Below are 43,376 nucleotides of genomic sequence, written 5' to 3'. Positions count from 1 at the left end.
AAGAGCATGATGCAGATGAGCGTTGACCGGGTCGCCTGACCCGTACCAATTTTGCCGCGCAGCACGCCGAAAACCTGACGTGATGTTTGCAAGTACCAAACCCCAGTTCCTTGCTGGGGTTCTTTTTTGATAAATCAATGAGTTATGTGTTTATGGGGGCCTCATGGGGACCCGAATATCAAAAAAATATCTCAGGGAAATGCGAATATCAACGGAAATGAACGAAAGTTCTAAGAAAAGAAAAGGGCCCTAAGGGCCCTTGAATCACTGTCTAATGGAGAGCGCCGCATGGAGTTCCTGGCTTGCTCTACGCTGATGATCAATGTAATCAGCTAAGTCGGCAATATGCACCATTCGGGGTGCCTTCTGGCTGTCAGCAGTGCGAAAGGTTGCGATTGGTAATTTATTTTCCGCCGCCTTGCGTTCAGCAGTTGATGCTTTCATACCAAAATATTTTTCACACACATCGCTGAGCGGAACGGTTGCGGTCTCATACTCTGCCATTAACAAAAACATTGTGTTCATACATATTCTCCACGCTGGCCTGCTGCATCAGGCGTAAGTTAAATATTGCTGGTGGCAGGGATAAGCCGCTGCCAGATTGCTGACACGTATTTCGCCTGGTGAATGGCATCATCCAGTGCGTTGTGAACTTCTCCGGTAAACGGCATGTCTTTCTTCGGGTCAAAACCAACAGCGCGGCCCAGCTCGACGATCGTGCGCACGTCACGGTCATTGAAGAACTTCTACGGGCACTCAATGCTGCTGCGTTCGTATGCTGTTCTCAGGATGACGTTATCGAAGTTAGCTCCGTTGCCCCAGACCTGAACCAGATTCGCGGGGCACTCATCGATGATAAATTCGCTGAGCATGGACAGTGCCAGGCTGATATCCGTTGCGTCGCCTGTGATGGCTGCGCGGGCAGAGGATGACTGTTTCATCCACCAAATGACGGTATCAGCATCAATGCGTACGCCGGCCAGCTGCGCTGAGGTGAGGTCAACAGCGGTATAAAAGCACTGGCCGATTATGCCGGTCTGCGGCTCAAAGAATGCGGCGCCAATTGAGGCTATAGCCGCATCGGGTTTCAGGCTGAAGCCTTCCAGGTCGATCATTAAATTATTCATAAAATCCCCGCGTGACATGTCACGGTAAAATATTCAGTTTGGTCTCATGCCAGCCGCCATTAACCCAGCAGGCGGCTTCACCTTTGCAGGGACAATCCTGCACTGGCAGCTGATCACCACAGCGGCCACAGTCACGCTTTCCCAGCTCTGCGATTAACTGCTGCAGCTCAGCGTTATCTTTCCGGATGAGCAGGGTGATGTATTCGCTGAGGTCGTAGGGTTCGCGCCCTGGGCGACGAGCGGCGCAGTTCTGCGCCAGCATCGTTACTTCCTGTGCATCGAGCACCAGTTCAATCTTTGTCGCACCGGCAGCGGCCTGCCGGGCTCGCTGCGCTGCTTTGCGTTCGGCCGGAGATTTAGGCATTGGTCAATTCTCTAAGCCTGCCTTCGTATAGGCTGTCGTCGTAATAATTCGCTTTCTCCCAGGCTTCGAAGTCAGCCTGAGGAACCTCTTCGACCCTAAAAACCACGCCTACAATGCCCGTACATTTATTGATGTATTCACCGCCATCGTCCAGAGACTCATCTATCACAAGCGCTACCGTTTCCCGGAGGCATAGCAACGCACAGTGCATATCTTTGAAATGGCGATGTTCAGTCATGCATGAAGTGACGCGATAGGTGATGACTTTCGGACCTTGCTCTCTGCGTTTTTGCTCCCTTTCAATGTCGTTACGCATGTCGGCAAGTTCATGTTTATTCAGCTTCGTGTAATCCATCACTTCACCTCCACGCGCTTAAACTCAATGACCCACACCCACGGGTTAGCCTGCCAGCTGTCAGCGCCGTAGATGGATCGCCACAGACTCCGGAAACCGAGGAAATGCTTATCACCGATAACGCAACACTCAGTTGGCGCACCTTCAGCCTTCGCATCGTCTTCGCTAATGTCATTCAGCCGCTCCACACGAACGCCGGTAATCTCCAGCGTTATGCGTGAAGCCCAGCGCGGCATGTGGATGGATGGCGTCCACTTAATACGTTCATACCAACCTTCGTCTAAATCTTCCGGCTTGTGGGTTGCGCAATAGGCGATAGTTGTAGCTGTGCATAATCCGGTCGCAAACGTCTCACGCACCCACAGGCGATCACCTACTGCACCGAACGGGCAATTCCGGTAATTACCTGCGAAGACTTCGCCTACCAACTCGTTACCAGATAACTCACAACCAAAATCTTTATCGCGGATAGGAAATTTAACTGCGCGGCGCGTCTGCGTCTTGCGGCCATCCAGAACTGCACGAACCATTTCTGCGTTGAAAATCATCCCGCGCTCAGTCATGGCTGGCCTCCTTGGCTTCCTCTTCAAATTCATCTTCACCTGCAACGTTCTGGAAAGGCTCGCATGAAGAGGTGCAGCCATCGCCGTCGTCTGGGTTGGTTTTGGTGAGGTAAATCAGCCGCTGCCTGTCTTCAAGATGTGCATCGGCGATTAGCTGGTCAGTATCACGCTTCCCACGCCACCACGTATGACCCTCCCGCGCCTTCACCATGCCGTGCTTCGTTTCCATCTGGCGGTTCCATGCAAACCACTCAGGATGCTCGTGAGCGATGAGGAACAGCTTTGCATTGCTCTTCTTAAAGCAGGTCAGGCAGTTTCCGTAATGCGCCGGTATGTTGAGCTTAAACGGCATCTCATCCCAGAAATCGTTAACGTCTGCTTTTGTGAATGATCCCCAGTGGCAAAGTGGATAAACGAGGTTGTAGCGTTTAGTGGAGTCCTTTTCCATATCCGCGCGCTGAGGCTCATCAGCACGCATCCCGATCGCCGTCTTTGCACTCCAGCCGCGGCGAGCCAGGCCGACAGCTCGCATCCATGACCTGATAGTCTGCGTTTTGAGATAGTCGCTGCATTTCTGCCGCGAGATATTCGGTATGCCTTCAACGCTGATGAGTTGCTCGAATGGCTCACCGTTCCGCGACGCTGTTTCGAAGTTAACAACGCGATGCTGCATTCCAACGCCGTGTACGGGACTGGTTACACCCTCAAGCCAGACAAGATTAAGTCCGAATAACTTATCGACCTTGTCTGCAAAAATAAGTGTCTCTTCATGTTCCCGTCCGGTATTTGCAAACACAAAGTGGAAGTCGAAAGCGTCTGCGTAGTTCTGAAGAAGAAAGTCACACAGGAACGCGGATGACTGCCCGCCGGAAAAGCTGACAACCATTGGCTCTGCCATCACACACCATCCTTACCAGCATTGCCGGCGCGGAGCTGGGCGGCGAATGCCATTAGCATTTGATGACCAACAGTCGTTTTTTCAAATAAATCATTAGCGGCCACCTCAATACCTTCCGCCCGCACCGCGTTCAGGTAAGCGTCAGTGGCTGGTGTTTTTAGCGCCTGCAATGCGTCGTAAAGAAGAGACTCAGCCGGGTTAATTGAGTTCTGCACTGCGTGGTAACCAGCTGCGCTGTATTGCCCAATCAGTCGACCGATGATGTTGCAGCTGATCGGGTTTTCAGCCGCAAGCTGATCCCGTTGCTTACATGCTTCAGCAGCAGCTGCCAGCGCCGCATCGAGCTGGGTGGCCAGCGCACTGACCATCTTCGCCATATCGATCAGCGGCGTATCTGCGCTGATATTGGCTGCGAACTTGTGCCCTGCAGCGACCAGCTCTTTATTTGATAACTTCTTCAGCATGCTGGTGGCCTCAGTGGATTGAACGTGGCGCGTTATTCAGGCGCTCAGCGGCGTTCTGCGCGGTGATTGGGTTTTTAATCACGGTGCCATCAGGCATTAACCACCCGCCCAAAATTACGCTGTAGGGAAGGGTGACAATCTCGACAGTGATGTTGTCATTTGGCTTCTGCATATCGTCTCCACACGAATTCAGGTTGATGAAATCCCTTGCCGGTAATGGCAATAAATCGAAGGGATTAAACGTAAATGGCTGGTGGGTCTCTGCACTGACCCACAGCCGCGCTCTCCACACTGGAAAGAAGTTGTGATGCCGGGTGCCTCCCGGAGCTCTGGCAGAACGGGCAACATCCAGAGCGGCGACTTTAGACTTGAAGCATCGCACGATTGGAATATGTGGATGCCGGTTCTGCCGCGCTCGCACTTGGCGCCATCACCACAACGGTCAGAGCACTCTGAACTTCAACCAGGCGACCCCTCAAGGCTTTACTCTCTGGGTTTTCAGCCCCGCTTGGCGAAAGTGCTCTTACCTGTTGTGTGCCGGGCTTCCACCGGCTCCCATCTGTTTTTTAAGCCACTCAGATATCGTCTGGGCTTTGTTGTGGTGGCTGGTGACAACGTATCCAGCTCAGTGGCGCGGTGGTTTTTCATCGTAGCCGCCCGTACCTTCCGCGTTTGATCAGTCCATATGCTCGCTTAGAACGTCTCGCCTGCTTATCAATCTCAACCGTTTGACGGTCATCATCCGTCATTCACCACAACGAAAAGGGCACTTACTCCACGTCTCTAAAGCGTCCGAAAACACCCGCTTTGCAAATACCCTTGTCGTTGTGAAAAAGGGCGGTTTACCTGAAACAGAGGGAAAAGGTAGCCGCCAATCTCTCCACTAAAACGACGCCCTGAATGGTGCTGGTGCATCATTGAGTTCAACCGTCATCACGCCGGAGTCGGCATCACAGATCAGCTCAGCAGCAGGAAACAGACGCAGGAAGGTGATCAGGTTCTGAATGCTGGTGTCGGCCATGTGCTTAATCATCTTCATGCTTAACTCACGCCCAAATGTCTGGTTATTCGTTAGAGCGATTTATGCTGGCGCTCGCTTTGTTGGGTTTAATGTAGGATAACCAACAAATGAGTGTCAAGTGTGTTTGTAGGAAACCCTACATAATGTGTTAAAAAAAACCGGACATATAGTCCGGCTTGATTTGGAGGGGGAGGATCAAAACTCCATGATGACTTGCTTCACGACACCAACTATTCGGCAATTACCGTCGCACTCTATGGTTTTATAGTTTGGATTTAGAGGTACCAGATAACGATGCGGATAATCTTCAACAAACTTCTTCAACGTGGCTTCGGTGCCACCGTCAACATGCGCGACAACGATTTTGCCGTTTACTGATGCAATGTCGCTCATTTCTGGTTCGACAATGACGATCGAATCTTCGGGGATTGTTGGTTTTCCTGATGGGTTAGTCATTGAGTCGCCACGGACCCTAAGCGCAAATGCTTTTTCAGAGACTGTAGCAGTGGTGTATAGCCAAGTAATAGGTTCGTCGCCGGACATTACTGAATCAGTTGCAGTCCATGAACCAGCCTGAACCCATGATATCAGGGGCACTTGCCTGACGCTGACTGATACTGCTTTAAGCTCAGGGGGAGTGGATGGTTCACCTTTACCACTAACCAACCATGTTGGATCGCATTTCAGGGCATCAGCCAAAGCCTGCAAGTTTGCTCCGTTAGGCTGGTAATCATCCTTCTCCCAGCCAGTAACGGTCACACGATTAACACCTGCCAATTCTGCAAGTGCCTGCTGTGTCAGTTTCAATTCTTTCCGCTTGGCGCGGATGCGTTCACCCATATTCATCATGTAGGCAATCCTACCAAAATCGCAGGTAAGAATCTTGACATTCATATGTTGGATATCCTACATTGCATGGCACGCCAACCCATCAGAGGAATTGCTCACATGAGGAAGCAAGACGTAATCAAGTATTTTGGAGGTGTATGCAAAACAGCAGATGTTTTGGGCATCAAGCACCCATCCGTATCTGGTTGGCCAGAGGTAATACCCGAAGGCCGCGCATACCAGATTGAGAAGATCACAAACCGGAAGCTTAAGTTTGAGCCTTCGCTTTACAACAAGGCTACAGAGCCGGAAAGCAAAAAGTAACTACCCAAAGGAAATCATAATGGTAGCCACATTAAACGAAGCCGTTAGGCAGATGTGTAAGTCATTACCACAGGGGCGGAATGGTATGGCGGCCGCGCTGGGCATGACGATTGACCAGTTCAATAACCGACTGCACCGCAAATGCAACAGCCTGTTTTTCACAGTTGATGATCTGATGCGGATGGAAGAAATCTCCGGCACATCGTTCCTGGCAGAATTTTTCGCAAATCGCCACGGCTTAACGCTGGTGGACGTCTCAGCTGTGAGTGACGTTGATAAGGTTGAGCTGTTCGACATTGAGATGCGCGCCAATGCAGCAGCTGGAGAGCTGGCGATCGCGAAACAGATGGCGGCGGAGGACGGGGTGATCGACAAGAAAGAGCTGAAGACGCTGTCGCGCCTGTTTCAGACCAAAGTGCGCCATCAGATTCACGGCTTTCTCGGTTTTCTCGCGCTCTATGGCGCTGGTGTATCTGATCACTCGGTGGATTTGTTCATGGCTAACCGAAAAGCGGAGGTGGCTGGTGTTCAGCTTGAAGCGACAGAGATGTGAGGCGTCAGGCCCCGTAAAGGGTGACGCCCGAAGTGTGCAGCTTCGGGCGTCGGGTGCAGTTAAATCAGCGTGTGGAGATTCAACCTACATGAGCAGTTTAAGACAAAACTTGTATCGAGAGCAATTCCGTTGCCGTTTATCGGCTGGCGTCCTTGTCTATGAGCAAATCATACCGGCGGCTGATGGGCCTAACAACTACCAGAAGACTGATCGGAAGGTAGTCGAAAAGGCCTGGGCAGATTTTTACACCCGGCCAGAAGGCAAGGCGGTGAGCTGATGGAAAACGAACACATCAAACCCTGGGTGGAGCGCTACAAAGATTCGCATGGCGTCGAGGTTGAGACTATCGGCGTCGATGTCGTGAATCACCGCGTGATCTTCATGCGTTCAGGTTATCCGTATCCCTGCGCACAGCCGCGCGAGCTGTGGGGCCGTAAGTTCAGGAAGGTAGCGCCATGAGCAATTTAATTTCACTGCTTGACCGGCCAATTGCCTATCAGGCCTGCTTTGTTCGCTTTGGCGGCGTAACTGGCGCGGTTTTGCTCTCTCAGCTGGTTTACTGGCATAACCGTATGGACGGCGAGTGGTTTTATAAAACGCAGAGTGAAATCAAGGCAGAAACCGGCCTGACACGCGAAGAGCAGGAAACAGCGCGCCGCCGGCTTATCTCTGCCGGAGTCATCGAGGAAGAGCGTCGTGGAGTGCCGGCAAAACTCTTTTTCCGCGTCAAAGCTGATCACCTGGAATCGCTTCTTTTACAGAGTGCGGGAAAGCCGCAATCCAGTATGCGGGATTCCCGCATTCAAGAAAGCGGCAATGCCGCAGACAAGATTGCGGAAAAGCCGCAGGCAAGTTTGCGGGAAACCCTCTCGCCAGCGTGCGGGAATCCCGCATTCATTCATACAGTAGATTACCAAGAGACTACTACAGAGATTACTACAGAGACTGTACGTCAGGCTGCGCCTGCCCAGCAGCCGCAAATCGATTACGCAGCGATAGTGGGTTCTTATCACGAAATCCTCACGGACATGCCACGTGTCGCTGAATTCACTGACGCTCGCCGCGATAAGGTCCGGACGTTCTGGCGGAAGTTTGATTTCACACAGGAACGCTGGACGGCGTATCTGCGCTACATCGCCAGGAACTGCCGCTGGATGTGTGAAAACCGTCCTGACAAAACATCCGGGCGCACCTGGCGCAAAAAGAACTTCGACTACCTGATCACTGAGCGTTGCTATCTCGCGGTGAAAGAGGAGCGCGCTAACGATCTTCCTAAATCCGGTTCGGTCAGGGATATCACGGTCTTGCCGTCCGCTAACTACGACATTCCTGAAGGCTTCAGGGGGTAACTATGAACACAGAAACTTTGATTCTGACTCACCTGATGCTGCATAGCGGGCAGAAGCCGGGCCAGATTGCCGATGCGGTTGGACGCTCTGTCAGCACCGTTAAGAGCTCGCTTCAGGCCCTGACCACAACTGGCGATGTCTGGTATGACGCTGAAGCGCGCTATTACGCCGCTGAAGAAATGGGCCAGTGCGATGAGGCATACGCAACGCTGAGCGACAAGGCGCTGAGCCTGCAGGATAAAAATCTCTGGTACCGCGCGGCGCGCGTCTGGCTTGAAGCTCATGACGCTACCCAGCGCCCCGGACTTCGACAGAAGGCGATCATCTGCCGCGCCCAGTGTATTAAGCGCGGGAACAGCATGGCACCGAAGCCATTGCCCGATCCGCTGGTTATGGGGAATAAGCGCCGATGATAGCTGCCATCAAACGCCATTACTGGCGTAACGAGGATTTTTACCGTGGCGCGCGCATCGCGGCGCTGATGATTACCGGATTGATTATTGCCCTCGCACTGGAGCTGCAACTCAAATGACAACTTTATCTCTGATTTACAAAGACAAAGACCAGAAAGGCACCAACATCACCACGCGCAAAACCTACCTGCTGGGGGTTGACGAACTCTACATCGAGCCAGGGTATAACGTTCGCGACATTGACCAGCAGCACGTTGAAGAGTTTCGCGATGCGTTCATCGCTGGCGAGCATGTGCCGCCGCTGACTGTTCAGGTGACAGAGCAGGGCGTGAAAGTGATCGACGGTCACCACCGCTGGCACGGCGCGAAGCTGGCGCAGGCAGCGGGCCATGATATTCGCCTGGAGTGCAAAGACTTCGTCGGGAGCGAAGCCGATCGCATTGCGTTCATGGTAACCAGCAGTCAGGGCCGCGCGCTGGAACCGCTTGAGCGTGCAGCTGCGTATCAGCGTCTGGTTAATCAGGGCTGGGAACCGACCGAAATCGCGAAGAAGGTTAAGCGCTCAGTGGCTGACGTTGATCACCATCTCGCGCTGCTGACCGTGGGTGATGGCCTGATCGAGATGGTGAAGAAAAAAGAAGTCGCGGCAACGACTGCGGTTGCGCTGGTGCGTGAGCATGGTCTGCAGGCTGGGCGAGTTGCAAAAACGCAACTCGAAAAGGCAAAGGCGACCGGAAAAACCAAGCTGACGCGCGCAGCGGCAATGCCTCAATTTAGCGCAGTGCGTGCCCGTCGCCTCGTTGAACTTCTGGCTGGTACGGAGAACTTTGCTCTTGGTGACGCCTCAGCACTCAAATTAACACAGCAAATTGAATACGAAGTGCTCTCTATTCTTGAAGAGTATCGCTCAACCTGTGCCGCAGGTGTTTCTCAGCCTGCTACGACCACGGGAAGTAACAACCACGATAACAACTTAACTCCGCGAGCTGGCAACATTCTTTGGCCAGCAGAGGTTAATCATTTGTGCTCTCAGTTATTGGTTGGAAAAGAACTTCCAACAGAAATGGTTCATAAAATTAAAGCCGAAATAAACCGCAAGTTACTGGAAAAAGCTTCTGTCGAAGACATTGAAAATGTAGTTATCGAAATGGTTGTAAGCATGGAGGCGAAGGCATGAGGGAGATTATTGTTGATAACTTCGCTGGTGGAGGTGGCGCCAGCACTGGTATCGAAATGGCTACTGGTCGTAGTGTTGATATAGCTATCAATCATGACCCAAACGCTATAGATATGCATACCATAAACCACCCTGAAACTCTGCATTACTGTGAGTCAGTATTCGATATCGACCCCGCAGCGGCCACTGCGGGAGCGCCTGTGGGTCTCGCATGGTTTTCGCCAGACTGCCGTCATTTCAGCAAGGCAAAGGGGAGTACGCCGGTCAAAAAAGAAATACGCGGTCTGGCGTGGGTCGTCATCCGCTGGGCGCTTGCTGTACGTCCTCGGGTCATGATGCTGGAGAACGTTGAAGAGTTTAAAACGTGGGGGCCGCTTTTGGTTGACGAAGCGCGGCCAGACCCGGTGCGCGCCGGCGAAACCTTTGCGGCCTTTGTCGGTATGCTCAGTACCGGTGTTGCTGCCGATCACCCTGCGCTGGATGAAGTATGCGAATCACTGCAGATAGATCGCAACGGAACTTCCGCCGCGCAGTTGATTAAAGGACTGGGTTATAACGTTGAGCACCGGGAACTGCGCGCCTGTGACTTTGGTGCCCCGACCATCAGGAAGCGTTTCTTCATGGTGATGCGCTGCGACGACATAGAGATCACTTGGCCAGAGGCTACTCACGGCGATCCGAAATCTTTGGCCGTACAGGCTGGACAGCTGGCGCCATGGCGCACAGCAGCAGAATGCATCGACTGGTCACTGGACTGTCCCAGCATCTTTGATCGTAAAAAGCCGCTGGCCGAGAACACTATGCGCCGCATAGCACGCGGCATACAGCGTTTCGTCCTGGACAATCCGGCACCATTCATCGTTAAGTGCAATCATACCAGCACGAAAACATCCTATGACTGTTTCCGTGGACAGTCGCTGACGGAACCGCTTCAGACGATTACCAAAACCCATGGCTATGCGATCGTGGAACCGCAGATTGCGCCTTTCGTCGCTGGAAACGGCGGGTCAGAATATCAGGCGAAACCACGGTCGCTGGATAAACCAGCCCACACAATTCTAAAAGAGTCTCGCGCCTGTCTGGTAACCCCGTTTATTTCGCGCCAGTTTGGCGGCAGCGTCGGTCACGCGACTGATGAACCCTGCGGTACCGTGACTGCCGGCGGCGGCGGTAAAAGCGCATTGGTTAGCCCGACACTAATTCAGATGGGATATGGCGAATGTCCGGGGCAGGCGCCCCGCACATTAGACTTGAATAAACCGGTCGGTACCGTGACCGCAGGAGGTAATAAATTTGCGCTGGTCTCGGCATTTCTGGCGAAGCACTTCGGTGGGAACTATACCGGGCCCGGCGCAGCGGTTGATGCACCTGTCCACACTGTCACCACCACAGATCACCATGCTCTGGTGACCAGTAATCTCGTCAAGCTGCGCGGCACCTGCAAAGATGGCCAGCAGACTGATATGCCGATGCCGACTATTACAGCTGGGGGCCAGCACGTAGGGGAAGTTCGTGCTTTGCTCGAAGCTTTCGAGGGGGTGAATGGAAACAATAATCCGGGACGCGTGACCATTGGCGGAGTGGATTACCAGATTGTTGATATCGGTATGCGCATGCTTCAGCCACATGAACTCTATGCGGCTCAGGGCTTCCCTTCATGGTATGTGATTGACCGTGATAGCCAGGGTAATAAATTTGCGAAAGATAAACAGGTAGCCCGCTGCGGAAATGCCGTACCGCCCCCTTTTGCTGAAGCGTTGGTGCGCGCGAATCTTCCCGAGTTTTGCAACGAGAAGAAGGGAGCTGTGGCATGAAATTAATCCTGCCATTTCCCCCAAGCGTGAACACCTACTGGCGAAACACCAGGAAGGGAGTATTAATCAGCGCCTCCGGGCGCTCTTTCCGATCTAACGCGCTGGCGGACATCATGGAGCAACTCCGCCGTGCGCCTGAGCCGATTACAGTGAACGTGGCTGTTTCGGTAATTCTCTATCCGCCGGACAAGCGTCCACGCGACCTGGACAATTACCTGAAAGCAGCTTTCGACAGTCTGACGCATGCTGGCGTATGGGTAGACGATAAGCAGATTAAGCGGTTTACGGTGGAGTGGGGGCCGTTGACTAAAAGGGGTAAAACGGAAATCACTATAAATCCATACAGTGAAATCTGCAGCGATAGGTAAGAATTGTCTGTGCGGTTATGATGTTTTAGCGGCGAGGATGTGCAGAATTTTCGCCGCGGTGGTTGGTCCCGTTCGCGTGCAGGTGATGGGGCGGGGCCTAAGAAAAATCAGTGTGGAGATTACCCATGAATCAACTTTTAGTGGTTGAAGGCGTTTCCGTTCGTCGCGACTCAGTTGGTCGTTACAACCTCAACGATTTGCACCACGCAGCTGGTGGAAATGAACGTCACAGCCCTAGCCGCTGGACACGCACCGAACCCTTTAACGGCTTAATTTCCGAGCTAACGCCAGATATGGCGTTTGCCCCTGCTGACATTAACCGGGGAGGGATTATGCCGGCCACGTACCTTTCCAAAGAGCTGGTTTGCTCGAAAGCGCTCCCTTTCTTGCTTGTAACAGTGCACTGAGGTGTCGATGCGAGCATTACTTACACCGGAAGTCGCCCCGCGCACCGGCATTGTGCTGTTCAAACCCGGCAGCGACCTGATGGCCCTGTTTCGTGGGCGCGTGCTGATCACCGTTCCGCCTGGCGACATGGAAAATTTGCCATCCGGACGGATTAATGACAGCGCGCAGCCACTGCTCGATGATCAGCAACTGGCGGAATTCTTTGCCAGCGAAAGGGTGATCACCGCTGCTGGCGGCATGGTGGCGCTGAGAGGGTGGCTGGAGGGTGTCACATACTGCCAGTGCGAAACGGAAGACGGCTATCACTACCACGAACTGACAACGCTCGACGTTGGCACCGGGGCAATCAGCGTCTGTCACCATCATGACAACCTGCTGCGCCAGAACGGCGTACCGCAGTCGCTGGAAGCCACAGCAGCAATCAACGTGGCCGCCTGGGTGATCAGCGCCGCCTGCAATCAGATGGGGCTTGGCCGTGATCACCTCATGACGCTACCTGAGCTGTGCTGGTGGGCGTCACTGAGGAGAGTTATTGACCTCATACCAGAAGCGCCGGCGCGCGTGGTGCTGCGGATGAAAAAGAAATCGGTGCTAACCGGAGCCATTCGCGAAGCGGCCATTACACCGGAGCGCTCAGGGCGTGAAAACCTGCAGGATGCCGGGGAAGTGGTTAAGCAGGTGATCACCCTGCAGGCGGACCCGGACTCACCTGAATCGTACATGGTACGCCCGAAGCGTAAGCGCTGGGTAAACGAGAAGTACACGCGCTGGGTAAAAGCGCAGAGCTGCGCCTGCTGCAATAAGCCGGCAGACGATCCACACCACATCATCGGACATGGACAGGGAGGAATGGGAACAAAGGCACATGATTTATTCGTGATACCGCTGTGCAGAGCGCATCACGACGAGCTACATCGCTCACCGTCAGATTTTGAAGAGAAGTATGGCAGCCAGATAGAGCTGCTGTTCCGGTTCCTCGATCACGCGATTGCAGTCGGTGTGATTGGGTCAGACAAAAAGTAAAAGTGTGGAGAAATAATTATGCGTGACATCCAACTTGTATTAGAGCGCTGGGCCGGTTGGGCACGTTCAGAACATAGCGGTGTGGATTACTCGCCAATTGCCGCCGGGTTTAAAGGGCTGCTGCCGCAGAGTTCAAAATTGACCCTGTCATGCACAGATGATGATGGCCTTGTTATTGAGTCATGCTTGGCTAAGTTGCGCAGCCGTCGTCCCGATGAACACGAGTTAATTGTGCTGCATTACTTTTACAACATTTCCAAGCGCAAGCTGGCGCAACGAGCTAAATGCGACGAGAAGTTGATACGAATCCAAGTACAAATGGCCGAGGGTTTCATTGAAGGTTGCTTGGCTTGGTTGAATGTTAATCTTGATATGGAAATTTAGAAAAATCATCAAGGCTCAACATTAGAGCCTTGGTTAAATTATTCAAGCTGAATAACTTCTTCTAATGATACCCTGTGGTCATTAGCTAAATCTTTTATGAGGCTAATTCTAAACGGTATCCCTGGCTCAAGCTGAGGATAAATTATATATGCTTTATTTTCCCCTAGTCCAATCATTTGTGCTTCATTAACTGCTCTTATGTATGGGTGTTTTTCTAGTGCACTAATAAAAGATAGGAAGCCATCTTGGTTAGGGTCTACCTTGATATATATTTGGCCCTTCGAATTTTCCTTTTTAGTAAAGTACCTAACCTTGCCAATTGAGGTGTCGTTAGAGTATGAGTTTGTCATTGATGTTAGTCTGACTATTTTAGATATCGACTCTTCAATATCGTCTAATCTTTTTGCAATATATTTCTCAGCTGTTGGGGTTTCTACAGACTCCTTGATTATTAAGGATTCAGTAACTCTGTATATAGGATTGTCAGGATTTCCATCTCTCATCGCCTCATCAATTGAAATGTCAAGCTTTGGCATTAATTCCCATGCGCCAGCCATGTCATTTTTATAGAAAATGGTCCTTTCATCTGAAATGTCAAAAGGAAGGGTAGTGTTATCCTCAGCAATAGATATAACGGGTCTTCTTATAGCGTGCCTAACTGCAAGCTCGTACATAACATTAGGATTTAATTCGGTGAGGTTTGTAATAACTAAATCATCTTCCAAGAGATGTTTTATAATTTGCTTTGTGATTGAACCTAAAGTTGATATCTCATGAGCTACAAAAACTTCAAATCCTTTTTTTTCAAGTATGGGTCTGATTACGGTATCTAAAATTCCCTGAGCTTTTCTGCGAGTATCTGAGTCGGCAGCACCTATAGGTGTGACTACAAAGCAACTAAACTCTTTGTTTTTGGGTGTGTTTTCCATAAAGTTCCTGTATGAGTCGATTTTTTTGAAAATTTTAGCAAATAACGTTATCGCGGTCCGCAAAAATCTGTGTAATGTGATAAGAGTTGTTACTACGAAGTACTGCTTATCCAGCTTGCATTCTCCTTTTCTCGTTTCCGCACAATACCAAAGGCGCACGCGTATGACGGGCTCATTACCCAAACCATGCGGGGACTGCACATCCCTGCGCGCCTTTCATATTGTGGCGAAAACCTGAGCCTATCAGGGTGACACACCAGACAATCCCCGGTCATGACGATGACAGTAATTACCGCTTAGCGTCGGGGAATTATTCAAAAGCCAGCCTGAGAGCTGGTTTTTTCGTTTTTGCGCCCAGCCAATCAGCGACAGATGACCTTCACCGGAAGTGGCTGAGGCGCATTTTTATCACCCACAGCAAGCCGCCATCATACCGGTGGCGGGATTAAGTGCATGCCTCCAGAAAAAGACCCGGGCTTTTGGGCCACAGTGATGCTGTGGCTATACGCCCACAAAACAGAATGGGGATATGCCGGGGTAGCAGGCATGTTTTCACTCCTTCGAAGTGCATATGCAAAAAGCCCGTGGAGCAAGCGGGTTCTTGATGCTGTTTCCTGCAGCGCGCTGGCATTCTTTGCGGCACCAACGTTGCAGGTTGCTGGCGCAATTCTTAACTGGAACATTCCTGACGCTGCTGCACAGGTATTTGCGGTTTACATCGGGTATGTCGGCAACGACTACATAAGCGAGAAGCTTCGCGGATGGATTGCCAGAAAAACGGGAGATACAGATGCAAACCAGCAATAACGGCATAAACCTGATTAAGCGCTTTGAGGGGTTACGCCTGGAAGCATACCGCGACAGCGTTGGCATCCCGACTATCGGCTATGGGCATACTCATGGCGTGAAAATGGGTGACGTCATTACAGGAGCTCAGGCCGATGCTTTTCTTCGGGAAGACCTGCAGGTTGCAGAGCTGATCATTAACACAAACGTGAAGGTAAGGCTGACGCAGGGCCAGTTTGACGCTCTGGCATCGTTTGTATTCAATCTCGGTTCGGGAAACTTCGTAAAATCCACTCTGCTGAAGAAGTTGAACACTGGCGATTTTTCCGGTGCCGCTGGCGAATTTGGGAAGTGGGTTAACGCTGGTGGGAAAAAGTTACCTGGACTCGTTAAGCGTCGCGCTGCAGAGCGGGAGGTATTTCTCACATGAACCCAATCTCAATGCTCAAAAACTTTGCGCCAGCGATTGTGATAGGCCTTATCTGTCTGGCGCTCTGGATGCTTAACGCCCGCAGCTCTCAGCTTGAGGCGACCAACCAGCGCCTTGAGAAGCTGGCAAACAGCAAAGACGAGCAGATTAATGACCTCCGTTCAAAGAATGATGATCTTGCCACCAGCGTGGACAACCTTGCTAAGGCAGTGGACCGGCAAAACGTGGTTATGCAGCAGGTTGCAGATCAGCGTGCCACAACAGCAGAGCAAAACAGGAAATTGCAGGATGAAATTAAGCGTTATCTCGCAGCGGATAAATGTGCTGCTGCTGCTGTTGACAGTCGCGCAGTTGAGCGGCTGCGGGACGCCGCGAAATCAGCCAGTGGAGTACCGGACGATAAAGCAGCCCCGGTTAAACCTGCCAGCCGAACTGACCAGCCCGATAAAGGCACCGGAACCCGCTAGCGCAATGAGCTATGGCGATTCAGTTGAATTGAACGTAGTGCTGTATGGCATTGTGGGGCAATGCAACATCGATCGCGCTGCTATCAGGAAAATAGAATCCTCCGACAAGGGATAACGGTTAGCCACGCTGTGAAGCGTTGCGACACTGTGAGATTAATTCGCTTCACTCAGATAAATCCTAACGTTAATGTGTAGCCTCCACTTATGAAAAGGAGGTTGTATGTTAGAAGGCTATTACGATTTAGACGGTGAGAGAGGCACTAACGTGGCTACTAATCGCAAAAGGCTATTAGCCATGCAGGCCGCATTGGAAATTGCCAAAGCTTCCGCTGGGGCTGCTGCAGGGCAAGCTAATGACAGTAAGCTCAAGTTCGATTTACGTCACGCCACTGAGGCGATCGAAAGTCTGGCTGATGCTATTCAAAAAGCACTCGATAAATAGATATCTAATTAAAGCCGCCTCCGGGCGGTTTTTATTTTGTGCTGAAAACTGCATTCACTGAGTTCACTTTTCAGCATAAACACAATGAATCATCGGCTGGTGGTCTCACCATTGCCGAGGGTTATATGCATCTAAATAGCAGGAAACTCTGAATGGACGTTGTGATTGATGGTGTTCGATACGCGCCAGTGACAAACCGAGCTTCAAATATCGGCATTGCCATCAGCACCCACAATCGCCACGAAGTGATTTCACGCGCCATCGACCACCACCTGAAGTTTTTGCCAGCCGGCGCGCTGGTGGTTGTGATTGATGACGGTTCATCGAAACCGGTGACCGTACCCGATGGCGTGCAACTAATTCGCTGTGACATGTCACGCGGTATCGTTGCCGCGAAGAACGCCAGTCTGGAAGCACTGATAGATGCCGGCTGCGAACATCTGTTCCTGTGGGACGATGACGCATGGCCTGTCGCTGGTGGCTGGGAACGCCCATACATCGATTCACCTGAGCCGCATCTGGCTTATCAGTTTCAGGACTTCGCCACCGGCCATAAGCTGAACGATATCGCAGTGCTGTATCGGGATGAGAAACACATCGCCTACACCGGCCAGCGCGGCGTGATGCTTTATTACCACCGCTGCGCGATTGAAAAGGTTGGTGGCTTTGACCGTGTCTACGAGCGCGGCATGTATGAGCATTCCGACCTGGCATTACGCATCCACAACGCTGGGCTGACCAGCTGGGCATTCGCTGACGTGGTCGGCTCAGATAAGCTGATTTACTCGCTTGATGAGCATCAGGCCGTAGAGCGATCGGTACCGAAGCCGGATCGTGAAGCGCAGGTGAAACGAAACGTCACTATCCACAATGGCCGGCGCGATTCTGGTTATACCGGCTATGCAGAGTACCGGCAGCAACGGAACGTGGTGATCACCTCGCTACTGACCAGCCAGCCGGACCCGCAGCGCGGCACCAAAATGACAGCCTCAGCTGATGTGCTGGCTAAGTGGGCAGCATCATTGCGCGGCTGTGCTCGTGTTGTTCTGGCCGATGAGCTGGAGACAGCACCCGCTGATGCTGAGCTGTGGCGCGTTCCTGACGTGTCGATAAATGTTTACTTCCGGCGCTGGCTCCATATATGGCAGCACCTTCGCGATCACCCTGAATATCACTTCGTCTGGTGTACCGATGGCACTGACGTTGAGATGCTGCGCGCGCCGTGGGAAGAAATGAAAGAGGGCCGGATTTATGTTGGCTCTGAACCCAAAACCTACGCTGATTCGTGGGCCAAGCAACACCATCCCGAGGCAATCTATCAGGCGTTTCTCGCTGAGCACCAGCACGATGTGATGCTTAATGCAGGTCTGTTGGGTGGCAGTCGCGCTGACGTGATGGCTATTGCTCACGGCATTGTGCGGCTCTATTACCACATTGAATCGCTGCGCTTCTGGCAGAAGGAGAAGGCCGCTGCTGCCGTTGGTGACATGATCGCTTTTGGCATAGTGGCGCATCGAAACGCTGACAGGCTGGTGACAGGCCCGCGCGTGCACACAGTGTTTAAGTCAGAAGGCATCGGTAAGGAGTTAGCCTGGTGGAAGCACAAATGAAGTTTGTGGTGGTAGGCCATCACTCGCGCCGGCATCAGGCTGAACAACTGGCGTGGTCGCTGCGTGCTCATCTGCTAATTGACGAAGGCCAGCATGGCGCGAACTGGAATCACCGGCGCGCTATCGAGTGGGCGAGTGAGCAGAGCTGCAGGGTGGTGATCGCTGAGGATGATGCGCTGCCGGTGTCTGGCTTCACCGATAAGGTTGCTGACTGGCTGGCGAGATTCCCCGACGACCTGCTGAGCTTTTATCTCGGCACCGGCAGGCCGCCACAGTATCAGCTTGAAATAGCGATGAAGCTTATCGAAGCAGATAAGCGTCAGGGTGAGTACATCACAATGAACCGGCTGATTCATGGCGTCTGCTACAGCGTGCCACAGTCGAAGCTGCAGCAGGTCATCAGCCGCTGGAATCACGGAGCACCAGCTGATTACGCAGTGGGTGATGCGTGCGGTGGGCCTGTCATCTATCCCTGTTACTCACTGGTTGAACACGCCGATGAGCCAGCAGTTGAGCGGCATCCCGATAACACACTACGCACTGAACGCCGAAGGGCATGGAGGCTGCATGCCTGAACGTATTCCCCGAGCCTGCCGCAAGCGAGGTTGTGCAAAAACTACAACTGATCGGTCTGGATATTGTCCTGACCATTTAAACGAGGGCTGGACTCAACATCAGGCCGGGCAGAGCAGACATCAGCGCGGCTATGGAAGTCAGTGGGATGTGAGGCGCGCCCGTATACTCGCGCGCGACAAACACCTCTGCCAGCAGTGCAAACGAAATGGCAGAGCGACCGCCGCAAAGACCGTTGACCATATCAAACCGAAGGCACATGGCGGGACAGATGATGACTCGAACCTTGAGGCGCTGTGCTGGCCCTGTCACAAGAGCAAAACGGCACGAGAAAGACTCAAATGATAGTCATTCTCACGAAATTAGTTGCATTTGCAATTATTTCCGCATGAATGAAATCAATTATCATTTGCAGGGGAGGGCGGGTGCAAAGTTCAGGGCTCTCGCCTTAAAGGACCGCCGCCTCAGTCAATTTTTTACACCCGCGAAATATAAAATTTAACTGGAGCGTCTATGGCTGGAGCGACGGGCCGATCCGGACGCCGCGCCAAGCCGACCGCCCGGAAGTTGCTGGCAGGTAATCCGGGTAAGCGCGCCCTCAATAAAGAGGAACCTTCTTTCACACCCATCACCGGCGTTGACCCGCCAGAATGGCTCAGCGAATCCGCTGCAACAATGTGGAAGGTGGTCTCCAGAGAGCTGTGCGCGCAGGAAGTTCTTTGCGCCACGGATTTACACAACCTCGAAATGTTTTGCGTGGCCTATGCCAATGCCCGCGCGGCGCAGGTAGATGTTGCCGAGAACGGCATTACGGTAACTGGCGCGATGGGCGGCGTGATCAAGAACCCGGCGCTGACCGTGCTAAATGAGGCAATGCGCCAGATGGCCTCATTCGGCGGCATGCTGGGACTCGACCCCAGCAGCAGGCAGCGGCTGATAGGCGCAAACAAAAAACAGTCCGATAACCCATTCAAGAACCTATGACGCGAAAATCCTATCCGAACGTAAACGCCGCAAACCAGTATGCCCGTGACGTTGCGCGGGGCAGGATAGCGGCATGCCGGTATGTTATTGATGCCTGCCAGAGGCACATTGACGATTTGGCAAAAGAAAAGAGCAAAAAATTCCGCTATCGGTTTGATAAGGACCTTGCTGAGAAAGCGGCGAAGTTTATTCAGCTGCTTCCGCACACAAAAGGGGAGTGGGCATTCAAACGTATGCCAATAACCCTGGAGCCCTGGCAGCTTTTCATAGTGTGTTCAGCGTTTGGCTGGGTGCAAAAGGTGACTAAGTTGCGCCGCTTCCGTGAGGTTTACACCGAGATACCGCGCAAAAACGGCAAGTCCGCGATATCAGCCGGCGTTGGTCTCTACTGTTTCACCTGCGACGATGAATTTGGTGCCGAGGTTTACTCCGGTGCGACCACAGAAAAGCAGGCGTGGGAGGTTTTTCGCCCCGCGCGTCTGATGTGCAAGCGCACCCCGGCGCTGTGTGATGCATTTGGCGTTGAAGTGAATGCCTCAAACATGAACCGGCCCGAGGATGGTGCGCGCTTTGAGCCTCTGATCGGTAATCCCGGCGACGGCGCCTCTCCCAGCTGCGCCGTCGTTGATGAATATCACGAGCATGATTCTGACGCGCTCTATACAACCATGCTGACCGGCATGGGTTCGCGGCGTCAGCCCCTGATGTGGGCCATCACGACCGCCGGTTACAACATTGAGGGCCCGTGCTACGACAAGCGGCGCGAGGTTATCGAAATGCTCAACGGGACGGTGCCAAACGATGAACTGTTTGGCGTTATCTATACCGTTGACGAGGGCGACGACTGGACAGACCCAAACGTGCTGCGGAAAGCCAACCCGAATATGGGCGTGTCGGTTTACAGCGAGTTTCTGCTCAGCCAGCAGAAGCGCGCAATGAACAACGCCCGACAGGCCAACGTATTCAAGACCAAGCACCTGAACATCTGGGTATCCGCGCGCGCCGCCTACTTCAACCTGGTAAGCTGGCGAAATTGTGAGGATGAAACGCTGAGCGCTGAGCAGTTTGAAGGGCAACCCTGCTATCTGGGCTTTGACCTGGCCCGCAAGCTCGACATGAACAGCATGGTCAGGGTGTTTACGCGGGACAAAGACGGCAAGCGCCACTATTACTGCATTTCGCCGCAGTTCTGGGTGCCATATGACACGGTCTACAGCACTGACACCGACAGGCAGCGAACAGCTGAACGGTTTCAGAAGTGGGTAAATACCGGCCATCTGGAAGTGACCGACGGTGCTGAGATTGATTACCGGGTAATTCTGGAGGCGGCAAAAGCCGTTAACCGACAGAATCCAGTCGAGGAATCACCTATTGATCCACACGGTGCAACCAACCTGTCTCACCAACTGGCTGATGAAGGTCTGAGCCCTATAACCATCGTTCAGAATTACACCAACATGAGCGACCCGATGAAAGAACTGGAAGCTGCAATTGAATCAGGGCGGTTTCATCATGACGGTAATCCGATCATGACCTGGTGTATTTCTAACGTGGTCGGGAAAAATCTTCCCGGTAATGATGACGTTGTGCGCCCCATAAAGGAGCAGAACGAAAACAAAATTGACGGTGCGGTCGCGCTGATCGTGGCGATTGGCCGCGCCATGCTGCCAGATACCGGAGAAGACCTCAGCGGCTTCTATGACAACCCCATCATGGTGAACTTCTGATGAAAAAACAAAAACAGCCAGGCGCGGTTAAGTCTGCGCTGCTTAACTGGCTCGGGGTGCCGATCAGTCTGACAACGGGAACGTTCTGGGAAGAGTGGTTCGGAACCAGCAGCAGCGGACAGGTGGTTACGGCTGATAAGGCGATGCGCCTTTCAGCTGTCTGGGCCTGCGTCAGGCTGCTGAGTGAGTCTGTTTCAACCCTTCCTCTGAAAATTTATCAGCGGCAGGCAGACGGTTCCCGTAAGGCTGCAACGAATCATCCGGCATATTCAGTGCTGTGCCGCCGGCCAAATGCAGAAATGACCCCGTCTCGCTTCATGCTAATGGTGGTTGCCAGCATATGCCTGCGCGGTAATGCTTTTGTCGAGAAAAAATACATCGGCCCTAAGCTTGTTTCGCTTATTCCACTGTTGCCGCAGAACATGGTTGTGAAGCGGCTTGAAAACGGTGCACTTGAATATACCTACACCGAGGATAAAGCAGAGCGCGTCATACCTGTAAAAAACATCATGCACATTCGCGGCTTTGGGCTTGATGGGGTGTGCGGCATGATGCCCATGATGGCCGGTCGTGATGTGATTGGTGCAGCGCTTGCGGTAGAGCAGTCGGCAGCAAAGATTTTTGAAAACGGCATCCAGAGTTCAGGGTTTCTGTCTTCTGAAAATGCGCTGAATGATGATCAGCGTAACCGCCTGCGCAGCTATATGCAGGCCTTCACCAGCTCGAAGAACGCGGGCAAGATCATGGTTCTCGAGGGCGGTATGAAGTATCAGGGTGTCACCATGAACCCGGAAGATGCTCAGATGCTTGAAAGCCGGTCCTTCAGCATCGAAGAAATCTGCCGATGGTTTCGTGTCCCGCCGTTTATGGTTGGTCACGCCGACAAGCAGAGCAGCTGGGCTTCCAGCGTAGAGGGCATGAACCTGCAGTTCCTGACAAATACGCTTCGGCCACTGCTGGTGAATATTGAGCAGGAAATTTCACGCTGTCTGCTGGACAGCGATGATGAGTTGTTCGCTGAGTTCTCTGTGGAAGGGTTGTTGCGCGCCGACAGTGCTGGTCGATCTGCTTATTACACAACGGCTCTTCAGAATGGCTGGATGTCGCGAAATGACGTGCGTCGGCTGGAAAATCTGCCGCCGATTGAGGGCGGAGATATTTATACCGTTCAGCTTAACCTGACGCCGCTCGATCAGTTGCGTGAAAATAATGCTGGTGCTCAGGCCAGCAACCTAATGAAGCTTCACGCCTTCCTTTTCCCGGATATTCCACCGGAGCAGTCACCGCTTAAAAAAGCGGCTTAGGAGACCCAATGAAGAAGATGAACTCTCTTCCGGCAGCGCCGGAGGGGCGGCTTTCTGCGTCCGGAAAACGCGACCTGCCCGCAGCGGCTATTGACCGCTGGGATGGAAGCATACGCGCTGCAGCACAGGCAGGTGAAAACACCATAACCATTTTTGACGTTATCGGCGAGGACTGGTGGGGTGAAGGGGTAAGCGCAAACCGTATTGCCGGCGCGCTTCGCTCTCTCGGGGGCGAAGATGTGACTGTTCACATCAACTCGCCTGGCGGAGACATGTTTGAAGGCCTTGCCATTTACAACCTGCTCCGTGAATACCAGGGGAAAGTCACCGTGAAGGTACTGGGTCTTGCCGCTTCAGCCGCGTCAATTATCGCGATGGCGGGAGACGAGGTCCAGATAGGACGAGGGGCTTTTCTGATGATCCATAACGCATGGATCGTTGCTGCCGGAAACCGGAATGATTTCCGCGAATACGCAGATTATCTGGAGCCTTTTGATAAGGCAATGGCAGATATCTATGCGGCCCGCTCCGGCATGCCTTTGGAGGAGATTCAGTCGCTGATGGACAAAGAGTCCTTTATTGGCGGCGGGGACTCCGTTGCAAAAGGCCTTGCTGATGCGCTGCTCTCCTCGGATGAAATTACCAGTGATGAAGAGAGCCCTGCAGCGGCTATCCGAAAAATTGATGCTTTTCTGGCGAAAGGCGGCATGCCCCGATCTGAACGCCGTAAGCACCTGAAAGCTTTAGGCAGCATGCCGGGCGCTGCTGCTGAAGAAAACGACAAGCCGGGCGCTGTCGATGAAGTAAATCCTGAAGTACTTAACTCACTTAAATCTGCGCTGGCATCGCTCGGCGAATAAGGAAAACACATGTCTCAAGTTAATGAACTCCTGCAGCAGGTATCGGCCAAGCTGGAAAAAGTATCATCGGAATTCAGCCAGAAGGCTGAGGATGCGCTTTCTGAAGCCCGCAAGTCCGGCAACCTCTCAACGGAAACCAAAAACGCGGTAGATAAAATCGCTACCGAACACAATGCCCTTAACGAAGCGATGAAAACGATCCAGGCATCAGTAGGTGAACTGGAGCAGCACGTCGCAGGCATGAATATTAACGCCGCAAAAGAGGTTATCCAGACGGTTGGCCAGCAGCTGGTTTCTGCTGAGGCGATGAAAGATATTCGCTCCAGCATGGAAGGCGGCAAGCGCATGAGTATTCCGGTTAAAGCTGAGCTGACTACTGTCGATGTTCCCGGCCAGATTATCGCGCCAACTCGTCTGCCGGGCATCGATCAGACGCCGAAACAGCGCCTTTTCATTCGTGATCTGATTGCGCCTGGTCGTACCCAGTCAAACACAATCTATTATGTGAAACAGACTGGCTTTACCAATAACGCAGCGGTAGTGCCGGAAAATACGACGAAGCCTTACAGCGACATTGCGTTTGCTGAAGAAACTACGCCGGTGCGCACCATTGCCCACATGTTCAAAGCCTCAAAACAGATTCTGGACGACTTTGCACAGCTGCAGTCAACCGTAGACGCTGAAATGCGCTACGGCCTGAAGTATGTGGAAGAGCAGGAGATTCTCTTCGGTGACGGCACCGGCGCGCACCTGAAGGGAATTATTCCGCAGGCGGTGGCTTTCGATCCGGCCTTTGCAGTAGAAAAACAGACGGGTATCGATGTTCTTCGTCTGGCAATGCTGCAAGCTCAGCTGGCGCGATTCCCGGCCTCTGGTCACGTTCTTCACTTCACCGACTGGGCCCGTATTGAGCTCACCAAAGACGAGCTGGGGCGCTACATCCTGGCAAATCCTGCGCAGCTTACTACGCCTACCCTTTGGGGCCTGCCTGTTGTGGCCACTGAAGCCGCTCAGTTCCTGGGTAAATTCCTGACGGGGGCTTTCAACTCAGGTGCGCAGTTGTTCGATCGCGAAGACGCCAACGTGGTTATCTCTACCGAGAACTCCGACGACTTCGAAAAGAACATGATCTCCATCCGCTGCGAAGAGCGAATTGCGCTGGCAGTGTACCGTCCGGAAGCGTTTGTATTTGGCTCCCTGACTGGCTCGGGCAGCTAACCATAAACCCAGCGGCCTTCGGGCCGCTTTTTCAGGTGTTGCCGATGATTGAGTTATCCACGGTCAGACAACACTGCCGTATCGATGATGATGACGACAGTGAAGACAATCTGCTGGGCATCTATACCGGCGCGGCAAAGCGCTATGTGGAAACCTGGACGCGCAGAACGCTTTATGAAACCAATGCTGCACCCGGTTTTGAGTCAGACGCTGATCGCCTGCTGCTTGATGATGATATCCGGACGGCAATGTTACTGCTTATTGGGCACTGGTATTCAAATCGAGAAGCAGCTGCCGAAAAAGTCATTAGTGAAGTGCCGTTGGCTGTAGAAGCACTGTTACAACCCTATCGAATTTACGGGTTGTGATATGGCATGCAGCGGATGCGCCGCCCGGCGCGAATGGATAAAAAAGTGGACACGAATTGCGTATGAAAGAGCAACTGGTAAACGACCTGCTGTCGGCGGTCAAAGCGCAGACGATCGCGCAGACCGAGCAGACAAAAGCGATAAACCGTCTGGCTGAATCCAATGAAGCACTCGTGGCTATCATCTGTCAGGCAATGGGTGAAGAATCAGAAATAGCTTCGCTTGAGCCATCATCACAAAACTATCTGAGCGGGAAACCGCAGGGGTAAGCTATGCAGGCTGGTCGTTTACGACACCGCGTAATTATTCAGCGGGCAGCTTTTGAGCAAAGCCCTGTCACGGGCGCACCCGTGCCACGCTGGGAACGTATAGCGACAGTCTGGGCTGAAGTTGTCGCATCATCTGCGCGTGAGTTTTCTGCGGCTATGGCCACACAAAGCGAGATAACAACGCGGATAACAATACGGTATCGGGAAGGGATAAGCAGTAAAGACCGTATAGTTTTTCGGGGTAAAATTTTCAATATTGCAGGCGTTCTTCCTGATCCTGTCAGTGGCCGGGAATATCTGACGCTCCCCTGTACAGAGGGGGTAAATAATGGCTGATGGCGTGGATTTTACCCTTTCTGGGGTTGATGGGCTGTTGGGAAAACTTGAAGAAGTCAGTGATGACCTGCGTCGTAAGGGGGGGCGATCCGCGCTTCGCCGTGCCGCAGGCATCATTGCTGATAGGGCTAAATCAAATGCAAGACGGATAGACGACCCCGGAACAGGCAGGAGTATTGCCGATAACATTGCACTGCGCTGGAATGGTCGTTTATTTCGCCGGACAGGTGATCTGGGTTTTCGTGTGGGCGTTCAATATGGCGCGGTACTGAAAAAACATCCCGATAAATCAGCAAATTCACCAACGCCGCACTGGCGCCTCATAGAGTTCGGCACCGAAAAAATGAAAGCGCAACCCTTCATGCGGCCTGCGGCGGAAAACAGCATCGATCAGGTTGTCGCGACTTTCACCTCTGAATATTCCAAAGCCATCGATCGGGCTATTGCCCGTGCGCGCAAGAAAGGAGTGCCGCCGTGATAGCACCTATTTTTCCGGTATGTTCTGCCAGTGCTGAAGTTAACGCGCTGATTGGCGGTGATCGGCTTCGCCTGTATCCATTCGGTCTGCAGGATGACGCTGTCGTTTATCCCTATGCAGTGTGGCAAAACATCACCGGTGGGCCGGAAAATTACCTCGGCCAGCGGCCAGATGCGGACGCATTTACGCTGCAGGTTGACGTCTACGCCGACACGCCAGATGAAGCTATCGCGGTTGCTGAGGCGCTGCGAAACGCGATTGAGCCGCATGCGCACATTACGCGCTGGGGTGGGCAAAGCCGCGATGATGAAACGAAGCGGTACCGCTATTCGTTTGACGTGGACTGGATAGTCCTGCGCTGATCACCTCACTTACTAACCAGCCGGCCATGAGCCGGCTTTTTTACGTCCGGAGATAACCATGTCTGTATTAACGCAGGGCACGCAGCTCTATGTGTTTGCAAATAACACAGTGAGCGAAATCGAATGCATTACCGCATTCAACCCGGGCAGTAGCCCGGCGGATCAGATTGAAGATACCTGCCTGAGTGAGAAGAGCACGCGAACCTTTAAAAAGGGTCTGCGAACTCCTGCTCAGGCATCGGCAACGCTCAATGCCGACCCGAAAAACGCAAGTCACCTTATGCTGAGCAATCTGGCTGAAAACTCTGACCAGACCGATCTGGTATTTGCCATTGGCTGGTCTGATGGCGAATCAGCGCCGACTGTAGCGGCAGCAGGTGATACCGACGCAGTAGACGGCCTCGATCTTCCATCCGACCGAACCTGGTACATTTTCAAAGGTTACGTTGCCGACTTCCCGTTCGATTTTCAGGCTAACACCGTGGTGCAGACCACAGCCACAATCCAGCGTTCAGGCGCCGGCGCGTGGATTCCGAAGGCTGAATCTGGTTCTTAATTTATCCGGGGCTTCGGCCCCTTTTGCAGGTAAAGAATGAAACTGACGCTTGAATCACTTAAAAAAAACGGTGCCTTTACCGGGCGGCCTGTTGAGAAAGAAATCACCTGGAAGCAGGGCGATAAGCAACTGACCGCGACCGTCTATGTTCGCCCTATGGGGTACCACACGGCAACGAATGACGTCATGGCGATGGGCGGCAAAATTGATGGAGTTGCCGGCCGTATTGCAGCATCAATCTGCGATGAAGAAGGAAAGCCGGTGTTTACCGTTGCGGATATCACAGGTGAAGCAGACCCTGAACGTGGCTCTCTGGATGGACAGCTGACGATTGCACTGCTGGTAGCTATTAAGGAAGTTAACGATCTGGGAAAGAGTACGAGCTCAGCGCCGAAGATGAATTCTGGTGCGAACTCGTCCTTAACGGAATCGGCGGTAGAACCATCGCCGAAGCGCGCGAAGCGATCAGCTTCAAAGAGTCGCAGCTCTGGGCAAAATACCGGGAAAGGTGCGGCAGCCTGAATCCGATGATGCGCACTGAGTGGGGTGCTGGCGTTGTGGCCAGTGTCATCGCAAATGCGAACAGGGACCCGAAAAAGCCACCATTCAGCCCGACGGACTTCACTCAGCACTTTACTAAAGTTACCGCTGCAAATGAGCCTATCTCACTTGAGGAAGCTATGGGCAGCTGGGATTAACTTTGGTTTCAATTAACCTCAGACGACAATGGTATGATAATTATCTTGTTAATTGAGAGGTTCTATTAATGTGGAAATCATTATCTCTGGCGGCATGCGTTTTATTTCTTACGGGCTGTATGACTAGCATTGCAGATGGTCGAAGCTACAGCGGACCTGATAGTACGTATACATCTCGTCATAATGCAGCTGAAACATCACAATGCATACAGAAGCGCTGGCAGCAGGTTTTCGCGGCTAATCCTTCCTCCGTCTGGCTGACTGATAAAGATGTTGAAGGACGATATACCGTTTACCTGCGTGATTTCATATATTTGGCAGACGTTAATGATGAGAAAGTGGGCTCCAAGGTGGTCTATTACCATAATGGCGACCATATCTGGGGAACAAAGGAAAGACTTGTTTCAGCAATAAAAAGCTGCCTATAACGCGCCATAACAAATACCCGCCTCGGCGGGTTTTTTATTGTCCGGAGAAAAGTTAATGGCTTCCAAATCGCTCGGTACGCTGACGATTGACCTGATCGCCAAAGTGGGCGGCTTCACCTCCGGTATGGACAAAGCGCAGCGCGCGTCTGAGAAATGGTCCCGGCAGGTTCAGAAAGATGCAGCGGCCACGTCAGCTGCGCTGCTATCTGTGGGAGGCGCTGTTCAGGCGCTGGCGCTCAGCGCAGGCACCGCGGGGTTTGCGCTGCTCAAGTCCACATCTGAGCAGATCAATGCGGCAGACCAGTGGGCCAAATCACTGAAGATTTCCACGCAGGAGTTGCTTGCATGGCAGTTTGCGGCGGAAAAAGCCGGCATCGCCGGCGACAACATGGCCGACATATTCAAGGACCTCAGCGATAAAATTGGTGACGCAGTCCTGAATAAGTCGGGTGAAGCCGTTGATGCGCTCAATGCGCTGGGCCTGTCCGCTGAAAAGCTGTCGAAGGTATCGCCTGACAAGCAGATGCTGGCGATCGGCGAGGCGCTGGGCAAAATCAGCACCAATGCCGGCAAAGTCAACATCCTGGAAAGCCTCGGGAATGACCTGTCAAAGCTTCTGCCGCTGTTTGATAACAACAACGCCAAGCTGAACCAGTTTATTCAGATGGCGAAAGATTACGGCGTGGCGCCGGACCCGCAGTCCATTGATGACCTGGTTAAGGTAAACAACCTGTTCCAAGACATGGAAGCGCAGGTGAAGGGTCTTAAGATGGAGATTGCGGCGGTCCTGGCACACGTTGACCTGAGCCCGCTGAGTAATTCACTTTCAGACATTCGCACCGTGCTTACGGACCCCAAAATCCTGCAGGGGATTGCCGATTTAGTCAGCGAAGTTGCGCAGCTTGCCGGGTGGCTGATTAAAGCCGCCGCCGGCGCAGGCCAGCTTGCGGCATCGTCTGGTAACCGCATGGCCGCGCTGGGCAACCGCGTTGACATGAACAACCCGGACCAGATTCAGGCCCGCATCGACTATCTGAACAGCACCGTCAAAGACCGTGGTAACGGTATGTATGACGGCAGCCAGACGTTCCTCGGCTGGGTGCTGGGGAAAGACGACAGCGTTAAGGCCGTATCTGATGAAATAGCCACGCTGACTGGCAGGCTTACTGAGCTGAACAAGCAGCCTAAAAAAATCAGCGTTTCGCCATCCGTTACGCCTGATACCGCATCCTCCCTGCTGAGTTTTGGTCTGGCACCGGGAGAAACGAACGGCAAGCCGACAGCCAAAAAAGCGGATACCGCTGCTGCGAAGATGGAATCCGCCTTCAAAGCAACCGAGCGCAGCTACATGCGCCAGATTGAGCTTATCGATACCACGGGCAAAAAGGTGAACGTGGTAACTGAGCAGCAGAAACTGCAGTTCGACATCGCAGACGGCAAGCTTCAGGGGCTTAACGAGACGCAGAAAAAGCGGCTTGAGTATCTGGCGCAGGAGGTGGACCGCCTTAACGCCGTTAAAAAGGCCAATGAGGAAAACGCCAAAGTGGCCGCGTTTGTTGCAAACCTGCAGGCGCAGAACAGCAACGCGCAGTCCTCGCTCGATATCGACGTTCAGGGCGCAGGGCTCGGTGACAAAGCGCGGCAGCGCATGAAGGAGCGGCTTAACATCGAGCGTGAGTTCCTCGATCAGCAGCGTGAACTGCAGGCGCAGTACCAGTCTGGCGACATAACCAAATCGGTATACGACCGCGAGACTGGCGCGCTAAGCAGCGCCATGTCGGACCGCCTGAATATTCAGGAGGACTATTACAAAAGCATGGACGCCATGCAGTCGGACTGGATGGGCGGCGTCAGCGATGGCCTGGCGAACTGGCTGGATGCATCGTCGGATTACTCAACGGCGGCGGCTGGCGTTGTCAGCAGCAGCATGGACAGCGCGCTGGATAATGTTGCCAGCATGCTGATGGGTAACAAAGCCAGCTGGAAAGACTGGGCCAGTTCTGTGCTCAGCATGATCGCAAAGGTCGCGCTTCAGATGGCGGCAGTTAACCTGGTCAGCGGTATCGTCAGTTCTGTTGGCGGCGCGGCGGTCGGTGCAGCCTCTGCTGGCGGCGGCACGGCGAACAACTCTTTCAGCGGCGGGGCTTACAACAACCTGACACTGAACGCCAAAGGCGGCGTATACCAGTCCCACGACCTGAGCCAGTACAGCGGATCAGTGGTCAGCTCGCCAACGCTGTTTGCCTTCGCCAAAGGCGCTGGCCTGATGGGGGAGGCCGGGCCGGAAGCCATCATGCCGCTCACGCGCGCAGCGGATGGTTCGCTGGGCGTAAGGGCAATAGGCACCGGTGGTGGAAGCGGGGGCACGAGCATCTCAGTCAGCGCGCCGGTCACCATTGAAGGCGGCGGAGCGGGTGAAACAAGCGCGGCAAATACGGCGAACACCGCCCGTCAGCTGCAGGGGATTATTCAGACCAGCATCACCGATCGGCTTAAAAAGGAAATCCTGCCCGGCGGGTTACTGTATCGCGGCGGTTAGCGTCTCAACCATTCAGGTGAATTATGGCAATTGATGAGTTTAGCTGGTGCGTCAGGACCGGTGCTACCGAAGAGCTGAACGTTTCAACGATGCAGGCTCAGTTTGGTGAGGGCTATAAGCAAATCGCAGGCGTAGGTATCAACGATGCGCAGGAATCATGGCCCGTTACATGCAGCGGAACACGCGAAGAAATGGAACTGCTTCGTGCGTTTCTCAAAGCCCACGTAACGGCGTCCTGCTGGTGGGTCAATCCGTGGGGCGAGAAAAAGCTGTATCGCATCAAATCGGATTCAATCCGGCCTGCCTTCATAAACGGTAACTTCGTGGAAATAGCCTTCACATTCGAGCAGGCGTTTGCACCGTGACGTGTCACGATAATCAACAGGGCGCTTAGCGCCCTTTTTTATTGGGTGAATTATGAGCTTCACGCAGGACATTCAGCAACTGGAGCCGGGTAGTCTGGTGCAGCTGATCGAGGTTGATGGCACAGCATTCGGCATGGACACTGTACTAAGGTTTCATGCGTACAACCTGGCAACCGAAGGATGGAAATCCTTTGCAGCAGATAACCTTCCGTCGATTATCTGGCAGGGTAATGAGTACGACCCGCATCCTTATGAGCTGACAGGCCTCGAAATGAACAGCTCAGGCTCACAGCCAACGCCAAAGCTTTCTGTCGGTAACGTGGGAAATTACGTGACTGCGCTCTGCCTGCAGTTTGACGATCTGGTTAAAGCCAAAGTGAAAATACACACAACGATGGCGAAATATCTGGACGCGGCGAACTGGGAGCAGGGAAACCCGAACGCTAATCCGCAGGAAGAGCGCCTGCAGCTTTTTTATGTGAACGCGAAAACCACGGAGACGCGCGCTGTCGTGGAGTTCGAGCTGTGTTCACCGTTTGATATTCAGAGCCTACAGCTGCCATCGCGCCAGATCACACCGGTGTGCACGTGGTGCATGCGCGGGTGGTACCGCACCGGCACCGGATGTGACTATGCCGGAAACCGGTACTTTGCCAAAGACGGCACGCCTACCGATGACCCTTCAAAAGATGTGTGCGGTGGCCGCCTGGCCGACTGCAAAGCGCGTTTCGGTGAAGATCAGCCGCTGTCATTTGGCGGCTTTCCGGCGGCCAACCTGCAGGGGAAATAGCCATGCGTAAGAAAATTATGGCCGCCATCACTGAGCACGTTGCCGCCGAGTATCCAAAAGAAGCCTGTGGTCTGGTCGTGCAGATTGGCAGAGCGCAGGAATATATTCCGTGCACCAACGCGTCCGACAATCCAATAGAGCATTTTTGCATTCCGCCTGAAGAGAAGCGTGCTGCAGAAAAGCAGGGCACCGTTCTGATGGTGATCCACTCTCACCCTGATGTGCCGCAGCTGATTCCCTCAGAGCTTGACCGGGTGCAGTGTGATTACTCCGGCGTGGAGTGGGGGATCATGTCCTGGCCTGACGGGGATTTCTGCACAATCAGCCCACGCGGTGAACGTGAACTTGTCGGGCGACCGTGGGTGCTGGGGTTTGCCGATTGCTGGACGCTGATCATGGATTATTACCGTCAGGAGCACGGCATCACGCTGAATAACTGGTCGGTGGATTATGAGTGGTGGCTCGACGGCAAAGAGAGCCGCTACGACGATAACTGGCAGGCAGAGGGATTCGTGCAGGTTGACCCTGCAGAGATGCGCAAGGGTGACATGATCATGATGCGCGTCCAGTCGCCGGTGACAAACCACGCGGCGATTTATCTTGGCGATAACCTGATGCTGCACCATAACTCAGGAAACCTTTCAACCCGTGTCCCATATGGTGATTACTGGCGAAACCGAACCGTGCGCGTGGTGCGCCGTAAGGAATTGATGGATGCTTAAAACAATGCGGCTGAAAGGCCCGATGGCGAAAAAGTTTGGTGCGGTGCATCAGTTCCACGTTGCCGATCTCCGTGAACTGCTCCGCGCCATGTGTTCTCAGGTGCCGGGATTCAAAAAATACGTTTCAAACGCACACCTCAACGGCGTGCGCTTCGCCTTCTTTAGCGGCAGAGACAATATTGGATTGCAGGAATTTGATATGACTTCAGCGGCGTCGGATTTCGAAATGGAGCCTATCATCCAAGGTTCTAAACGCGGCGGTACGCTGCAGATAATCATTGGTGCCGTCGCTATCGTTGCAGCCTTCTTTACTGCCGGCGCGTCACTTGCTGCTTACGGCGCGGCGCTCGGTACCACGACCGCTGTCGGCCTGGCTACCACAGCGCTGACCAGCATCGGTATCAGCATGCTGCTGGGCGGCGTAGTGCAGATGCTAACCCCGCAGCCAAAATTTAACATCGGCGCGTCATCCAGTACCGACAACAAACCAAACTATGCCTTTGGCGCACCGGTGAACACGGTCGCGATGGGCTACCCGGTGCCGGTGCTTTACGGCCAGCGTGAAATTGGCGGCGCAATAATCAGCGCTGGCAACTATACCAGCGACCAGCAGTAACTGACTGTCAGCATCAAGGCCACCTCCGGGTGGCTTTTTTTATGGGTGAAATATGCGACTTATCGACGGCGAGACAATTTTTCAGGGTGGCAAAGGCGGCGGCGGAAGCGCTCACACGCCGGTAGAGCAGGCCGATGATCTGCTGTCAGTCGCTAAGCTGAAGATGGTTCTGGCTATTTCAGAGGGTGAGATTCAAGGCGATCTGACCGCCCAGCACATTTACCTGAATGATACGCAACTGGCGAACGATGACGGCACTTACAACTTCACTGGCGTGGTATGGGACTGGCGTAAAGGCACGCAGGACCAGGCTTACATTCAGGGCATGCCGGAGGTCGATAACGAGCTCTCCGTCGGCGTCACCGTTACACAGTCCGTGCCCTGGACTCGCCAGTACTCCAATCTCTCGCTGGACGCGGTGCGCATCAAGCTGAGCCTGCCCGTTCAGTATCAGTACAAAGACAACGGCGACATGGTCGGCACCGTTACTCAGTATGCTATTGATCTCTCCACAGACGGCGGCTCCTGGGTGCAGGTAGTGGATGGCCGGTTCGACGGTAAAACCACGTCTGAATATCAGCGCGATCACCGCATAGACCTGCCAAAGGCAACCACCGGATGGTCAATCCGCGTGCGCCGTATTACCGCCGATTCCAGCTCTTCCAAGCTGATCAACGCGTTCAAGGTATTTTCGTTCGCCGAGGTCATTGACAGCAAACTGCGTTGCCCCAATACGGCGCTGCTGTATATCGAGGTCGATGCATCACAGTTTAATGGTCAGGCCCCAAAAGTAACCTGCAAGCCGAAGGGCAAGCTGGTTCGCGTGCCGACAACATACGATCCTGTCAGCCGCACCTACAGCGGCGTGTGGCAGGGCGATTTCAAGTACGCCTATACCAACAACCCGGCGTGGATTTTCTACGATCTGGTACTGGATAAGATTTATGGCATGGGCACGCGTGTTGATGCGTCCATGATCGATAAATGGGAGCTCTATTCTATCGCGCAGTACTGCGATCAGATGGTGCCTGATGGTGCCGGCGGAACAGAGCCGCGCTTTACCTGTAACGTGTTCATTCAGAGCCAGCAGGACGCGTATACCGTTCTGAAGGATATCGCGGCAATCTTCCGGGGCATTACTTTCTGGGGCAACAGTCAGATTTTTGTCAATGCTGACGTGCCGCAGGAGGACGCCGACGGCAATGTTGATGTCGATTTCGTCTACCACGCTGCAAACGTGGTCGATGGACTGTTCACCTACGCCGGCGGCAGCTACAAAAACCGCTATTCCTCCTGTCAGGTCAGTTATTCAGACCCGGTAAACCATTACTCAGACACGGTAGAAGGCGTCTACGATTCCGATCTGGTGGCGCGCTATGACGTGCGGGAAATGTCACTCACTGCCATTGGCTGTACGTCACAGAGTGAGGCACACAGGCGCGGGCGCTGGGCGCTGCTGTCCAATGCCAAAGACGGCACAATTTCCTTCGGTGTTGGTCTGGATGGCTACATTCCGATACCGGCAGAGATAATCGGCGTTGCCGACCCTTTCCGCAGCGGGAGACAGAACGGCGGGCGCATCAGCGCGGTAAATGGCCGCAGCGTGAAGCTTGACCGCGCCATTGAGTACGCAGCTGGCGATCGGCTGGTGGTTAACCTGCCTGACGGTACGGCGCAGACCCGCACCATTGCATCAGTCAGCAGCGACAAACGGACGGTGACTGTATCCACTAACTTCCGTATGACGCCGGAAGCGGGTGCGGTATGGGCTATCGACAGTGATAACCTGGCTATCCAGTATTTCCGCGTCACATCGATTGCAGCCAACGGCGACGGCACATTTACGGTCGCCGGCGTGCAGCATGACCCCAACAAATACCGCTATATCGATGATGGCGTGCGCATTGAGCCAGCTCCAATCACCGTTACGCCCATCAGCGTGCTGAAACCGCCGGCCAACATTCAGGTTTCGGAAATCAGCTTCGTCGAGCAGGGGCTGTCCGTTGCCAGCATGCAGGTTACGTGGGACCGTGTCGAGGGGGCTATCAGCTACGTTGCACAGTGGCGCAAGGACAAAGGGGACTGGATTAACGTCAGCCAGACCAGCGCGCAGGGCTTCAGCATCAGCGGAATCTACACCGGCGTGTACGATGTTCGCGTGCGCGGCGTCAACGCGGCGGAAGTGTCATCACCGTGGGGCTATTCGGATTCCACGCCGCTGACCGGGAAGATCGGCAAGCCTGGCACGCCGGTAAACCTCTTCGCGACCGACAATGTGGTATGGGCCATCGACGTGACCTGGGCATTTCCTGACGGTGCCGGTGACACGGCCTACACCGAAATTCAGGTGGCCACAACAGCGGACGGAATGAACCCGCAGTTTCTGGCTTACGTGCCATATCCCGGCGTCAGCTATCAGCATGGTCCGATGCCTGCTGGCGTTCGTCGCTGGTACCGCGCACGGCTGGTGGACAAAATCGGCAATACCGGTGACTGGACCGCGTTTGTGCCGGGCATGTCTAACGTCAACGCTAATGACCTGATCGAGGACTCATTTAAGGATTATCTTGAGTCTGATGATGGAAAGGCGCTGCTTGAGCCAATAATCACCGATCCGAAAGCTCTCGCTGAGGAAATCCTCGCTAACTATGACCACGTAGAACAGCAGTGGGCTAATTATGGAGAGAATGCTGCTGGCGTTCTACAGGCCATCAAGGTTTCAGCTGATGCGCAGAGTTCCGTTGCAGAACTGAGAACGGATGTGGTTGCGAAATTCGATGAGCAGGAAGCAGCGCTCTCCGAGAAAATGACGGCCTATGCTGACGCCAGTGGCGGCTCTGCTATCTATACGCTGAAGGCTGGCATCAAATATGGCGGCACCAACTACGATGCCGGCATGTCCGTGGCCGTAACCATCAACGGCAGTGAAGTGGTGACGCGATTCGCGGTAAACGCAAACCAGTTCGTGGTCGCCAGCGGCAGCGGTAACAACGTATTCTCCCCGTTCATCATCAAAGATGGTCAGGTGCTCATTAACCAGGCTTTCATCGGAGAGGGGTGGATCACGAACGCAATGATCGGCGGCTTCATTCAGTCCAATAACTATTTGGCTGGTCAGGTTGGCTGGAATTTCAGTAAAGCAGGAACCCTGGAGATTAATGGACAGGTATCAGGCCAGGGTAGATTCATTTTAGATAATCGCGGTGCCGCCTGGTATAACTCAAGCGGCCAATTAGTTTGTTCTATGGGGGCGTCGAGATAATGCCAGCAGGGTTTACGGCTTATATCAATGGCACGACATATGATGCAGTTAATAGCATGGGCTATGGTTTTGTTGTAGATATAGCCGTAATTTCTGGAACGGGAAGTAAGGCTTATAGCTACCCTGGTTTTACCATAAACGCCTGTCTTGTAGGTGGCTCGGTTAGCCAGGGAACAACCCAAAAAACAGGGAGCGTATCTGTTTCGGGGCAAACAGTAAGTTGGTCAGGGGTTGAGGGCCCTTCACCCAAGCTAATAGTTTTTGCCACGGCAACAACCATCGCGAACTATGAGGGGTTTGTTTACAACGATTACAGTAAAAACCCACCAATTTTCAAGATCGCCCCATCATTTACACCCTTATCCCTAACTCAGGTCATAGATATCACACCGGGTTATGACCAGGTTTTGCAGACGATAGTACCTTATGGCGCACCGTTCATAGCGTTTCATCGCTCTTTATCAGCATCAGGGTTTGATCATGTTATATGGCAGGAGATTAATCAGAATGGATACTGGTCACTAAGATTTAGAAGCCTTCAAAATGGCTCTATGAGTATGGGTGGCTGCCGTATTTATATATTTTCGAAAACGATGGTGAATGTTCCTCCAGGTGGCTTTTTCATGTACCAGAACAATCAGATTGTCTGGCACAATAATTGTCTGCCGTTAGCCATGAGCGTCGGGGCAAGGAATTCATCATTGCCTCTGGCTATAACTGCAGGTGGTTCTGTACTCGTTAATTACCCGTGGGACCCTCAAAACCCCTCAACAGGACAACAGCGATTTAACTGCTATAGTGCCGGGCTGAACAGTCAGGGCGTATATGAGGCATCAGGTGGCGATTTATATGCGGCTAGCGAATACAGCAATCCTTCCGGCGCACCTCCGGGTGCGTCAATGGGACCACCCGGAGTTATTGATACAAATGTTTACGACACATACTACCGCCAAGCATTAGGGGTTTAATTTGTCGCATACTTCGGTATCAACGAAATCGGTCTTATCAGTCCATGTATAAAATGGATAGCCAGCCAGATAACGCCCGTATTCCTTTTTGAATACAGGAATGTCATACACAGAGTTGCCTATCTTTGCTTTGTTATTACAAATTGGCGGCTTGCTTGATGAGCACCCAGAGATAGCCAGTATTGAAGCGAGTAAAATGATATTAATTTTCATTTAAAAATTCCATTTATATGGTGATGCGCAAATAGAATCATGCATCAAATCAATGTTTAAGTGAATTAATTAGATCGAATTGATCGAATTAATTTATTAAATGAGTTTGATTATTAATATCAATGACACCCGGCCCCCGAGCCGGGTTTTTTATTGCCCGGAGAAAACCATGTCAGCAGGCACTATCGCTTTAACAAATAACTCAGCAACCGTCACCGGAACCGGAACCAGTTTTACCACAGAGCTCAAGCCGGGTGATTTCGTTTACGTTACCGTTGGCGGCGCACCATACACGCTGGTGGCATCTACGGTTACGTCTGACACACAGCTGACACTGGCCGTTGCGTTTGACGGGCCAACAACTTCAGGTCTCGCCTGGAACGCCGTACCAGCATCACTGCAGGTTGCGATCACGCAAAAAATCCTCAATGACTTCGCACAGGTTGCGCGCGGCCGCATTCTGGACTTTCAGAACTGGCAGAAGATTTATAGCAGCGATCAGTCAGTTACAGTAACGCGTCCGGACCGCACGACTTTTACCGGCCCGAGCTGGGGATACATGGCAACGCAGTTTGGAAACAAGCTTGATAAGGCACAGAACCTTAATGATCTAACCGATAAGGGGGTTGCCCGCACAAATCTTGGCTTGGGTGACTCAGCAACTAAATCTGTAGGCACTACATCAAACACAGTTGCAGCTGGGGACGATTCGAGGCTCGGGACTATAAATAACAAAACTGGCGGCACAATTTCAAGCAATATCAACGTGCAATCTGCCAGCGCGCCAAATACTTATTATTCACCGGGGTTTAATGGCATAAATACAACCCGAGGCAGTACCAGCGGGCAGGTTAACTCTGGTGGGGTGGTATCCAGCCAGATTCAAAGCACTGCGCTTCAGGCAACGTTCAGTGTAAGGGAGTTAGTAGGGACATCTACATATGCTCTTATCCAGTGCATCCAGGGCGGTAATACATGGGATTTCCGTTTTCAGAATAACGGTAATGCATATGCATCAGGCACGTGGACAAATGGCTCAGACAGGCGCTTCAAGGACAGTCTGGAAGTTATAACCGGTGCTTTGGGTAAAGTTAAAACACTAACAGGCTACACCGGTAAAAGGGACGGGATGCCATTCACGGGTCTCATCGCTCAGGATTTACAGGGTGTACTGCCTGAAGCTGTATTCAATACCGGGCCTTACACCCTGAAAAATGACGTTAATGATTATAAAAAAGGAGAGGTGATTCCTGATGCTTTGGCAGTGGCATATGGCGACACAGTTGGCTTGCTGGTCGAAGCGATAAAAGAGCTATCAGGAATAGTTGATAATCAAAACTCAGCGATATCCGAGCTACAGCAGCGCATGAAAGCTATCGACGGTCTGGACGCATAAAAAAGCCCCGGCGACGGGGCATGGGTAGTCCGCGCCCATCTCAAGCGAGCTACGGGGTGGGTATGGTAAGGGTAGGATGCTGCTGGAGGTGCAGCCAAGCGGCAGGTGAAAAAAAGCCCGAACGGATATTCGGGCGGCATCAATCCTGTGCCTGACACTTCCAATGCGGTATAGAAGTCTCGGTGAGAGACGAGTTTAAGAATAGCTTATCAATTAGTACATTACAAAAAAAGCCCGCACGAAAGCGGGCCAACCAGCGTATACCTGTTGTCGTTATGGTTATGTCGCGCAATCCTGCGCACAGCTTGTTAACGGCTTCTCGCTAGTTATCTTGAGGGCGGATACAAAAAAAGCCCACCGAGGTGGGCTAACTGGTATCTACTCTCGAACGCAGCAGCATTGCTGTGTCACTTGCTCATCATATACCTGTTCAGGTCGGTTGCACCTGACTTAATGCAGTTATGCGAATTCCATATGCTTCGAGTTACAGACAGACACAAAAAAGCCTGCGTTACACAGGCATGAATTCGTTCAAGGGGAAGGGAAATCCAGAATGCCAGTCGTGCTGGCTTCACCACAATACAGTGTCTGAAGGGGATAGATACTACTGATTATCTTTTACTCATGATTAAGCACTTTATGGGGACAGACACATAAAATCGTGACAGCTACAAAGAAAAAATATCTATCATCACCAACGACTTTACAAAAACCTCCACCGCTGCGGCTTGATCATTTCCAGTGATTGATATTACTGTATTTATATACAGTAACTTTTTGAGAACACGAAAATGGAGCTTTTAAGACCAGCGGAAATCCGCGCCATTCTGGAGTTGCCACTCTATGTAAGTCGCGTGCCATGCGGCTTCCCATCGCCTGCGCAGGACTACGTTGAGCAGCGGATCGACCTCAACAACCTTCTGGTGCAACATCCCAGCGCGACCTATTTCATCAAGGTTAGCGGGGATTCGATGATTGAGGGGGGCATCAACGATGGCGACATGCTGGTTGTAGACAGCTCACTTAAAGCCGGTCATGGCGATGTTGTCGTTGCCTCCCTCGCCGGTGAATTCACCGTGAAGCAGCTGATGCTGCGCCCCTTCCTGCATCTCAAGCCGATGAATTCGGCACACTCCATAATTCCTATCGATGATGCCGATCAGTTCGAAGTGTTCGGCGTGGTCCGTCACGCAATAAAAAATATAGGCCAGTAGATGTTCGCGCTCGTGGACGTTAACTCGTTCTACGCCAGCTGCGAAACGGTGTTCAGACCAGACCTGCGCGGAAGGCCTGTAGTTGTGCTTAGCAACAATGACGGCTGCGTTATCGCGCGCTCGGCAGAAGCAAAAAAAATCGGCATCAAAATGGGCGATCCCTTTTTCAAGATGAAGGATGAACTGCGTCGGCACAAAGTGCAGGTGTTCAGCTCTAACTACGCACTTTACGCCGACATGAGCAACAGGGTGATGACCACGCTGGAGGATATGGCGCCAGCAGTTGAAATCTACTCGATTGACGAAGCTTTCATGAACCTGACGGGCATGCGCCGTTATAAGCCGCTGGAGGAATACGGGCGCGAGATTCGCGAGCGCGTATATCGTGAAACGCACCTGACCGTGGGCGTCGGCATCGCGCAGACCAAGACGCTGGCGAAGCTGGCTAATCACGCGGCCAAAAAGTGGACGCAGACCGGCGGCGTTGTTGATCTGTCCAATGTTGAGCGCCAGCGCAAACTCATGGCGCTGGTACCGGTTGAGGATGTCTGGGGTGTTGGCCGGCGCATCAGCAAGAAGCTTAATGCGATGGGCATTGAAACCGCGAAAGACCTGGCAGAGCAGAGCACCTGGATAATCAGGAAGCATTTTAACGTTGTGCTTGAAAGAACTGTCAGGGAGCTGCGCGGAGAGCCGTGCCTTGAGCTGGAAGAGTTTGCGCCGACAAAGCAGCAAATCGTCTGTTCTCGTTCGTTCGGCAGCCGGATAACGAAATACGAGGATATGCGCGAGGCCGTATGCAATTTCGCAGCGAGAGCTGCTGAGAAGCTGCGCGGAGAGCGTCAGTACTGCCGCCAGATTGCCGTGTTTGTCAGAACCAGCCCGCACGCGGTGGATGAGGTGTTTTACGGCAATCAGGCGATGGGCAAGCTGCTGACCCCGTCCAATGACTCCCGCGACATCATCCGCGTCGCTATGGAGGCGCTGGACCGCATCTGGCTTGACGGCCACCGTTACATGAAAGCAGGTGTGATGCTGGGCGATTTTTTCAGTCAGGGCGTCGCACAGCTCAATCTGTTTGATGAATTTCAGCCACAGCCTAACAGCGAGGCGCTGATGCGTGTTGTTGACGGGCTCAACCAAAGCGGGAAGGGTAAACTATGGTTCGCAGGACAGGGCATACAGAAATCCTGGGCGATGAAGCGAGAAATGCTGTCACCGGCATACACCACAAGGTATTCGGACCTACCCGTTGCGAAGTGACGTTTGTAATGCAGCCGCTTCATCAGATATTGCCAACGAGCCGGTCATGCTTCGTCAGGGAACTGAAAGGGCGGACATGTATTGTTGATGCGATGAGGATGCCGCAAAGCGGCGATACCGTCTTGCTGGACATGTCGGGTTTTCTGGAATGGGCACAGATTTTTTTGCATCCTCGCCGCGTCATCACGGATGAAGGAATGATTCTGGAAAGCGATCTGCTGGAAGACATTGCGATTGTCGGTGTTGTGACGCATGAAATCACAGCACTGCAAGGTAATGATGAGTCGCCATTCTGATACAAATTTAAGTCAATAGCTTATGTGAATGCTGGGGAAGTTTAGACACGCAAAGTTGTGAAAATCCTGCAAGCCTTTGCGTGTTCCTCGCTATTTAGTCACCAATAATTTCAGTTGGATTTATAGGCGGAGTTGAGGGGTTGCCGCGGCTCTCCTGAAGCGCTTTATATCGATCATGAAGTGACCGTGGATAAAGCTCTGTGTAAATCTGCCATAGCGTTTTCAATGAACGATGCCCTGTCACCTGGGCAACTTCCTCCAGAACAAAGCCCGCTTCAAATAAGCGACTTGCACCCTCCCTGCGTAGGTCATGGTAGCGTAAATCCTCGATACCCAGCTTGTTTCTTTCTTCTCCAAATACGATTGATATCCGCTTATGTTTAAATGGAAATATCAGTTCGCTGGTCCTCGGTTGCTCCATGACGATATCCCAAGCTTCACCGAGCAATGCCACATACATGTGATTGCCAAGCTTTTTTCTGGGGTGCTTTCGATCACGAACAAGTATGGCCTTTTGCTTATGTTCAATATCATCCCACCGTAAACTTGTTACCTCACCAATCCGCATGCATGAGAGAATCGAAAAAAGAAAAATACGATGGAAAGGGATTTTTAGATTAGAACGGCGCGAGCGTGTCTCAAGGGCTATCAGAAGAGCGTTAGTTTCATCCTGAGTGGGGCGGCGGCTCCTTTTTTGGGAACTTGCGGTCATACCTAACTTTTGAAGCTGATACTTCGCTTGCTGGTAACACTGCAGATCAACTCTTAAATTAAACATGGGTTCAGCAGAACTCAGCACCGAGCCGATGAAAGCGATATCATTTCTGATAGTGGATGGGCCAGCGCCCTGCGCCTCACGCAATCTGGCGTGTTCAATGAATGTATTTGTCGTAAATTCCGATAAGGCGATTTCTGAGATTTCACAACGGCGGATAAGGTTCAACGACCAACTTTTACTCTTACCAAACTTGATGTTTGGATGTTTTGTATAAAGGTCTAATAGTTCGCCAAAGGTGGTGGCTTGCTGCGTATTGGCAGAAGGAACGCCATTCTGTTCAATGTCCGCAACACGCATCACTCCCCAGCTTTTGGCAGCTGCTTGCTTTGAAAAGGTCTGGCGCTCCCGGAAAATTATTACACCGTCTTTCTTTACACCGACGGTACAGCGATATTTGATTTCGCCCTTAGATGTCGCTCTTTTTTCGATACTGTAGTAAGCCATTTATGTTACCTCGCGCCGCAGTCACTCAGGGGGACCTGCAGGGGGTCCTGACGGCATAAAAACACACAGGAATACTGTGATAATATACAGTTATGTGCAAGGTTAAAATGATTGCCATGCTGTAATGCATTGATTTGTTTATATAAATTTTTCAAGGCCGCATTCCTCTTCACTATTCCTTGCTGGGGTTCTTTTTGTCTGCCGCTTCGCCATGAATAGCGCATTGGTGAAAAAGATGCTTTGATTACTCTA

Annotated in this window: 56 protein-coding genes and 1 pseudogene; 43 read left to right on the top strand and 14 right to left on the bottom strand. The window is 52.6% G+C overall.

The genetic code is table 11. From position 1 onward, the window contains the following. Positions 1 to 264: 264 nt before the first annotated feature. The 10 genes and pseudogenes from FT726_RS15460 to FT726_RS15415 form a co-directional block, all read right to left on the bottom strand. Entirely contained in the window at positions 265 to 525 is a 261-nt protein-coding gene (locus tag FT726_RS15460; RefSeq protein ID WP_238561903.1) for a pyocin activator PrtN family protein, read from the bottom strand. A 38-nt stretch (positions 526 to 563) separates the two neighbouring features. After that, positions 564 to 1,127 (bottom strand): annotated as a pseudogene (locus FT726_RS15455) (3'-5' exonuclease). A 19-nt stretch (positions 1,128 to 1,146) separates the two neighbouring features. Beyond that, positions 1,147 to 1,491, bottom strand: coding sequence for a hypothetical protein (locus FT726_RS15450; RefSeq protein WP_346303032.1), 345 nt, complete (start codon positions 1,489 to 1,491; stop codon positions 1,147 to 1,149). After that, positions 1,484 to 1,846, bottom strand: a complete 363-nt coding sequence (locus FT726_RS15445) for a DUF5448 family protein (protein WP_346303031.1) — start codon at positions 1,844 to 1,846, stop codon at positions 1,484 to 1,486. Before FT726_RS15445 ends, FT726_RS15450 begins: the two co-directional genes overlap by 8 nt. Continuing rightward, a complete protein-coding gene (locus FT726_RS15440) occupies positions 1,846 to 2,409 on the bottom strand; it encodes a morphogenetic protein (RefSeq protein ID WP_346303030.1) in 564 nt (187 codons plus the stop codon). Before FT726_RS15440 ends, FT726_RS15445 begins: the two co-directional genes overlap by 1 nt. Beyond that, on the bottom strand, positions 2,402 to 3,307 hold the full coding sequence (locus FT726_RS15435; RefSeq protein ID WP_346303033.1) for a phosphoadenosine phosphosulfate reductase family protein: 906 nt from the start codon (positions 3,305 to 3,307) through the stop codon (positions 2,402 to 2,404). The genes FT726_RS15440 and FT726_RS15435 overlap by 8 nt, the downstream gene beginning before the upstream one ends. Beyond that, positions 3,307 to 3,771: a hypothetical protein gene (locus FT726_RS15430; RefSeq protein WP_346303029.1), complete on the bottom strand. Its 465-nt coding sequence runs from the start codon at positions 3,769 to 3,771 to the stop codon at positions 3,307 to 3,309. The genes FT726_RS15435 and FT726_RS15430 overlap by 1 nt, the downstream gene beginning before the upstream one ends. A gap of 10 nt (positions 3,772 to 3,781) precedes the next feature. Then, positions 3,782 to 3,943: a DUF1317 family protein gene (locus FT726_RS15425; protein WP_346303028.1), complete on the bottom strand. Its 162-nt coding sequence runs from the start codon at positions 3,941 to 3,943 to the stop codon at positions 3,782 to 3,784. A 711-nt stretch (positions 3,944 to 4,654) separates the two neighbouring features. Continuing rightward, entirely contained in the window at positions 4,655 to 4,810 is a 156-nt protein-coding gene (locus FT726_RS15420; RefSeq protein ID WP_170264776.1) for a hypothetical protein, read from the bottom strand. Between the two features lie 177 nt (positions 4,811 to 4,987). Further along, positions 4,988 to 5,686, bottom strand: coding sequence for a S24 family peptidase (locus FT726_RS15415; protein WP_346303027.1), 699 nt, complete (start codon positions 5,684 to 5,686; stop codon positions 4,988 to 4,990). Positions 5,687 to 5,740: 54 nt separating this feature from the next. On the opposite strand from FT726_RS15415, the gene FT726_RS15410 reads away from it, so the two are divergent. The 12 genes from FT726_RS15410 (at position 5,741) to FT726_RS15355 (ending at position 13,433) form a co-directional block, all read left to right on the top strand. Further along, positions 5,741 to 5,944: a Cro/CI family transcriptional regulator gene (locus tag FT726_RS15410; RefSeq protein WP_262257792.1), complete on the top strand. Its 204-nt coding sequence runs from the start codon at positions 5,741 to 5,743 to the stop codon at positions 5,942 to 5,944. Positions 5,945 to 5,963: 19 nt separating this feature from the next. Next, complete coding sequence (locus FT726_RS15405; RefSeq protein WP_346303026.1) at positions 5,964 to 6,497, top strand: YmfL family putative regulatory protein; 534 nt, start codon at positions 5,964 to 5,966, stop codon at positions 6,495 to 6,497. Between the two features lie 276 nt (positions 6,498 to 6,773). After that, positions 6,774 to 6,956 (top strand): DUF4222 domain-containing protein, encoded by a 183-nt coding sequence (locus FT726_RS15400; RefSeq protein ID WP_346303025.1) that lies wholly within the window; start codon positions 6,774 to 6,776, stop codon positions 6,954 to 6,956. Further along, positions 6,953 to 7,846, top strand: a complete 894-nt coding sequence (locus FT726_RS15395) for a replication protein (protein WP_346303024.1) — start codon at positions 6,953 to 6,955, stop codon at positions 7,844 to 7,846. The genes FT726_RS15400 and FT726_RS15395 overlap by 4 nt, the downstream gene beginning before the upstream one ends. Positions 7,847 to 7,848: 2 nt before the next feature. Further along, positions 7,849 to 8,259, top strand: a complete 411-nt coding sequence (locus tag FT726_RS15390) for a MarR family transcriptional regulator (protein ID WP_150361845.1) — start codon at positions 7,849 to 7,851, stop codon at positions 8,257 to 8,259. Continuing rightward, positions 8,256 to 8,378, top strand: coding sequence for a hypothetical protein (locus tag FT726_RS15385; RefSeq protein ID WP_262257796.1), 123 nt, complete (start codon positions 8,256 to 8,258; stop codon positions 8,376 to 8,378). Before FT726_RS15390 ends, FT726_RS15385 begins: the two co-directional genes overlap by 4 nt. Then, a complete protein-coding gene (locus FT726_RS15380) occupies positions 8,375 to 9,436 on the top strand; it encodes a ParB N-terminal domain-containing protein (protein WP_346303023.1) in 1,062 nt (353 codons plus the stop codon). The genes FT726_RS15385 and FT726_RS15380 overlap by 4 nt, the downstream gene beginning before the upstream one ends. After that, positions 9,433 to 11,250, top strand: coding sequence for a DNA cytosine methyltransferase (locus tag FT726_RS15375; protein ID WP_346303022.1), 1,818 nt, complete (start codon positions 9,433 to 9,435; stop codon positions 11,248 to 11,250). The genes FT726_RS15380 and FT726_RS15375 overlap by 4 nt, the downstream gene beginning before the upstream one ends. Next, a complete protein-coding gene (locus FT726_RS15370; protein ID WP_346303021.1) occupies positions 11,247 to 11,618 on the top strand; it encodes a RusA family crossover junction endodeoxyribonuclease in 372 nt (123 codons plus the stop codon). Before FT726_RS15375 ends, FT726_RS15370 begins: the two co-directional genes overlap by 4 nt. Positions 11,619 to 11,743: 125 nt before the next feature. Then, positions 11,744 to 12,025, top strand: coding sequence for a KilA-N domain-containing protein (locus tag FT726_RS15365; RefSeq protein WP_346303020.1), 282 nt, complete (start codon positions 11,744 to 11,746; stop codon positions 12,023 to 12,025). A 7-nt stretch (positions 12,026 to 12,032) separates the two neighbouring features. Further along, positions 12,033 to 13,049: a DUF968 domain-containing protein gene (locus tag FT726_RS15360; RefSeq protein ID WP_346303019.1), complete on the top strand. Its 1,017-nt coding sequence runs from the start codon at positions 12,033 to 12,035 to the stop codon at positions 13,047 to 13,049. An 18-nt stretch (positions 13,050 to 13,067) separates the two neighbouring features. Continuing rightward, on the top strand, positions 13,068 to 13,433 hold the full coding sequence (locus FT726_RS15355; RefSeq protein WP_346303018.1) for an antiterminator Q family protein: 366 nt from the start codon (positions 13,068 to 13,070) through the stop codon (positions 13,431 to 13,433). A gap of 38 nt (positions 13,434 to 13,471) precedes the next feature. Here FT726_RS15355 and FT726_RS15350 read toward each other — a convergent pair whose 3' ends face one another. Then, positions 13,472 to 14,362: a hypothetical protein gene (locus FT726_RS15350; RefSeq protein ID WP_346303017.1), complete on the bottom strand. Its 891-nt coding sequence runs from the start codon at positions 14,360 to 14,362 to the stop codon at positions 13,472 to 13,474. Positions 14,363 to 14,815: 453 nt separating this feature from the next. On the opposite strand from FT726_RS15350, the gene FT726_RS15345 reads away from it, so the two are divergent. From FT726_RS15345 to FT726_RS15215, 27 genes are all read left to right on the top strand, one after another. After that, complete coding sequence (locus FT726_RS15345) at positions 14,816 to 15,169, top strand: phage holin, lambda family (protein WP_262257807.1); 354 nt, start codon at positions 14,816 to 14,818, stop codon at positions 15,167 to 15,169. Beyond that, on the top strand, positions 15,153 to 15,578 hold the full coding sequence (locus FT726_RS15340) for a lysozyme (RefSeq protein WP_346303016.1): 426 nt from the start codon (positions 15,153 to 15,155) through the stop codon (positions 15,576 to 15,578). Before FT726_RS15345 ends, FT726_RS15340 begins: the two co-directional genes overlap by 17 nt. After that, the gene (locus tag FT726_RS15335) at positions 15,575 to 16,045 is read left to right on the top strand and encodes an Rz lytic protein (protein WP_346303015.1); all 471 of its coding nucleotides are present in this window, start codon (positions 15,575 to 15,577) and stop codon (positions 16,043 to 16,045) included. Before FT726_RS15340 ends, FT726_RS15335 begins: the two co-directional genes overlap by 4 nt. Before the next feature lie 220 nt (positions 16,046 to 16,265). Further along, positions 16,266 to 16,487, top strand: a complete 222-nt coding sequence (locus FT726_RS15330) for a hypothetical protein (protein ID WP_346303014.1) — start codon at positions 16,266 to 16,268, stop codon at positions 16,485 to 16,487. A 152-nt stretch (positions 16,488 to 16,639) separates the two neighbouring features. Then, positions 16,640 to 18,097 (top strand): glycosyltransferase family 2 protein, encoded by a 1,458-nt coding sequence (locus FT726_RS15325; protein ID WP_346303013.1) that lies wholly within the window; start codon positions 16,640 to 16,642, stop codon positions 18,095 to 18,097. Next, the gene (locus FT726_RS15320; protein WP_407075072.1) at positions 18,094 to 18,672 is read left to right on the top strand and encodes a hypothetical protein; all 579 of its coding nucleotides are present in this window, start codon (positions 18,094 to 18,096) and stop codon (positions 18,670 to 18,672) included. The genes FT726_RS15325 and FT726_RS15320 overlap by 4 nt, the downstream gene beginning before the upstream one ends. Next, positions 18,665 to 19,015, top strand: coding sequence for an HNH endonuclease signature motif containing protein (locus FT726_RS15315; RefSeq protein ID WP_346303011.1), 351 nt, complete (start codon positions 18,665 to 18,667; stop codon positions 19,013 to 19,015). The genes FT726_RS15320 and FT726_RS15315 overlap by 8 nt, the downstream gene beginning before the upstream one ends. Before the next feature lie 168 nt (positions 19,016 to 19,183). Further along, on the top strand, positions 19,184 to 19,654 hold the full coding sequence (locus FT726_RS15310; RefSeq protein ID WP_346303010.1) for a phage terminase small subunit P27 family: 471 nt from the start codon (positions 19,184 to 19,186) through the stop codon (positions 19,652 to 19,654). Then, positions 19,651 to 21,381, top strand: coding sequence for a terminase large subunit (locus tag FT726_RS15305; protein WP_346303009.1), 1,731 nt, complete (start codon positions 19,651 to 19,653; stop codon positions 21,379 to 21,381). Before FT726_RS15310 ends, FT726_RS15305 begins: the two co-directional genes overlap by 4 nt. Next, on the top strand, positions 21,381 to 22,685 hold the full coding sequence (locus FT726_RS15300; protein WP_346303008.1) for a phage portal protein: 1,305 nt from the start codon (positions 21,381 to 21,383) through the stop codon (positions 22,683 to 22,685). Before FT726_RS15305 ends, FT726_RS15300 begins: the two co-directional genes overlap by 1 nt. Before the next feature lie 8 nt (positions 22,686 to 22,693). Continuing rightward, positions 22,694 to 23,545: a head maturation protease, ClpP-related gene (locus FT726_RS15295; RefSeq protein ID WP_346303007.1), complete on the top strand. Its 852-nt coding sequence runs from the start codon at positions 22,694 to 22,696 to the stop codon at positions 23,543 to 23,545. 9 nt (positions 23,546 to 23,554) lie between these two features. After that, the gene (locus FT726_RS15290) at positions 23,555 to 24,763 is read left to right on the top strand and encodes a phage major capsid protein (RefSeq protein WP_346303006.1); all 1,209 of its coding nucleotides are present in this window, start codon (positions 23,555 to 23,557) and stop codon (positions 24,761 to 24,763) included. 44 nt (positions 24,764 to 24,807) lie between these two features. Further along, positions 24,808 to 25,131, top strand: a complete 324-nt coding sequence (locus FT726_RS15285) for a head-tail connector protein (RefSeq protein WP_346303005.1) — start codon at positions 24,808 to 24,810, stop codon at positions 25,129 to 25,131. Between the two features lie 62 nt (positions 25,132 to 25,193). Further along, a complete protein-coding gene (locus FT726_RS15280; RefSeq protein WP_346303004.1) occupies positions 25,194 to 25,400 on the top strand; it encodes a hypothetical protein in 207 nt (68 codons plus the stop codon). A 3-nt stretch (positions 25,401 to 25,403) separates the two neighbouring features. Then, positions 25,404 to 25,736 (top strand): phage head closure protein, encoded by a 333-nt coding sequence (locus FT726_RS15275; RefSeq protein ID WP_346303003.1) that lies wholly within the window; start codon positions 25,404 to 25,406, stop codon positions 25,734 to 25,736. Continuing rightward, positions 25,729 to 26,214 (top strand): HK97-gp10 family putative phage morphogenesis protein, encoded by a 486-nt coding sequence (locus FT726_RS15270; protein ID WP_346303002.1) that lies wholly within the window; start codon positions 25,729 to 25,731, stop codon positions 26,212 to 26,214. The genes FT726_RS15275 and FT726_RS15270 overlap by 8 nt, the downstream gene beginning before the upstream one ends. Next, the gene (locus FT726_RS15265; protein WP_346303001.1) at positions 26,211 to 26,576 is read left to right on the top strand and encodes a DUF3168 domain-containing protein; all 366 of its coding nucleotides are present in this window, start codon (positions 26,211 to 26,213) and stop codon (positions 26,574 to 26,576) included. The genes FT726_RS15270 and FT726_RS15265 overlap by 4 nt, the downstream gene beginning before the upstream one ends. Before the next feature lie 58 nt (positions 26,577 to 26,634). After that, positions 26,635 to 27,132, top strand: a complete 498-nt coding sequence (locus FT726_RS15260; protein ID WP_346303000.1) for a phage tail tube protein — start codon at positions 26,635 to 26,637, stop codon at positions 27,130 to 27,132. A gap of 36 nt (positions 27,133 to 27,168) precedes the next feature. Continuing rightward, entirely contained in the window at positions 27,169 to 27,654 is a 486-nt protein-coding gene (locus FT726_RS15255; RefSeq protein WP_346302999.1) for a phage tail assembly chaperone family protein, TAC, read from the top strand. A gap of 244 nt (positions 27,655 to 27,898) precedes the next feature. Continuing rightward, a complete protein-coding gene (locus FT726_RS15250) occupies positions 27,899 to 28,258 on the top strand; it encodes a hypothetical protein (protein WP_346302998.1) in 360 nt (119 codons plus the stop codon). A gap of 55 nt (positions 28,259 to 28,313) precedes the next feature. Beyond that, entirely contained in the window at positions 28,314 to 30,797 is a 2,484-nt protein-coding gene (locus FT726_RS15245) for a phage tail tape measure protein (protein WP_346302997.1), read from the top strand. Between the two features lie 23 nt (positions 30,798 to 30,820). Next, positions 30,821 to 31,162 carry a phage tail protein gene (locus FT726_RS15240; RefSeq protein ID WP_262257837.1) on the top strand — a complete coding sequence of 114 codons (342 nt, stop codon included), beginning with the start codon at positions 30,821 to 30,823 and terminating at the stop codon, positions 31,160 to 31,162. 52 nt (positions 31,163 to 31,214) lie between these two features. Next, positions 31,215 to 31,952 carry a phage minor tail protein L gene (locus FT726_RS15235; RefSeq protein ID WP_262257838.1) on the top strand — a complete coding sequence of 246 codons (738 nt, stop codon included), beginning with the start codon at positions 31,215 to 31,217 and terminating at the stop codon, positions 31,950 to 31,952. Between the two features lie 2 nt (positions 31,953 to 31,954). Then, on the top strand, positions 31,955 to 32,674 hold the full coding sequence (locus FT726_RS15230; RefSeq protein ID WP_346302996.1) for a C40 family peptidase: 720 nt from the start codon (positions 31,955 to 31,957) through the stop codon (positions 32,672 to 32,674). Further along, positions 32,667 to 33,290 carry a tail assembly protein gene (locus tag FT726_RS15225; protein ID WP_346302995.1) on the top strand — a complete coding sequence of 208 codons (624 nt, stop codon included), beginning with the start codon at positions 32,667 to 32,669 and terminating at the stop codon, positions 33,288 to 33,290. Before FT726_RS15230 ends, FT726_RS15225 begins: the two co-directional genes overlap by 8 nt. A 52-nt stretch (positions 33,291 to 33,342) precedes the next feature. After that, positions 33,343 to 36,552 (top strand): DUF1983 domain-containing protein, encoded by a 3,210-nt coding sequence (locus FT726_RS15220; RefSeq protein WP_346302994.1) that lies wholly within the window; start codon positions 33,343 to 33,345, stop codon positions 36,550 to 36,552. Next, positions 36,552 to 37,520, top strand: coding sequence for a hypothetical protein (locus FT726_RS15215; RefSeq protein ID WP_346302993.1), 969 nt, complete (start codon positions 36,552 to 36,554; stop codon positions 37,518 to 37,520). The genes FT726_RS15220 and FT726_RS15215 overlap by 1 nt, the downstream gene beginning before the upstream one ends. Here FT726_RS15215 and FT726_RS15210 read toward each other — a convergent pair. Next, complete coding sequence (locus FT726_RS15210) at positions 37,509 to 37,733, bottom strand: hypothetical protein (protein WP_346302992.1); 225 nt, start codon at positions 37,731 to 37,733, stop codon at positions 37,509 to 37,511. The two genes, FT726_RS15215 and FT726_RS15210, sit on opposite strands and share 12 nt — an antisense overlap. Positions 37,734 to 37,902: 169 nt before the next feature. On the opposite strand from FT726_RS15210, the gene FT726_RS15205 reads away from it, so the two are divergent. From FT726_RS15205 to FT726_RS15190, 4 genes are all read left to right on the top strand, one after another. Then, entirely contained in the window at positions 37,903 to 39,129 is a 1,227-nt protein-coding gene (locus FT726_RS15205) for a tail fiber domain-containing protein (RefSeq protein ID WP_346302991.1), read from the top strand. Between the two features lie 791 nt (positions 39,130 to 39,920). Further along, on the top strand, positions 39,921 to 40,343 hold the full coding sequence (gene umuD, locus FT726_RS15200) for a translesion error-prone DNA polymerase V autoproteolytic subunit (protein ID WP_127834023.1): 423 nt from the start codon (positions 39,921 to 39,923) through the stop codon (positions 40,341 to 40,343). Next, the gene (locus FT726_RS15195; protein ID WP_346302990.1) at positions 40,344 to 41,606 is read left to right on the top strand and encodes a Y-family DNA polymerase; all 1,263 of its coding nucleotides are present in this window, start codon (positions 40,344 to 40,346) and stop codon (positions 41,604 to 41,606) included. 8 nt (positions 41,607 to 41,614) lie between these two features. Beyond that, on the top strand, positions 41,615 to 41,902 hold the full coding sequence (locus FT726_RS15190; RefSeq protein ID WP_346302989.1) for a hypothetical protein: 288 nt from the start codon (positions 41,615 to 41,617) through the stop codon (positions 41,900 to 41,902). Between the two features lie 94 nt (positions 41,903 to 41,996). On the opposite strand, the gene FT726_RS15185 is transcribed toward FT726_RS15190, so the two are convergent. Together FT726_RS15185 and FT726_RS15180 are read right to left on the bottom strand one after the other, a co-directional pair. Next, positions 41,997 to 43,124: a site-specific integrase gene (locus tag FT726_RS15185; protein WP_346302988.1), complete on the bottom strand. Its 1,128-nt coding sequence runs from the start codon at positions 43,122 to 43,124 to the stop codon at positions 41,997 to 41,999. Positions 43,125 to 43,129: 5 nt separating this feature from the next. Then, a partial coding sequence (locus FT726_RS15180; protein WP_346302987.1) for a hypothetical protein occupies positions 43,130 to 43,376 on the bottom strand: 247 nt, incomplete at its 5' end.

It is taken from the genome of Pantoea sp. Morm (genome assembly GCF_016643525.1).
Classification (GTDB): domain Bacteria; phylum Pseudomonadota; class Gammaproteobacteria; order Enterobacterales; family Enterobacteriaceae; genus Pantoea; species Pantoea dispersa.
This window is presented reverse-complemented; position numbering and strand designations above follow the sequence as displayed.

What these genes read in the sequence shown, in the direction of transcription:
- FT726_RS15460 (WP_238561903.1), bottom strand. Translation starts at nt 525, where the DNA reads ATGAACACAATGTTTTTGTTAATGGCAGAGTATGAGACCGCAACCGTT.
- FT726_RS15450 (WP_346303032.1), bottom strand. Translation starts at nt 1,491, where the DNA reads ATGCCTAAATCTCCGGCCGAACGCAAAGCAGCGCAGCGAGCCCGGCAG.
- FT726_RS15445 (WP_346303031.1), bottom strand. Translation starts at nt 1,846, where the DNA reads ATGGATTACACGAAGCTGAATAAACATGAACTTGCCGACATGCGTAAC.
- FT726_RS15440 (WP_346303030.1), bottom strand. Translation starts at nt 2,409, where the DNA reads ATGACTGAGCGCGGGATGATTTTCAACGCAGAAATGGTTCGTGCAGTT.
- FT726_RS15435 (WP_346303033.1), bottom strand. Translation starts at nt 3,307, where the DNA reads ATGGCAGAGCCAATGGTTGTCAGCTTTTCCGGCGGGCAGTCATCCGCG.
- FT726_RS15430 (WP_346303029.1), bottom strand. Translation starts at nt 3,771, where the DNA reads ATGCTGAAGAAGTTATCAAATAAAGAGCTGGTCGCTGCAGGGCACAAG.
- FT726_RS15425 (WP_346303028.1), bottom strand. Translation starts at nt 3,943, where the DNA reads ATGCAGAAGCCAAATGACAACATCACTGTCGAGATTGTCACCCTTCCC.
- FT726_RS15420 (WP_170264776.1), bottom strand. Translation starts at nt 4,810, where the DNA reads ATGAAGATGATTAAGCACATGGCCGACACCAGCATTCAGAACCTGATC.
- FT726_RS15415 (WP_346303027.1), bottom strand. Translation starts at nt 5,686, where the DNA reads ATGAATGTCAAGATTCTTACCTGCGATTTTGGTAGGATTGCCTACATG.
- FT726_RS15410 (WP_262257792.1), top strand. Translation starts at nt 5,741, where the DNA reads ATGAGGAAGCAAGACGTAATCAAGTATTTTGGAGGTGTATGCAAAACA.
- FT726_RS15405 (WP_346303026.1), top strand. Translation starts at nt 5,964, where the DNA reads ATGGTAGCCACATTAAACGAAGCCGTTAGGCAGATGTGTAAGTCATTA.
- FT726_RS15400 (WP_346303025.1), top strand. Translation starts at nt 6,774, where the DNA reads ATGGAAAACGAACACATCAAACCCTGGGTGGAGCGCTACAAAGATTCG.
- FT726_RS15395 (WP_346303024.1), top strand. Translation starts at nt 6,953, where the DNA reads ATGAGCAATTTAATTTCACTGCTTGACCGGCCAATTGCCTATCAGGCC.
- FT726_RS15390 (WP_150361845.1), top strand. Translation starts at nt 7,849, where the DNA reads ATGAACACAGAAACTTTGATTCTGACTCACCTGATGCTGCATAGCGGG.
- FT726_RS15385 (WP_262257796.1), top strand. Translation starts at nt 8,256, where the DNA reads ATGATAGCTGCCATCAAACGCCATTACTGGCGTAACGAGGATTTTTAC.
- FT726_RS15380 (WP_346303023.1), top strand. Translation starts at nt 8,375, where the DNA reads ATGACAACTTTATCTCTGATTTACAAAGACAAAGACCAGAAAGGCACC.
- FT726_RS15375 (WP_346303022.1), top strand. Translation starts at nt 9,433, where the DNA reads ATGAGGGAGATTATTGTTGATAACTTCGCTGGTGGAGGTGGCGCCAGC.
- FT726_RS15370 (WP_346303021.1), top strand. Translation starts at nt 11,247, where the DNA reads ATGAAATTAATCCTGCCATTTCCCCCAAGCGTGAACACCTACTGGCGA.
- FT726_RS15365 (WP_346303020.1), top strand. Translation starts at nt 11,744, where the DNA reads ATGAATCAACTTTTAGTGGTTGAAGGCGTTTCCGTTCGTCGCGACTCA.
- FT726_RS15360 (WP_346303019.1), top strand. Translation starts at nt 12,033, where the DNA reads ATGCGAGCATTACTTACACCGGAAGTCGCCCCGCGCACCGGCATTGTG.
- FT726_RS15355 (WP_346303018.1), top strand. Translation starts at nt 13,068, where the DNA reads ATGCGTGACATCCAACTTGTATTAGAGCGCTGGGCCGGTTGGGCACGT.
- FT726_RS15350 (WP_346303017.1), bottom strand. Translation starts at nt 14,362, where the DNA reads ATGGAAAACACACCCAAAAACAAAGAGTTTAGTTGCTTTGTAGTCACA.
- FT726_RS15345 (WP_262257807.1), top strand. Translation starts at nt 14,816, where the DNA reads ATGCCTCCAGAAAAAGACCCGGGCTTTTGGGCCACAGTGATGCTGTGG.
- FT726_RS15340 (WP_346303016.1), top strand. Translation starts at nt 15,153, where the DNA reads ATGCAAACCAGCAATAACGGCATAAACCTGATTAAGCGCTTTGAGGGG.
- FT726_RS15335 (WP_346303015.1), top strand. Translation starts at nt 15,575, where the DNA reads ATGAACCCAATCTCAATGCTCAAAAACTTTGCGCCAGCGATTGTGATA.
- FT726_RS15330 (WP_346303014.1), top strand. Translation starts at nt 16,266, where the DNA reads ATGTTAGAAGGCTATTACGATTTAGACGGTGAGAGAGGCACTAACGTG.
- FT726_RS15325 (WP_346303013.1), top strand. Translation starts at nt 16,640, where the DNA reads ATGGACGTTGTGATTGATGGTGTTCGATACGCGCCAGTGACAAACCGA.
- FT726_RS15320 (WP_407075072.1), top strand. Translation starts at nt 18,094, where the DNA reads ATGAAGTTTGTGGTGGTAGGCCATCACTCGCGCCGGCATCAGGCTGAA.
- FT726_RS15315 (WP_346303011.1), top strand. Translation starts at nt 18,665, where the DNA reads ATGCCTGAACGTATTCCCCGAGCCTGCCGCAAGCGAGGTTGTGCAAAA.
- FT726_RS15310 (WP_346303010.1), top strand. Translation starts at nt 19,184, where the DNA reads ATGGCTGGAGCGACGGGCCGATCCGGACGCCGCGCCAAGCCGACCGCC.
- FT726_RS15305 (WP_346303009.1), top strand. Translation starts at nt 19,651, where the DNA reads ATGACGCGAAAATCCTATCCGAACGTAAACGCCGCAAACCAGTATGCC.
- FT726_RS15300 (WP_346303008.1), top strand. Translation starts at nt 21,381, where the DNA reads ATGAAAAAACAAAAACAGCCAGGCGCGGTTAAGTCTGCGCTGCTTAAC.
- FT726_RS15295 (WP_346303007.1), top strand. Translation starts at nt 22,694, where the DNA reads ATGAAGAAGATGAACTCTCTTCCGGCAGCGCCGGAGGGGCGGCTTTCT.
- FT726_RS15290 (WP_346303006.1), top strand. Translation starts at nt 23,555, where the DNA reads ATGTCTCAAGTTAATGAACTCCTGCAGCAGGTATCGGCCAAGCTGGAA.
- FT726_RS15285 (WP_346303005.1), top strand. Translation starts at nt 24,808, where the DNA reads ATGATTGAGTTATCCACGGTCAGACAACACTGCCGTATCGATGATGAT.
- FT726_RS15280 (WP_346303004.1), top strand. Translation starts at nt 25,194, where the DNA reads ATGAAAGAGCAACTGGTAAACGACCTGCTGTCGGCGGTCAAAGCGCAG.
- FT726_RS15275 (WP_346303003.1), top strand. Translation starts at nt 25,404, where the DNA reads ATGCAGGCTGGTCGTTTACGACACCGCGTAATTATTCAGCGGGCAGCT.
- FT726_RS15270 (WP_346303002.1), top strand. Translation starts at nt 25,729, where the DNA reads ATGGCTGATGGCGTGGATTTTACCCTTTCTGGGGTTGATGGGCTGTTG.
- FT726_RS15260 (WP_346303000.1), top strand. Translation starts at nt 26,635, where the DNA reads ATGTCTGTATTAACGCAGGGCACGCAGCTCTATGTGTTTGCAAATAAC.
- FT726_RS15255 (WP_346302999.1), top strand. Translation starts at nt 27,169, where the DNA reads ATGAAACTGACGCTTGAATCACTTAAAAAAAACGGTGCCTTTACCGGG.
- FT726_RS15250 (WP_346302998.1), top strand. Translation starts at nt 27,899, where the DNA reads ATGTGGAAATCATTATCTCTGGCGGCATGCGTTTTATTTCTTACGGGC.
- FT726_RS15245 (WP_346302997.1), top strand. Translation starts at nt 28,314, where the DNA reads ATGGCTTCCAAATCGCTCGGTACGCTGACGATTGACCTGATCGCCAAA.
- FT726_RS15240 (WP_262257837.1), top strand. Translation starts at nt 30,821, where the DNA reads ATGGCAATTGATGAGTTTAGCTGGTGCGTCAGGACCGGTGCTACCGAA.
- FT726_RS15235 (WP_262257838.1), top strand. Translation starts at nt 31,215, where the DNA reads ATGAGCTTCACGCAGGACATTCAGCAACTGGAGCCGGGTAGTCTGGTG.
- FT726_RS15230 (WP_346302996.1), top strand. Translation starts at nt 31,955, where the DNA reads ATGCGTAAGAAAATTATGGCCGCCATCACTGAGCACGTTGCCGCCGAG.
- FT726_RS15225 (WP_346302995.1), top strand. Translation starts at nt 32,667, where the DNA reads ATGCTTAAAACAATGCGGCTGAAAGGCCCGATGGCGAAAAAGTTTGGT.
- FT726_RS15220 (WP_346302994.1), top strand. Translation starts at nt 33,343, where the DNA reads ATGCGACTTATCGACGGCGAGACAATTTTTCAGGGTGGCAAAGGCGGC.
- FT726_RS15215 (WP_346302993.1), top strand. Translation starts at nt 36,552, where the DNA reads ATGCCAGCAGGGTTTACGGCTTATATCAATGGCACGACATATGATGCA.
- FT726_RS15210 (WP_346302992.1), bottom strand. Translation starts at nt 37,733, where the DNA reads ATGAAAATTAATATCATTTTACTCGCTTCAATACTGGCTATCTCTGGG.
- FT726_RS15205 (WP_346302991.1), top strand. Translation starts at nt 37,903, where the DNA reads ATGTCAGCAGGCACTATCGCTTTAACAAATAACTCAGCAACCGTCACC.
- umuD (WP_127834023.1), top strand. Translation starts at nt 39,921, where the DNA reads ATGGAGCTTTTAAGACCAGCGGAAATCCGCGCCATTCTGGAGTTGCCA.
- FT726_RS15195 (WP_346302990.1), top strand. Translation starts at nt 40,344, where the DNA reads ATGTTCGCGCTCGTGGACGTTAACTCGTTCTACGCCAGCTGCGAAACG.
- FT726_RS15190 (WP_346302989.1), top strand. Translation starts at nt 41,615, where the DNA reads ATGCAGCCGCTTCATCAGATATTGCCAACGAGCCGGTCATGCTTCGTC.
- FT726_RS15185 (WP_346302988.1), bottom strand. Translation starts at nt 43,124, where the DNA reads ATGGCTTACTACAGTATCGAAAAAAGAGCGACATCTAAGGGCGAAATC.